Raw genomic sequence first — 54656 nt, 5'->3', positions numbered from 1 at the left:
CGGCGGTCCGGATGCAGGCCACAGTTCGCTCGCCCGTCATCACCGGCCTCTGCGCCACCGTCGCTGTTCACATTCTCGCCAACGACAGCGTGGAAGCAGCACGCGAACGGCTCGGCGCGTTTCCCGTCCGTGGACAAGCCTCGACCGGGGAGTTCGTCAGCAAGTACGGCACCTCGTGGGAACTGGCCACCGCGCTTCGCCGAGAAGCCACGAGCGCGCGCCCAGGAGCCACCTTGGCGGTACGACTCGTTGCCACGCGCTTCACCATCACTGGCCACCGCCGCCGCCCACTGAACCCCAGCAAGGTCCCCGCCAGCCTGTGGCCAGGCCTCCTCCTGTCCGATGCCTCCACCGCGCAGGCGGGGTACTACGCGTGCGCAGCAAGTACTGCGATCGTGGCCATCGCCAGTGGCGCAGGCCTCCATACGGCGTTCGCATCCCTGGGTCACTCGCCCAGACTCGTCAAACAACTCAAGGGAGAACTCGCCGGGATCCTTGATCTCCAGACCGCCCGGCCCAGCGGCACGTTCGCCCAGTTGCTCGCACTCCACGACTTCCTCTCAACTGTGGACGTACCCATCGACTACGCCCGCCGCCGATACACGTTCCAAGAACCCCGCCGCCCGAGCAGGCGCCTGGCGCAACGGGTGTCCGAAGAGTCCGGGCTCAGGCAAACCGAGCGGCTCACCGCCTTCATGGGCTGGCACGTCCACGAGCTCCTCACCGGCCACGACCTGCTCTTCACTGACCCCTACCTTGACCTCCTCGCCGGACACCGCCGCGCCTACGCCACCGTGCGCGAACACTGGCGCGCCGAGCCACCTCCCACCCTGCTACGAGTTGCCGAACGAGCCCTCCAGGTCAACCACCTCGACGAACCGATCACCTGGTCGCCTCGCCGCACCGGACAAGGCTCCTTCTTCGGCCCGGCCCCCGACATGACCCGTCAACTGGGAGGATGGGACGAGAGGCCAGCCAGGGGCGCGAGCCGACACCTAAGCGCATATGACGGTCGGCCACTGGACGAGGTCATCACGATTGCTGAGCGACCCGACAACCACAGCGAGCGGCGCCTACGCATCGACCTTGCCCGCTTTCAAGTCGTGGCCGAGAGCTCCACCATGACCATCGCCTCGCACCGGCTCGGCCTCACCCCGAGCACCCTCTCGGAATCCACGCGCCGCTTAGAGCGGCGCCTGGGCCATCAACTGTTCGACCGCACTCCACGCGGTCTGCAACTGACCCAGCCAGGGCGTCACCTTCGACGTCTCCTCGCCCAATCCAGTATCACCCCCCTCATCGACGGCCGCGCCTCATGAACCGATCCGGACGAAACGACCACGCCAGCAAGAAGCCAGCGAAGGGAAAGCCATGCCTACAGCGCGACCAGACGACGTCCCCGGCGATCCCGACTCCCTCCAGGTTCACCTCAGCCCTGACCAACCAGCAGGCCCACATGCGGCATACCTACGCGACTACTACTGCAACAACCCGACCGCCGTGTCCGAGTCCCGCGTCTGCCTGGACATGTGCAACGAGTACATCGAACTCACGGTCGGCGAGTGTTGGGTCTGCGGCGTCGGGGGCCAGGTGGCAGGCGAGCATGCGTGCCCGAATCATGATGCAAGCGGGATGCGCTAACAGCTATGCGACCGATCTGCAGCAAGGGATCTCGTCGGACGGCAAGAGCGACGCTCCCGTCGTCAAGTCAGATGCGTCCTGTCATGACACATAGCGTTGACGAGCCACCCGCGGCTGACGAGTGGATCGAGTGCGGGCTGGACCCGTGGCTCGTCACCCAGTGCGTTGTTCACGGATGGTCCTTCGAGGACCTGACCTCCGTGCTGTGTGCTCACACGCCCACCCAGATCTCTGCCGATGCCCTCAACTTCGGAATCGATCCACTCGAGATCATCGTCATGCTTGCCGAAGGGCGCCAAACACCAGAACGGTCCTCGGCCCGAGCTATTACCGGCTCCGCAGGTAGGTCAGGTGGTAACAATGGATGAAGCCGACGACCGACTGACGCCCCTGCGAGAACGCGTCGAGCCTGCCTGGGAGCGGTACTGGTGGAACTGCGGTGACGGCTGGGTTGACCTCCTGGTCCGGCTCGCTGAGGACCTGAGCACCATCAGCGCGAACTGGACCCTGAGCCAGGTGAAGTCCAAGTTCGGCTCGCTCGACTTCTACGCATCACCCCACGCGGACGACCCGGACGTTCAGCAAAGGTTCGATGCCCGCGTCCGTGAAGCGCAGACCGAGGCCTCGTCGACATGTGAGACCTGCGGGACCCCGGGCGTCCTGCGCATCGAGCCCGAGTCGGGTTGGTACCTGACGCTGTGCCAGACCCATGCCGACCAGATCGGCACCGAGACCTGGAAACGCTCGTGACGACGGTGGCGCTGATGGGTGACGTGCACGGCAACCGGTCCTGGGTGAGGTCCCGTCTACAGTCGATCGGCGAGCGCGGCGACGTCCGCACAGTTATCCAACTCGGCGACTGGGGCCTGCTGTGGCCAGGGGCGTCCTCACGGCGGATGACCGACGAGGCATCCACGCTGTGCCAGCGCTACGACCTCGACCTCCTCATCATCGAGGGCAACCACGACAACGCCGACGCCTTATCCCAGCGATGGCAGGACCCACGAAACCGGAGCGCGGACGATCGAGCGCTTCCGCTGCACCTGGCGGACCGGGTCGCCGTGATGCCACGCGGCTACCGGTTCGCGATCGCCGGGCGGACGTTCGTCTGCCTGGGTGGTGCCACGTCGCTCGACCGCGGTCACCGAACGGAAGGGAAGGACTGGTGGCCTGCTGAGGCGATCACCGATGAGCAGGTGGCTCTCGCGACCGAGGGCGGTTACGCAGACGTCCTCCTCTCCCACGAGACCGTCGACGTCCCCTACGCAGTACCGGCGGTCGAAGAGATCCTCGCGAACGACCCGTGGGGCTGGCCCGCCGACGCACTTGCAGCGTCGGCGGGGTCACGGCGACAAGTGACCGCCGCGGTAGAGGCTGTGGGGCCGCGGGCCGTGTTCCACGGGCACATGCATTGCTCCGGGACGCGGACGGTCCGGCTCCCAGGCCGAGACTTCGACACGACCATCCATTCGCTGCACCGTGACGGGCACGCCTCGAACCTCCTCCTCCTGGACGTCGAGCCATTGACGCCGGTGACGAGAGGACGGGCTCGATGAGTGACGCATGGGCCGGGCACAGAGACTCCGCTGGGCGCAACGACATACGCGACGTCGCTGCTCCGCTTTGGTCAGCCGCCCGCACCGCTGAGGTCCTCCAGGTCACCCAGGAGGACTTGGCCGTGCGGCATCAAACCGGAGTCGTCCTCGGCGTTGAGACATCCGATGGCAACCACTCCTATCCGCTAGCCCAGTTCGAGCAGACGTCCGACGGAACCGTCCACGCGAAGTCCGGGCGTTCTACGCCCCTGGTCACGCTGCGTGCGTTCGATCCGTGGACCGTCGCGGTCCTGCTCAACACCAGTGTTGGCGAACTCGATGGACTCGCACCGGCCGCATGGGCTCGAGCGACATGGCACCAGGAGACTCTCGACGACCTTGCCGCCATCATTTGCGCCGAGTGGTCACGATGAGCGGACACGACGACATCGCGATGGTCCGCTGTGACCACGGCGGCGGGCTCGGATGGAGCCACCCAGCCCCCGGCGTCCCGCCCTGGCCACACGCCTGCTGCGGTCGCCCCGACCACTGCGAATCGGCTGCCACGAACCTGTCCCCGGCCAGCGACCTCGCCTACGTGGACCACTCAACTCCACCGGCGGCTGAGTTGCCTGGCTTGGGCCCCGACGACTGGAGTGCGCTTCGTGACCGAGTGCGCGAACGCCAGGCACGCACCCGATTGAGCCACATCGAGGCCCTTGAGGACGTCGCACTGCTCGCCATTCACGGAACCCCGCGTCGATCTATCGCCGAGATCGCCGATCTTGCCGAGTCCGAGGTCCGACAACTACTCCGCGAAGCCGAGCGAAACGGGATGCTCGGCGGTGCCGCATTCGAAGAGACGCCCGAGATGATCGTGCTGAGGACAGTCGTGCGACACGGTGATCGGCGCCAGATGGTCGATCGTCTTGTCGAGCACCGCTACAAGTTTGGCGCCAGCGATCTTCCGCCAGCCGAAGGCGGTGCCCCCGGGACCTGGAGTCAGGTTTGCGACGCCCTCCTCAGAAGATGGCTCAGCGATGCCGAGGCTCGTCAGATCAGCCTCGCCGTCCAGCAAGTATCGAAGTCGGCCTCCAACGTGGATCGTGCGCGTGATCACCCCCAGTAAGGAATAGATGCCGGCTCTCGGAATCCGGGGCCAAGACGAAGGATCCAGGACGAAGGATGGAGATGGCCAGATGAGCGACCACGACGGGGACGCAGCCGTGACGCGCTGCGACCACCGCCGCGGCCTCGGCTGGATCCCACCCCGCGAATGCGAACAACTGGTGGGCGCACTCCTGCTGCGGAAGACCCAATCACTGCCCCGGAGTAGCGATCCGCGTCCCCTCGGCGCCAAACGACTTAGCCCACACCGACTACGAGCCGATCCAGATGACACCACCAACGACGGGGCACCTCCTCGGAGTGGACGAGGCCGACGAGTTCCACCCGATCACACTGAGCGAGCGCCGACGCGAATGTCGCGAGGAAGGCAGGTCCGGCCTGAGCGCAGAGCAGCCGTAAATGGCCTCTGCATCGAGGACCCAAGATTGGGGTGTATCCCGGACACGGGAACCGTTGGTGGCTCTCACGATCTCCACCGCGAGTGATCGATAGCGTGGCCGCCTTGAAGTAGGCGCCGAAGATGACGGAGCGACTGGAGAAGGCGCGGGCGAGGCGGAGGCTGGCTCGTTGGCCAGTTGACTCACCCCACGGCGCTGGGTTGCCGTTTGTTGTGGACGGATCAGCGAGTGCCCGGAGATGTAGCCGAGTGAAGGCACTGCGCCGGGGGCTCTGACACTTTTGGACGGGGTTTGCTCGCGCATGCCGGGGCAAGCCCTATGCTTGCTGGCGCGGATGGGCTGGACAGGCGACCGCGTCGCACTCCTTGGAGGGCGTCGAGGAAAGTCCGGGCTCCACAGGGCAGGGTGGTGGCTAACAGCCACCCGGGGTAACCCGCGGGACAGTGCCACAGAAAACAGACCGCCTCCCTCGCTCCGGCGAGGATAGGTAAGGGTGAAACGGTGGTGTAAGAGACCACCAGCGGACTGGGTGACCAGACCGGCTAGGTAAACCCCACCCGGAGCAAGGTCAGACAGCGTGCGTTCGAGGGCGGCCCGCCTGAGTACGCGGGTAGACCGCTAGAGGCCGTCGGTAACGGTGGCCGGAGATGGATGGTCGCCAGGCTCTTCGGAGTCACAGAACCCGGCTTATGCGCCAGCCCATCCGCACCTTCAGAACCGCAACTCGGCATCGACAGCGAAGCGCGTCCGGTCGTTCGAGTCGTGCCACAGGTGGGCGTAGGTTTCCAGCGTCTCGCTCGGCGACGCGTGACCAAGGCGTGCCTGCACCGTCTTCGCCGACTCGCCATACCGAATGAGTAACGACGCGTAGTAATGGCGCAAGGCGTGCATACCCGTCCCCGTCATCGCGTTCAGTCCCGCCGCCTTGGCGGCCGGGCGCCACACGTGGCCGAACGCGGATCGGATGATCGCCTGGCCGCTGAGAGTGAAGACCAGACCGTCGTCGTCGATGTTGTTGACACTCAGATGTTGGTCCAGCGCCTCGACGACCACCTGGGGCAGTGGGATGACCCGGCGGCTCGCCGTCGTCTTCGGGGGACCGAACGCGGTCGTCGGACCGGGAAGGGTAAGAAGTTGTCGGTCCACGATCACGACTGGGTCGTCACCGGTCAGACGCAACCGATCACGGGTCACTCCAAAGACCTCGCCTTGGCGCATACCGGTTCCGGCCGTGAGAGTGACGAGCGCGCGTAGGTCTTTCGGGACCTCTGTCCGGAGGCGCGCAACCTGTTCAGTTCGCAACGGAATTACCAGTCGTCGTTCCCGCTGAGGAAGACGTGTGCCCTCGCACGGATTCACTACGAGGCGCTGGTCGCGGATCGCTGCGCGGAAAACGGACGAGACAATGCCGTGGACCACACGGACGGTGGATGGAGCCAGCTTGCTGGTCAGGCTGAGCGTTTGCACCCATCCCTGAATGTCGGAGTGAACGATGGTTCCGATTCGACGGCCCCCGAGCGCGGGGTAGGCGTGGCGTCGCAGCATGGTCTCTACGTGGGCGGCGCTGCTTGCGCGGTGAAGTCGGATGGAGCGCCACTGCTCCGCGTAGTCAAAGAAGGTGATCCGCCCTGCCCTCGGGTGCCCCGTCCAACCTTGCCCCGCCGTGGATGTCACTGCCGCGAGCCAGATGTGTGCTTCTTCCTTCTCGACGAAGTGTTGAGCGCGTTCGCGCCCGTCGAGGTCTCGGTACCTCGCGCGCCATCGCCCGTTCGGTCGCCTGCTAACGCTTCCCACAGTGTCCTCGCATGTCGTGCGTGCCGTTCCGGACTGGCAAGCAACAGGACTCGCCAACGTCTTGCGAATGTGCGCTCACGGAAACAGAACTTATGTGTTCTCGTCCGGAGGAGGTCTTACATGGCCGTGATGTAGTCCTTCGAAGCCATTGGTCGAGAGGCCGTCCAGGGTCCTGGCGTACGCGACAGACGAGCAGTAGAAGGCGATCCGAAGCCCGAGAAGACGGGAAGCTACGCGTCCAGCGACCGGCACTCCGCGAAGCGCACGTCGCGCAGCCCTTCTCGAAGCCCTAGCCGCACCATGCGTCTCTAGCGCGCCGAGAGGCAGTTGCAGATTCACGAGACCAGCCGTTGCAGGCTCATCGCCGCCGAGCGTGGCCCAGTTGCAGACTCACGGATCGTCGGCAGGACGACTGGGCGGTCGTAGCCGGACGGGTCGAGGTCGGACTCTCGGCACCGTGCTGAGCGTGCGGACTACCGACGGACGGGACTTATGTACGTCCGACTACGGAGCTGCGGTCCCTGGCCTCAGCCGGGACCAGGAGAGGCCCGCGCAGGAGGGATGCCGCGCGGGCCTCTCCGAGGGGAGGGACGCTCAGAACAGGTCGGGGACCGTCCAGCCGTCGAGGTCGTACTCGGAGAGGAACTCGTCGGCGAAGCCCTTCATCGAGTCCACGTCTCCGCGGGCCTGGGCCGCGAAGAGCAGCTCGGCCTTCACGTTCTCGTGGTTGCCGGAGTAGTTGCGCTCGTAGAGCTCGTGGCGGCCGCCGAACTCCGAGCCGATGGAGTCCCACAGCGCCTTCATGACCTTGACCCGCTCGACGGCGGTGATGCCGTCGGAGCCGCGGACGTACTTGTCGAGGTACGGGCGGACCTCGGGGCTCTTGAAGTCGGCCGCGCCGGAGGGCAGGTAGATCAGGCCCGAGGCGACGTCCTGCTCGATGATCTCCTTCACCCGCGGGTAGCCGTGGATCATGAACATCCGGTACGTCAGCCCGTACTCCAGCTTCGGGATCACGGCGTCGCCGACCCACGGCTCGGGGTCGCGGGCCATCGACTCGGAGAGCGACCAGAAGAGGTTGCGCCAGCCGATGACCTCGCCGACGCGCGTCTGCACGCCGCGGAAGCCGCCCGAGCCGGTGGAGTCGAGGGCCTTGAGCAGCAGGCCGGCGAGGAAGTCGAGCTTCACCGCGAGCCGGGTGCAGCCCTGGAAGGTGAAGCGGGGCAGGAAGCCGGACTGCGGGAAGAACGCGTTGATGCGCTCGACGTCGCCGTACATGAAGACGTTCTCCCAGGGCACGAGCACCTTGTCGAAGACGAAGATGGTGTCGTTCTCGTCCATCCGGCTCGACAGTGGGTAGTCGAACGGCGAGCCGTTCCTCGCCGCCTGCTCCGTGTACGACGAACGGCAGATCAGCTTGATGCCGGGGGAGTCCATCGGGACCGTGCAGATCAGCGCGAACTGCTTCTTGCGGATCGGGAGGCCGTAGTGGGCGATGAAGTTGTAGTTGGTGATCGCGGACCCGGTGGCGACGACCTTCGCGCCCGACACGATCAGGCCGGCGTCGGTCTCCTTCTCGACCTTCATGTAGACGTCGCCGACCTCGTCGGGCGGCAGCTGCCGGTCGACCGGCGGGTTGATGATCGCGTGGTTCCAGTAGAGGACCTTCTCCTGCGACTCCCGGTACCACCGCTCGGCGTTGTCCTGGAACGGCGCGTAGAGCTCCTTGTTGGCGTGCAGGGTCCCGAGGAAGCTGGCCTTGTAGTCCGGGGAGCGGCCCATCCAGCCCCACGTCATCCGGGCCCAGCGGGCGATCGCGTCGCGCTCCTTGAGCAGGTCGGCCGACGAGGTCGGCGTCTTGAAGAACGGCATGGTCACGCCGCCGTTGCCGGTGTCGGTCGGCACCGTGAGCTCGTCGACGTGGGGGCCGGTGTGCAGGGCGTCGTACAGGCGGGCGGTCATCCGGACCGGGTTGCGGAAGGCCGGGTGCGTGGTCACGTCCTTGACCCGCTCGCCGTGCAGGTAGATCTCGCGGCCGTCGCGCAGACTCTCGATGTACTCGTCGCCGGTCATCGGGCGCGAGGCGAAGTTGGTACGCCGGTTGGCGGGTGAGTCAGCGGCCGGGTTGACCGTCGGCGGGGCGTCGTCGGTGGTGCTCGGGCGCTCGGCGAGGGTGTCGGTCATGGCGGTTCTCCTCAGTAGTGCGTGGCGGACGGGATGGGGGTGAAGCGGGTGGCGGCGTCGAACCACCCGCTGTGCGGGTCGTCGGCGCAGTGCAGCCAGGTGGCGTCGGCGCTGCGCCCGCCGAGGTGGTGGAAGGCGCTGGCGTGGAAGAGCAGCGGCCGGCGCTCGTGGACCTCGACGTCCACGACCTCGCCGAGGAACAGCAGGTGGTCGCCGCCGTCGTCGGTGCGCCAGGCCCGGCACGAGATCGTCGCGCTGGTGCCGCACAGCAGCGGGGCCGTTGGGCCGTCCCGCCACCGGATCGGGTCGTCGCCGGGGCGGCCCGCGAAGTGCATCGCCACCTCGACCTGGTCGGACGCCAGCACGTTGACGGCGTACGACGCGCCGTCGAGCAGGCCGCAGGCCTTCGACGTACGGGTCAGCGCGACCTGCACGAGCGGCGGGTCGAGCGAGATCGGGGTGAACGCCGTGACGGTCGCCCCGTGCGGGGTGCCGTCGGCGGTCCGGCAGGTGATCACCGTGACGCCCGTGGCGAACCGGCCGAAGGTGTCCCGGAGCGTTCTGGTGTCGGTCGAGGTGCTCATGGCCCAGGGACGCTAGGTCGGTCCGGCGCGACGGTCGATCCGCTTTGCGCAGGACCTGTCCGGATGCCGCAACGCGCTGTGACGGCGGTCATGATGCGCTCCCGCCGGTCTTGACGCCGGAGCTACCGTGAGGGGCGTCACAAGGAGGTCGGGTGATGAGCACCGCCGTGGACCCGAACTGGGAGTCCTTCTCCGACGCCGTCACCGATGCCTACTTCCCGCACCGGCTGACGGTCCGCCGTACGCCGCGGCAGCCGGCGACGACGCTGCGCGCGGTGGATCTCGGGCCGGTCCGGCTGGCCCGCATCGGCTGGGGCTCCGACGTGTCCGTGGAGTCCGACCACCCGGGCGCGTGGGCGGTGAACGTCCCGCGCAGCGGCGTGCTCGAGGCCCGGGTCGGCGAGCGGCACGTGCTGTCGGTGGACGGCCAGGCGACGGTCTGCCCGCCCGACGTGCGCACCCGGATGACCCACTGGTCGGCCGACTGCTCGATCGTGGGCATGCGCATCGACCGCGACTACCTGAGCCAGGAGGTGGCCACCCTGGTCGGCGGCTCGAGCGCCGCGATGCCGGCCCAGATCGACCTGCACGGCGGCGCCGGCCTGACCTGGCTCACGCTGCTCTCGACGATCGGGAGCGAGGTGCTGCACCGCCCCGAGCTGCGCGAGGACCGGACCGTGGCCATGCGGCTCGGCGCGACGCTCACCGCGGCGCTGGTCCTCGCCTGCTACCCGGAGTCCGACGAGCACGGCGGCCTGCAGCCGCGCATCGTGTCGCGGGTGCTCGACGCGCTCGAGGACGACCCGGCGCGGGCCTGGACGGCCTCCGACCTGGCGGCCGTGGCCGGGGTCGGCATCCGCCGGCTCCAGCAGGGCTTCCGCGAGTACCACGGCCGTACGCCGATGGCCGTGCTCCAGGACATCCGCCTCGAACGGGCGCACGCCGACCTGCTCGGCGGCGACGCCGCGACGGTCGCCGACGTGGCCTACCGGTGGGGGTTCGGACACCTCGGCAGGTTCGCCGCCGCCTACCGCGAGCGCTACGGCGTCGCGCCGTCCCACACGCTCCGCGGCTGAGGGTCGTAGCCTCCGGGCATGGAGCTGCGCCACCTGCGCTACTACGTCGCCGTCGCGGAGGAGTGCCACTTCGGGCGCGCCGCCCAGCGCCTGCTCATCGCCCAGCCGCCGTTGTCGCAGCAGATCAAGCAGCTCGAGGCGGAGCTCGGGGTCCAGCTGCTGGTCCGCTCGACGCGGCGGGTGGAGCTCACCCCGGCCGGCGAGCGCTACCTGGTGCGGGCGCGGGAGATCCTGGCCGGCGTCGACGCCGCCGGTGCCGAGGCGGTGCGGGTGGCCGCCGGCGAGGTCGGGCACGTCGCCATCGGGTTCACCGGCTCGGCGACGTACGAGCTGCTGCCGACTCTCAGCCGCGCTCTGCGCGCCGCCCTGCCGGGCGTCGAGCTCGACCTGCGCGGCGAGCAGCTGACGCCGAGCCAGGTCGACGGCCTGCTCGACGGCACCCTGGACGTCGGCCTGCTCCGGCCCCCGGTCGGCGACGCCGCCGTCGAGGTCCGGCAGCTGCGCGACGAGCCGCTCGTCGCGGTCCTTCCGGAGACGCACCCGCTGGCGGCGGCCGACACCGTCGCGATCCGCGACCTCCGGGACGAGCCGTTCGTGGGCTACCCCTCCCAGCACCGCAGCGTCGTCCACGACGCGGTGCTCGCGGCGTGCCGGGACGCCGGGTTCACCCCGCGGCCGACGGAGGTCGCCGAGACCTCGACGCTCGTCTCGTTCGTCGCGGCCGGGATGGGGGTCGCCCTGGTCCCGGCCTCGGTGCGGCACCTGCGGATCACCGGCGCGACGTACCGTCCGCTGGCCGGGGACCCGCCACGCGTGGCGCTGGCGGTCGCCACGCGGCTCGGCGAGACCTCCCCCGTCGTACGCCGGGTGCTCGACGTCGTGAGCGCCGCGATGGTCGATCTCGATCAAGACGTCTGAGGTCTTGATCAAGACGAACTGTGTCCTTCACATGTCCTGATCGGCGTGTGACGCTCGTCGCATGAAGATCAGCCGGGTCGAGGCGATCCCCTACGCGATCCCGTACCGCAAGCCGCTGCGCTTCGCCAGCGGCGAGGTCGCCACCGCCGAGCACGTGCTGGTCCGGGTGCACACCGACGACGGGATCGTCGGGACCGCGGACGCCCCGCCGCGCCCGTTCACCTACGGCGAGACCCAGACGTCGGTCCGCTCGATCGTCGCCGACTCCTTCGGTCCCGCGATCGTCGGCACCAGCATCCTCGACCGCGAGGTCGTGCTCGCCCGCCTCAACCGCACGGTCGGCAACCCGGTCGCCAAGGCGGCCGTGGACATGGCGATCTGGGACGCGATCGGCCAGACCCTCGGCACCTCGGTCACCGAGCTGCTCGGCGGCTGGACCGACCGGATGCGCGTCTCCCACATGGTCGGCTTCGCCCCCGCCGCGGAGATGGTCGCCGAGGCCGAGCGGATGCGCGACGAGTACGGCGTCACGACGTTCAAGGTCAAGGTGGGCCGACGGCCGTACCGCCTCGACGTCGACGCCTGCCGCGCGCTGCGCGAGGCGCTCGGCCCGGACGTCGAGCTGTACGTCGACGGCAACCGCGGCTGGACGGCGAGCGAGTCGGCCCGCGCGCTGGGCGAGATGGCCGACCTCGGGCTGACCTTCGCCGAGGAGCTGTGCCCCGCCGACGACGTGCTCGGCCGCCGCTGGCTGGTGCAGCAGGCCACCATCCCGATGTTCGCCGACGAGAGCGTCGCCCGTCCCGGCGAGGTGACGCGCGAGCTGCTGTCGGGAGCCGCGACCGGCATCAGCATCAAGACCTCCCGCACCGGCTTCACCACCAGCCAGCGCCTCGTGGGCCTGTGCGAGGGCCTCGGCGTCGAGGTCGTCATCGGGAACCAGATCGACAGCCAGCTCGGCTCGCTCTGCGCCGCGGCGTTCGGGGCGGCGTACCCGCTCACCGCGCGACGCGCGGCCGAGCTCTCCAACTTCCTGGACATGACCGACGACCTGCTCGCCGAGCCCCTCGTGATCGAGGACGGCGAGCTGCGCGTGCGGCAGGGACCGGGACTCGGGATCGAGATCGACGAGCACAAGCTCGCGCACTACCGCCAGGACGGCGACCACCAGACCACCCGCAGCACGGAACGGAGCACCACCATGACCCAGCAGCTCGACCACCCGGAGCTCGCCGAGCAGGACGCCACCGCGGCCGCCTCCGGCGCCAACGCCACGGCCGTCTTCCGCTCGAAGACCGCGAACGCCGGCTCCACGATCAGCAAGGAGCGGGTCGACGAGGTCGCGACGGCCGCCATCCGCGCGCTGCACGAGGTGATCCGGGAGAAGCAGGTCACCTACGAGGAGTACGACCACCTCAAGAGCTGGCTGATCCAGGTCGGCATGGACGGCGAGTGGCCGCTCTTCCTCGACGTGTGGCTCGAGCACGTCGTCGAGGAGGTCGCGAACTCCGACCGCCAGGGCAGCAAGGGCACGATCGAGGGTCCCTACTACGTGCCGAGCTCGCCCGAGCTGCCGTCGGTGGCCACCCTCCCGATGCGCGACGACGAGCCCGGCACCGACCTGGTGTTCCAGGGCCAGGTCACCTCGGTCGACGGTACGGCGCTCGGCGGCGCCGTCGTCGACATCTGGCACGCCGACGACTACGGCTACTACTCGCAGTTCGCGCCGGGTCTGCCCGAGTGGCTCTTCCGCGGCCGGGTCGTCACCGACGCCGAGGGCCGGTTCGCGATCAGCACCAAGCAGCCGGCGCCGTACCAGATCCCGACCGACGGCTCGTGCGGCCGGCTCATCGACGCCGCCGGGTGGCACGCCTGGCGCCCCGCGCACATCCACCTCAAGGTCTCCGCGGCCGGCCACGAGACCGTGACCTCGCAGCTCTACTTCGAGGGCGGCGAGTACGTCGAGACCGACATCGCCGACGCTGTGAAGCCCGAGCTCATGCTGGCGCCCACCCCGCGCGCCGACGGACAGGGCAACGAGGTCACCTACGACTTCGTGCTCGACCCCCAGCGCGCCTGATGCCGCTCTACGCCGTCCGCATGGACGTCGACCTCCCGGCCGACCTGCCCGGCCGGGAGGACCTGCTCGCGCGGGAGAAGGCGTACAGCCAGGAGCTGCAGCGCTCGGGGGAGTGGCGGCACATCTGGCGGGTCGCCGGCCGCTACTCCAACCTGAGCATCTTCGACGTCGCGGACAACGACGCCCTCCACGAGCTGCTGTGGAACCTGCCTCTCTTCCCCTACATGAGCGTCGAGGTCACCCCGCTGTCCGTGCACCCGTCGGCCGTCTGAGCCTCACAGCGTCAGCTCCGGCTGGATGCGCGCGACCGTCCACCTCCGCTGCCGGCGGGCCGCGACGGCGGTGAGCGCCAGCGCCGCGAGACCCCAGCAGGCCAGGACGAGCGCGTCGCGGAGCACCAGGCTGTCGAGGCCGCCGTACATGAGCTGCCGCAGGCCATCGACCGAGTACGACATCGGCAGCACGTGGTGCAGGGGGTAGAGCGGAGCGGGGATGGTCTGCCAGGGGAAGGTGCCCCCGGCCGTCACCAGCTGGACGACGAGCAGGACCAGGCCGAGGAACTGCCCGGCGGTGCCGAGCCAGGCGTTGAGCATCTGCACGATCGCCACGAAGACGGCCGACACCAGCAGCATGAACGCCAGGGTGCCGGGGGCGTTGCGCGGCTCGATGCCGACGGCGAGGGCGACGACGGTGAGCAGCACCCCCATCTGGACGACCCCGATCAGCGCGGGTGCCAGCCAGCCGCCGAACGCCACGCGGACGGCGCCCTGGCGGGCAGCCACGGCCCGGCGCGAGAGCGGACGGACGATGAGGAAGAGGACGTAGCCGCCGATCCAGGTCGCCAGGGAGAGGAAGAACGGCGCGAGACCGGCGCCGTACGACCCCGCGCTGGTGCGGCTGCTGTCCCGGATCGCGACCGGGTCGCCGATCGTGCTCGCCACGCTGTTCCGCGTCTCCTCGTCGACGGCGGGCAGGCGCTGGACGCCGGCCTCCAGGCCGGACGCCAGCCGTCGCGCTCCGGGGGCGAGCTCGCCGAGCCCGTCGAGCAGCTCGGCCGCGCCGGAGTCGAGGGCGGCCGCACCGGTGGCGAGGCGGTCGGCTCCGGCCGCCAGGTCCGAGGAGCCGTCGTGCGCCTCGGCGATCCCGTCCGCGAGCCGGGGCGACGCCGCGGCGAGCCGTTCCGCGCCGTCGGCCACCTCCCCGGCGCCGGCCGCGAGCCGGTCGAGCTGCGAGGCGGCGCCCTGGACGTCGTCGTCCGCCGCCCGGACCGTGGCGCCCAGGTCGTCGTACACCTGCAGGACCTCGCGCCGCTGCTGAGCGGTGAGGCCCAGCTCCTGCATCCGCTGGTTCAGGTCGCTCCGCCCGCCCGAGTACGCCGTCCGCACGTCGCGGGACGCCGCGGCGATGTCGTCCCCGACGCCCGCGAGCTGCTGGTTGCCGTCGGCGACCTGCCGGGCGCCGTCGGCCAGCTGCCGGGTCTGGTCCGGCAGGTTCGCCGTACTCGACTCGAGGGTGCCGAGTCCGGAGTCGAGCCGGCTCGCACCGTCGGCGAGGGTCTGTGCGCCGTCGTTCAGCTCGGTGGCGCCCTGGGCGAGCTGTCGGGCGCCCCTCCTCGCCTGCCGCGCGCCGTCGGCGAGCTCCTGTGCTCCCGACGCGGCGTCGACCAGGCTCGACCGGGTGTCGGCGATGCCCAGGAGGAACGTGGACGCCGCCTGCTCGCTCACCTGGGTGGCGACGGCGTTGCGCACCTTGCCGGTGACCTGGTCCGCGATCGTCGTGGAGAGGTAGGAGTTGGCGTCGTTGGTCAGCATGACCAGCCGCGCCTGCTCGGGGTCGAAGCGCGCGGAGCTGGCCAGGGCCGCCGAGAAGTCGCGGGGGACGGTGAGCGCGAAGTCGTAGGTGCCGTTCTCGACCCCCTGCTCCGCCTCGCTCGCGCTGACCTCGTGCCAGTCGAAGTCGCCGCTGTCGAGGAGCTGGTCGGCCACGTCGCGGCCGGCGTGGACCTCGGTCGTCCGGCCGTCCTGGTCGACGGTGACCGGCCGGTCCTCGACGACCAGCGCCGCCGGCACCTGGGCGAGCCGGCCGTACGGATCGTGGTTGGCGTAGAGGTAGAGGCCGCCATACAGCGTCGGGACCAGGACGAGCGCGAGGATCGCCAGGCGGGGCAGGCGCCCCGCGGAGATGCGCCGCAGCTCGGTGATCGCCAGCCGGACCGAGATCATCACGCCTCCTCGGCGGCATGGCCGCCGGTCTCGGGCGGGCCGTCGGCTCCGCCGATCGCACTGACGGCGACGTGCGCGTGGGTCGCCGCCGCGAGCCCCATGGTGACCAGCACGCCGAAGCCCTGCGCCGCCAGCTCGGCGGCGGCCGGCTCCCAGTCGGCCGGCAGCGCGCCGTACCGCTCGGGCATCGTGAGGACGAGGAAGCGCGTGCCGGGACGCTGCGCCGTGAGCCTGAGGAGCAGGGCCACGCGCTCCGCGGCCGGGACGTCCTCGATCCGGGTGGCCAGGAGGCTCGGGGGTGCCCACGCGCCGACCGCGGCGCGGTCGGCGGGCCGCCCGGCCATCGCCAGCTCCTCGCCGATGACGGTGCCGAGCGGGAGGACGCCGTCGGGCTCGCTGACGCCGGGTACGTCGACCAGCGCCACCGCCCGCGCCAGCCGGTCCAGGTCCGGGTCGTCGTCGAGGGTCACCGTCCCCTCCGTCGGCACCAGTCGGCCGCCCAGCGCGAGCGCGAGCGCGGTGTGCCCGTGGCCCGGATCGCCGACGACGCCGTGCACCACTCCGGTGCCGACCGAGACCGTGGTCGGACGGAGAATCGGACTGTGGGCGCCCGTGACGGCGAGGCCGACGGCCTCCAGGACGCGATCTGCCGGATGGTCAGCCATGGATCCTCCGACCCTCCGAGAGTGTGGCGTCAGGCCTCGACGCTACAAGCAGTCGGCCCGCCCCGGCGAGGACGACGCGGGCCCACCCGCGACACCGCCGCCTGTCCGCCGGTTGGCGTCGAGAAGCTCCTCGGCATCGGCCAGGATCCGACGGGCATCGCCCAGGTGAGTGCCGGTGACCGGACGTGCGCCGTCGGTCGGTACGGCGCGTCGCTCCGGCACCGGGGCCGGGCGCGCCGCGGCGACGGTCCACGTGGGGCCCGGCGCGGTCGGGCTGAGCACGACGTCGGCGTGGAGCCGCAGGAGCCGGAGTCCGAGGACGCGGGCCAGGATCTCGGCGTGGACGAGAGCTCCCGTGGCGAGCGTCGTTCCGTGGTCGGCGACCGGGGCGCCGAGCTCCGGGGGACCGACGACCTGGGGGAGCCCGACGCTGCGCGGGCTCGTCAGCGAGCGTCGTCGCATCGTCCGCGATCTGCGCATCTCGTCTCCGTCCCTGCGGCGTCAGACCCTCCTGGTCCGATCCCGGATGCTGGAGACGACCGCGCTGGCCGCGGTCACCACACCGAGCACCGCCAGGGCGGTGGCGCCCGAGGCGATCACCGTCTTGGGATCGATGTGCTCGACCTTGCTCACCGCCTGCTCGGGGGCGCTCTTGCCCAGCAGCTTCATCGCTCGCACTCTCCTGATCTCAACTCGTCGTCTTCGTGGTCGCGGCGGACTTCTTCGCCGCCGTCCTGCGCGATCCGCCGGCCTTCGCCGTCTGCTTCCTCGCCGTCTGCTTCTTCGGTGCGGAGGCCTTCTTCGGTGTGGAGGTCGTCTTCTTCCGCGGTGCCGACCGCGCGGCAGCCGAGGAACCGGACCCGCTCGCCGGGCGGCGCTGGCGGGCACGCGCGCGGGTGATCGCGGCGACGAGCTCGTCGTGCTTCATCCGAGACCGTCCCTCGATGCCCAGGCCGGCCGCGACCTGGCGCAGCTCGGCGACGGTCCGCTCGCTCAGGGGGCCGACGGCGTCCTTCACCTCGCTGCGCCTCTCGAGGGTCGCGGTGACGCCGGCCGCCTCGTGGCGCAGCTGCTGAGCGGTCTGTGCCCGGTCGTCCACCCGGCCCACCTCCGCCTCGGCCTCGGCGCGCTGCCGCTCGCTCGCGAGCTCGTCCTCGAGCGAGTGGATCCGGTCCGACCAGTCGGCCTCGACCGACGCCCGTTCCGCCTCCACCGCCTCATCGGCACGGCGGCGCGCATCCGCGACCCGGTCGGCGATCGCACGGTCGCGCTCCTCGGAGGCCGCGGCGAGCCGCTCGCGATGGCGTCGGTCGACCTCGCGGACCTCCTCGGCGAGCTCGTGCGCGCGCTCAGCCCGGGCCACCGCCTGCTGCTCGGCCTTCTGCGCCCGCTCGACCGCGGCCCGCGCCTCGGCGAGCCGGGCGTCGACGCGGTCACCTCCGGGCAGGACCTTCCGGGCAGCCCGCTGCACGGCGCGTCCGCCGTCGGCGAGTCCGTTGCTCGCACCTCCGGCGACCGCCTCGGCTCCGTCCGACACGGCGCTGACGGGGCCGCCGAGCGTGCGGGACGCCACCCACGCCGCATTGCTGGGCAGATCGACCACCCCGGTCTTCGTCTTCGCGGCCAACCACACGACAGGATTTCGCGTCACGGTGAGCTCCCTCCGAAAATTCGTACATCGGCGGTACCCCTGGATGTGACCTGGCTAACACTCCGTTCGAGCGGGGCCGGTGCGCGTGGGCGGCGCCGGAATGGCCCGTTCGGGCCACGCGCCGTACGTCGTCGGGGTGCGATGCTCCGAGGAGCCGGATCCTGGGAGGGACGATGGCGACGAGCGTGCTGGGCGTCGACCGCGACTACTCGAGCCTGTCGGTCCGTGACCTGCTCGAGGCCCGCGACCACTACCACTGGCACCTGACCCACCTGGCGAACGTCGTCGGGACGGCGGTCGGCCTCTACTACATCCGCACCGACGATCCGTGGCCGTCGGCCGCGGCGTCGTACCGCCAGATCAAGGAGCGGCGGGCGGCGTCGGTCGAGCCGAGGCCGCCGCGGACGTTCGCGAACAGCGAGGTGCGCGACTACTCGTGGCCGTGCGTGCTCGTCCTCGTCGACGCGTGGATCGACAGCAACGACTTCGGCGACAAGGCGCCGCCGACCGAGATGGTCCCGAAGACGCTGTTCCTCCCGGACGGGCGCACCGTCCCCGTCTGCGTCGTCCTCGTGAGCCGGGAGCAGCCGAGCACCGAGCTGCTGCCGCGGTGGTCCTGGCCGCGGACGCGCGTGGGTGGTGGCTGCCCGCTCATCAGCGCCGTCCAGGGCCGCGACAACGTCGCGAGCGTGGGGGCGCTCGTGACCGACGGGCACACGACGTACGCGCTGACGAGCCGCCACGTCGCCGGACCCGCGGGCCATCCGGCGAGCACGATCCTGGGCGGGCGCCGCGTCGAGATCGGTGCGTCCGCGGAGCGCCAGATCACCCGGCTGCCGTTCTCCGAGGTCTACCCCGAGTACGCCGGCCGCCGGTCCTACCTGACGTTGGACGTGGGCCTGGTCGCCGTCGAGGACGTCGACGACTGGACGTCGCAGGTGCTCGGGCTGCCGCACGTCGGCGAGCTCGCGGACCTCAGCGAGCGCAACATCGGGACGCGGCTCATCGACGCGCCGGTCACGGCGTACGGCGCCGCGTCCGGCCTGCTGCAGGGGCGGGTCGCCGCGCTGTTCTTCCGGCACCGCAGCCGGGGCGGGTACGACGACGTCACCGACTTCCTCATCGCGCCGGTCCCCGGCGCGGCCGGGTCCCAGCCCGGCGACTCCGGCACGGTGTGGCACCTGGCGGAGACCGACGACGCCGGCCGCGGGACGCTCCGCCCGCTCGCGGTGCAGTGGGGAGGCCAGCGGTTCGGCTCGCCCGCGGCCGGCGCCGAGGGCTTCGACTTCGCCCTCGCCGCCAGCATGACGACGGTCCTGCGGCTGCTCGACGTCGAGCTGGTTGTCGAGCACAACACCAGCGCCCAGCCGTTCTGGGGAAAGACCGGGCACTACTCGATCGCCACGCTGGCGTGCACCGACCTCGCGCCCGGCGCGCTCGCGACGCTGATGGCCGCGAACACCGACCGGGTCAGCTTCGACGTCGACCAGCTGGACCCGGGCGACGTCAACGACGCGACGGTGGCCGCGAAGAAGGCGGGCGACTTCATCCCGCTCGCCGACGTACCCGACCTGGTCTGGAAGACCACGCCCGACCAGGTCCCTGGCGGGCGCGACATCCGCGCGCGCGTCGGGCCGGAGCACCCGGCGCACCACGCGGACAGCGACGTACCCGACTCCGACGGCGCGACCCTGCGCAGCCTCGCGATCGCGGACCCCGACACCCTCTCCGTCGAGACGTGGCGGGACTTCTACACGCGCACCGGACACGCGCAGTCCCGCGAGCGCGGACTGCTCCCGTTCCGGGTCTGGCAGTTCTTCGACGAGCTGACCGCGGCAGCGGCGGCGCGCGATACGACACGGTTCGTCTGTGCCGCGGGACTCCTCGCCCACTACGTCGGCGACGCGTGCCAGTCCCTGCACGGCTCGCAGCACGCGGACGGCGTCCGCGGCGACCCGCCGATCGGCCAGGGCGTCCACTCCGCCTACGAGAGCGCGATGGTCGACCACCGCGCGGTCGAGCTGCTGGCGGGGATGCGCGCGGCGATCGACGACGACACCGTCCAGGCTCCCGACCCGGTCGCGACGGGTCACCACGCCGCCCTCGCCGTCGTCGAGCTCATGGACCGGAGCGCCCGGCGGGTGGACCCGTTCGCGCTCGCCACGGCGTACGCCGCCACCCAGCGCGGCCGGACCGCGAAGCACCCCACCAAGAACCGCACCGTCACGACCGCGCTGTGGGAGGAGTTCGGGGAAGGGACCACGCTCAACATGGCCGACGGCGTCCGCACCCTGGCCATGCTCTGGCAGTCGGCCTGGACCGTCGGCCTCTCCGGCGACACCCCGGCCGCCGCGCTGCTCGGTCCGGCCGACCGGGACGCGCTCCGGGCGCTCTACGAGGACCCGACGTTCGTCGAGTCGCTGGACCTCGACCACGTCGGGCCGGTGCTGTCGCCGCCGTAGCAGCGAAGCGCAGGCCGACGTCCTGATCTCACCGGTTCTGAACTCGACGCCACATCGGCCCGAGATTCACCAGTGGCTCTGGGTCCTTGCGCGGGAACAGCTCTCCGAACTCAAGGACGGCGACGAACGCTTCGGGAACGGGCTGCGTCTGAGGGCGCGCTGCCACCTCGAGCGCGCAGCCCGCCGTGTCGGCCAACTGCTCCAGCTCGGCGACGCTGGGCTCGGAGCGGCCCTCGAGCCAGTCCTCGATGAGGGAGCGGCTGACGCCCGAGACCCCGCTGAGCGCGGCCGTCGACATGCCGGAGATCCTGACGATCTCCGCGACCGCGTTCGTGCTCCTCATGTCGCGAGAGTACGGCCGGGGAGTGCCACGGAGCACGCGAGAACAGTCCCCTCAACTCCGCGCTTGACCTTGACGCAGCGTCAACCTTGCACGCTTCTCCTACCGGCCATCCGGCCGGGCTCACGGAGGAGGTCCCGATGCCCAACCTGTTCACCAAGCTCGTCGGCGACAAGGCGGAGTGGAAGCGGATGGAAGCGCGTGCCGACGCGCTGCCGCGCGACTACCGGGTCGTGTACGGCGAGCTGAAGCCCTACCTGTGGCGCACCGCCGGCGGTGTCGACACGGTGGCGGTCCTCGCCGACATCCTCGACCTCTTCGAGGCCAGCGCCGCGGAGGGCAAGGACGTCCTGGACGTCACCGGGATCGACCTGGCGGCGTTCTGCGACGCGCGCAGCGGCGGGGCGACGTCGTACCTGGACACCTGGCGCGCCGAGCTCAACGGCGACGTCGCGACGAAGCTGGACAAGTAGGGCGCCGTGCGATCCGACGCCATCGAGGTCACCGGCCTCACGAAGTCGTACGGCGACCTCGCGGTCCTGCACGGTCTCGACCTCACGGTGCCGACCGGGACGGTGTACGCCCTGCTCGGCCCCAACGGCTCCGGCAAGACCACCACGGTCCGCATCCTGTCCACGCTGCTCGCGCCCGACGCGGGGCAGGCCGTCGTGGCGGGGTACGACGTGGCACGCGACCCTGACGGCGTACGCCGCAGCATCGGCGTGACGGGCCAGTTCTCGGCGATCGACGAGCTGCTGACCGGCCGGGAGAACCTCCGGCTGATGGCCGACCTCGCGCACCTGCCGAAGCAGGACGCCGCGGCCCGCGTCGATGAGCTGCTGGTCCGGTTCGACCTGACCGAGGCAGCAGACCGGCGGGCGGCGACGTACTCCGGCGGGATGAAACGGCGCCTCGATCTCGCGATGACCCTGGTCAGCCGGCCGCGGCTGATCTTCCTCGACGAGCCGACCACCGGGCTCGACCCGCGCAGCCGCCGCGACCTGTGGGAGATCGTGCGTGAGCTGCTCGCCGACGGGGTGACGATCTTCCTCACCACGCAGTACCTGGAGGAGGCCGACCAGCTCGCGCACACGGTCGGGCTGCTCGACGGCGGCCGCCTGGTCGCGGAGGGCACGCCCGCCGAGCTGAAGGCGCAGGCCGGTGGAGCGACCCTCGACGAGGTGTTCCTGGCCCTGACCGGCCACCCCGTCACGACCGAGGAGAAGGAGACGGTCCGATGAGCACGATGACGTACGCCGCCCGCGACTCGGCCACGATGCTGCGGCGCAACCTGCGGCACATGGTCCGCTACCCGTCGCTGACCCTGATGCTGATCGCGCAGCCCGTGCTCTTCCTGATGCTGTTCGTCTACGTCTTCGGGGGCACCCTGGGCGCCGGCCTGCCCGGGGGCGGGGGGCGGGAGGACTACCTGGCCTACATCGCCCCGGCGATCCTGCTCATCACCGTCGCCTCGGTCGCGCTCAGCACCGCGATCCACATCGCCAAGGACGCCACCGAGGGGATCATCGACCGGTTCCGGACGATGCCGATCGCGAAGTCCTCGGTGCTCACCGGGCACGTCCTCGCCGCGCTCGTGCAGACCGCGGTGGCCGTCGCCGTCGTCCTGGCGGTCGCGGTGCTGCTGGGCTACCGCCCCGACACCGGCGTCGCCGGCTGGCTCGGCGCGGTCGGGATCCTGGCGCTGCTCGCCCTCGCGCTCACCTGGCTGTGCGTCGCGCTCGGCCTGGCCGCCGGCAGCGTCGAGACCGCGAGCAACACCCCGATGTTCCTGATGCTGCTGCCGTTCATCTCCAGCGCGTTCGTGCCCACCGACTCCATGCCGGCGGGGCTGGCCTGGATCGCCGAGAACCAGCCCTTCACCCCGATCATCGACACCCTCCGCGCGTGCCTCGAGGGTCGGGACCCGGGCGCCGACCTGTGGTGGGCCATCGGCTGGTGCGCGGTGATCACCGTGCTGTGCTTCGGGTGGGCGCGTCGCCTGTTCGCGCGGGTTCGGGCAGTCTGATCCGGTGTTGACCATCGGCCAGCTGGCGGCGTACGCCGGGGTGACCCCGCGCGCGGTCCGGCACTACCACCAGATCGGGCTGCTGCCCGAGCCCGAGCGGAACGCGTCGGGCTACCGCAGCTACGACGCGCGGGCGGTCATCGAGCTGATCCGGATCCGGACGCTGGCCGAGGCCGGCGTACCGCTGGTCCGCGTGCAGGAGCTGCTCGGCGCGAGCGAGGAGGAGTTCGCGGCGGCGGTGGCCGAGATCGACCGCCGGCTACGCGAGGAGGTCCGCGAGCTGCAGGAGCACCGGCGCCGGATCGCCCGGCTGGCCGCCGGCGACTCGCTCGCGCTGCCGCCGGAGGCGGTGGCGTACCTCGACCGGCTCCGGTCCAGCGGCGTCTCGCCTGCGCTGGTCGAGGGCGAACGGGACGGCTGGATCCTGCTCGCGGCCCGGTGGCCGGACCGGATGCCGGAGTTCATGGCCGACAAGATGACGCAGCTCGACGACCCGCGGACGCTGCGGATGTACCTGATGATGGCGGAGATCCACGAGCGCGGGATGGACGAGGACCGGCTGGCCACGCTGGCCGATCTGATGGCCGAGATGATGGACGAGGCCGCCGCCCGGGGAGACCTGGAGCGCCAGGAGAGCGGCGACGAGGCCTTCATCGAGCTGGTCGACTCCTTCGCCGTCGAGGCGCACCCGATGATCCGGCGCCTCCAGGAGCTGCTGGCCGAGCGCGGTTGGACCGGGTGGAGCCTTCTCGAACGGGCCGACGAGCCGAGTCGGCCGTAAGTTCTGCCGACTCGGCGCGCAAGTTCTGCCGACTCGGCATCGTGTTGTTGGGCGATGCGGAAGGTGGGCGGGTCGTCCTACGGTGGCGGAGGGCCCGGCCGGGGCCCGTGGAGGCCTCGACCGGTCCGTCACCTACGACCGAGGAGGCAGTCGATGTTCATCCAGATGATCCAAGGTTCCTGCACCCGGCAGGACGAGGCCCACGAGCTGCTCGACGAGTGGCGCCGCGACCTGGCGCCCGGCGCCGCCGGCTGGCTCGGGGGCACGTACGGCTTCACCGACGACGGCCAGCTGATGGGGGTCGTGCGGTTCGAGTCCCGCGAGGCGGCGATGGCGAACTCGGCGCGTCCCGAGCAGGGCGCCTGGGCCGAGCGGCTGACCGCCCTGATGGACGGGCCGCTCGAGTTCCACGACTGCGACGACGTGACGCTGCTGTTCGACGGCGGATCCGACGAGGCCGGGTTCGTGCAGATCATCCGCGGCCGGGTCGACGACCCGTCGCGGCTGAAGGCGATGCTGGCCGACACCACCACCCTGCACGAGATGCGGCCGGAGATCCTCGGCGGGACCCTCGCGATCGAGGCGGACGGGAGGTTCATCGAGACCGTCGCGTTCACCAGCGAGGACGCCGCGCGGCAGGGCGAGCGCATGGAGCCGCCCGCGGAGGTACGACGCGAGCTGGAGTACGCGATGAAGGGCGCGAGCTTCTACGACCTGCACCACCCGTGGTTCGACAGCGCCTGATCGGAGGTTCGGCTCAGTCGATCACCCCGCAGAGCACCCGGTTGCCGGCGTCGCCCGTCGCGAGCGTCGCCGCATCGGGTCCGGCGATGCCGCCGGCCGAGTAGCGGGTCGGGATGTTCGCGTAGTTGTCGCGACCGCCGTGGATCATCACGGCGGAGCCGTCGTCCGCCTTCAGCTCGGCGAGCGTGAACCGGTCCGTGGTGAACCAGATCCGCGCCGCGCCGTACTCGTCGGCGAGGAGCGAGGGCAGGTCGCCGTCGTGGTCGCCGTGGCTGCCGCCGCTCCCGACGTAGTGACCGCCGGCGCTCGTGAAGGGACCGTTCGGGGCGGCCGGGTCGCAGATCCCGGTCGTGTGCACGTGGAAGCCGTGGAAGCCCGGGGTCAGCGAGCCCACCGTCCCCGTCACCTCGATCACGCCGCCCCGCTGACGCATCTTGACCTTCCCCACCCGGGTCCCGGCCACGTCGTACATGCCCACCGTGAGGGACTTGCCGTGTCCGTGATGACCGTGATGGCCGTGGTGCTGCCCGGGACCGTTCCCGCTCGCCTGGACCGCCCCGGTCGTCGCCACCGCTCCGGCAGCGACCAGCAGGGCGGCGGCCAGCGTGGCCGACGTCGTCCTCCGCATGTGTCTCACCTCGTCCGCGTGCCTTGGCCGGGTGCCCGACGGGGGTCGGGCGACGGCCCGGCGTGGTCCGGCCGTGAGCGCCGACACCCGCCCGGCACGCACGCGAGCGGTCGCGGCGCGGGGAGTTCACAGTCCTTCGACCATGTGCTCGACCCGCGGGGGTGTCAACCACCAGATTGACCAATCGCCCGTCCGTGGGGCGGGAACGTTGCGGGTGCTCGTGCGGGTCCGGCGGCGTACGCCGTCCTACCTCCTCACCGCGAACTTCGCAGTCCCGGCGCTGGCCCTGACCTGCTTGTTGCCCAGATACCTCACCGACACCGTGTACGTGCCGCGGTAGGCGGTCTTCGCCTTCTTGCCGGTGGCCTTGGTCTTCTTGGCCACCAGGCGCGCGAACCTCGCGACCGTCAGTCTCACCGCACCCGCGGCCGGAACACCGACCGTCCTGGACACGATGGTCTTCGTGCCCTTCGTGATGGTGACCACCGCCGTACCGGCCAGCGGGCGGGTCGCCGTCACCGTCGCGGTGACCGTGACCTTGGCGGCCTTCTTCGCCACCTTCACCTTCAGCGCCCTCGTCGACGAGGACACCGGCGGCACCACCACCGGGGGCGCCACCACGGGCGGGACCGTCACCCCCACCGAGGACGAGGACACCGTCGCCTCCCCGGTCTTGGCGGCGGTGGAGCGGTAGGAGATCGTCCTGCCCACCATGCCCGCGGTCACCACCAGCTGAGCGCCTGCGGGCCCGCTACCGGCGACGGGGGCGTCGTCGACCAGCCACTGGCTCTGCACCGACTCCGGTTCGGCCGAGAACGTGCCATCGACCCCGCTGAGCACCGATCCGACCTTCACCGCACCGTGAACCTGCGGCAGCTCCGCGGGCAACAGCTTCGCGATCACCACCGCACCGGTGGTCAGCGTCGGCGCCTCCCACTGGCCGAGCACGAACTGCGTCATCGGCCGCCCGTTCAGCCCCGGCGGCACCTGATCCGGGGCTCCGGGAAGCCCGTTCCAGTGGTGAATAGCGCGATCGCGATCCACGATCCCGAACTCGGAGCCGTAGCCTCCGTTCGCGAGGAGCACCGGCTCCACACCTGCGAACTCCTCCTCCGCTCCTGGGTTGCCCGGAGCCACCAGCGTGTTGTCGGCCAGCAACGCCAACACCCCCGAGGCGCTGGCGGCGATGGCCTTCACGTTGCCCTGCTGCTGCATCGAGGCGGGCAGTTCCGGGGATCCGCCCCAGCTCACCACGGTCCCCTCCTCGGTCAAGGCGTAGGCCGTCGATCCGTCGGCCACGACCGCGGTCGCCCGCAGCCCGTCCGGGACGTCGGTGATCCCCTGCACGTTGCGGCCCCACGCCACGACCGACCCGTCGCGCTTCAGCGCGATCCCCGCGGTGTAGCTGAGCGCGAGCTGCACGACGTCGCTCAACCCCGCCGGAACCGCCCGCGGGGAGAAGGAGAGCGCACAGGTCGCACCCCACATCAGCACCCGCCCGTCCCGGGTCACCGCCCCCGCGCACGGACCGAACGCGGCGATCTGGGCGACCTTGGCCTCGGTCACCACCGGGGGGACCGCACGCAGGGTCCACTCGTCCTTGCCCCACCCGACGACCCGACCATCGGCGGTCAACGCGAGGCCGGCATCGATCGGCATCACCACCTGGGTGACCGCGACCCCGGACAGCCACGCCGGCACCGTTGTCGCCTGGCCGGGTTCGCCGCTCCACACCACCAGCTCGCCGGCCTGTGCCAGCGACACCGCCTTCCCCGGAACCGACAACGGCGTCGTCTCGACGGGATCCGGCTCCGCCCCCACCGGCGCCACGCCCGTCGTACCGAGCAGCAACACCACCGAGGCGGCCAGCCCACCCCGCGCCCACCGTCCGCGCATGATCACTCCTCAGCGGCCGAGCCGTTCGAACCGTCACCACGTGACGTCCGCCACACGGTAGGCGCCGGATCTCCCTCCCGATGCGGTGCGCGCCGAGCCCTCAACGCCCCTGGGCCCGGAACTTGTCACCGGCATCACAAGAACCGTTACCTGTCGCTCGTCCGGACCGGCCCGGTGGACCTCAGCCCTCGGTCGGCGGCGCGCAAGTTCTGCCGACTCGGCGCGCAAGTTCTGCCGACTCGGCGGGCAGCGAGCTCGATCGGCGTCCGCGGGGACGGTTCGGGTGTCCGGTTATCGGGCATGGGGTCGGGGTTGCGCCCACCCCCGGACCCCGAGTCACCGACCCCAGGAGCAGTAGATGTCGCAGGCAGCACCGACGCAGACCCAGGAGCGCGGGCTGGCCCGGTTCGCCCAACGCAGTGCCGCGTGGACCGAGAAGTGGTTCCCCGACGCCTACGTGTTCGCCCTGGCCGGCGTCTTCGTGGTGACCGTCGCGGCCCTGCTCAACGGCTCCAGCCCGAAGACCGTGGCCAACGCGTTCGGCGGCGGCTTCTGGGACCTGACCGCGTTCACCCTGCAGATGGCGATGGTGGTGCTGACCGGCTACATCGTCGCCACCTCGCCGCCCGTCGCGCGGCTGATCCTGCGGATCGCCACGGTCCCGTCCACCCCGCGCGGCGCCGTCGCGTTCGTCGCGCTGCTCTCGTGCCTGGTCTCGATGGTGAACTGGGGCCTCAGCCTGGTCTTCTCCGGGCTGCTCGCCCGCGCGATCGCACGCCGCCCGGACCTGCGCGCGGACTACCGGGCGCTCGGCGCGGCGGCGTACCTCGGCCTCGGGGCGGTGTGGGCGCTCGGCCTCTCCTCCTCGGCGGCCCAGCTGCAGGCGACCCCGGAGTCGCTGCCGCCCGAGCTGCTGGAGATCACCGGGGTGCTCGACTTCGGCGCCACCATCCTGACCTGGCAGTCGCTGCTGATGGCGGCGATCCTGATCGCGCTCAGTGTCGCCGTGGCGTGGGCGTCCGCTCCGCGCGGCGAGGCGGTCAAGACCGCCGAGGACCTGGGCGTCGACCTCGACGACACCGTGCCGCCGACCCCGGTGCGCACCCGGCCCGGCGAGTGGCTGGAGCACTCGCGGATCCTGCCGGGCTTCCTCGGTCTGATCACCCTCGTGTGGCTGGTCTGGCAGTTCGTCGACCTGCCGGTGCTCACCGTGCTGAGCAGCCTCAACGCCTACCTGCTGGTGTTCCTGGTCCTCGGCCTGGTGCTGCACGGCACCCCGCGGGCGTTCCTCGACGCCACCGCCAAGGCCGTCCCCGCGACAGCCGGGGTCCTCGTCCAGTTCCCCCTGTACGCCGCCATGGCCGCGATCCTCACCCGGGCCGAGGGTCGCGGCGGGATGACGGTCTCCGAGCACCTCGCCGACCTGTTCACCGGCATCGGCAGCAGCGGCGGCTTCGCCGTGGTCATCGCGCTCTACACCGCGCTGCTCGGGATCCTGGTGCCCTCGGGTGGCGGCAAGTGGCTGGTCGAGGCGCCGTACGTCATGCAGTCGGCCACCGACGTGCAGATGAACCTGGGCTGGACGGTGCAGATCTACAACGCCGCCGAGGCGCTGCCGAACCTGGTCAACCCGTTCTTCATGCTGCCGCTGCTGGCCGTGCTCGGCCTGCGGGCGCGCGACCTGGTCGGCTTCACGTTCCTGCAGTTCCTCTTCCACCTGCCGGTGGTCCTGCTGCTGCTCTGGCTGCTCGGCATGACCTTCGACTACGAGCCACCGGTCATGCCCTAGGGGCAGCCCGGTGCTGCCACCGGGCCTGCGCGGCCGAGAGGGCCAGGGTGACGGCGCCGGTGCCGAGGCCGACGACGGTCCAGGGCCGCCGGACACCGCGCGCCTCGAGTCGGCGCGCCGCCGCCCGGGTCGCCCGGCGGCCGCCGACCGATCCGATGGTCCCGGCGGCGATCGCCGCGGCGGCGACGACCGGGCGCACCTCGGTCTCGGCGCCCGGCTCGCCCGGCTCGTCCGACTCCTGCTCCGCCGGCGCGCGCCACTCGAGCAGGACGGCGGCACCCGTCGCCGCGGCGAGGACGACCGCCCGCGCCGTACGACGGGTCAGCGGGCGCGAGGTGTAGTCGGGGACGGCCAGCCACGCGGCGGTGGCCACGGCCTGGAGGACCTGCTCGGCGGGACGGAAGGTACGGGAGGAGCTCACGACTCCCAGGTCTACCAGGTGGGCCGGAGCCTTCCCCCGCGTCCGCCCGCCGTCGTACCGTCGCGCCACCCGGCCGAGCGCGCCGGCCGTGAGGGGGTCAGATGAGCGAGCGCACCATCGGCGTCGTGGGCGGCGGGATCGTCGGCCTCGCCGTCGCCCGCGAGCTGACCCTGCGTCACCCCGGCACCCGGGTCGTCGTGCTGGAGAAGGAGGACCGGCTCGGCGCGCACCAGACCGGGCACAACTCCGGCGTGGTCCATGCCGGGATCTACTACCGCCCCGGCAGCCTGAAGGCGCAGCTGTGCACGCGGGGCCGCGCGCTGCTGAAGGAGTACGCCGCCGAGCGCGGGCTGCCGTACGACGAGTGCGGCAAGCTCGTCGTCGCGGTCGATCCGGCCGAGCTGGGCCGGTTCGAGGCGCTGGAGCGGACCGCCACCGAGAACGGCGTGCCCGGCCTGCGCCGGATCGAGGGCCGCGACATCACCGACGTGGAGCCGCACGCCGCCGGGCTGGTGGCCCTGCACTCGCCGGTCACCGCCATCACCGACTACGTCGCGGTCGCGGCGGCGTACGGGCGCGACGTGGAGGCGGCCGGCGGCGAGGTGCGCCTGGCGACGACGGTCACCGGCGTACGCCGCGGGGTCGGCGGGGTGGAGGTCACGACCGACCGCGGACCGCACCGCTTCGACCGCCTCGTGGTGTGCGGCGGCCTGGAGTCCGACCGGCTCGGCCGGCTGGTCGGCGGCCCGTCGACGCCGCGGATCGTGCCGTTCCGGGGCGAGTACATGAGCGTCGTCGCGGCCAAGCGCGAGCACGTCCGCGGCATGATCTACCCGGTCCCCGACCCGCGCTACCCGTTCCTCGGGGTGCACTTCACCCGCCGCGTCGACGGTGGTCTCGAGGTCGGGCCGAACGCGTTCCTGGCGCTGAGCCGGCAGGCGTACGGACGGCTGAGCTTCTCCGCGCGCGACCTCGGCGACACCCTGGGCTTCCCCGGCTTCTGGCGGTTCGCGGGCGAGCACTGGCGCACGGGCGTCACCGAGGCGCGCGGGGTGCTCTCGAAGCGGGCGTACATGCGGTCCGCCCAGCGCTACGTCCCCGGCATCGAGGCGTCCGACGTGGTCCGCAGCGGCCTCGGCCTGCGCGCCCAGGCGCTCGAGCGCGACGGCTCGCTGGTCGACGACTTCGTCATCCAGCAGTCCGACGGGGTCACCAGCGTGCGCAACGCACCCTCGCCCGCGGCGACCTCCAGCCTCGCCATCGCGGAGCACGTCGTCGCGCAGATGGGGCTCTAGCCGTCCGGGGCCGGAGGCCGCGGGACGAGATCGGCGAGGTGCTCGGGTGCCCGGCGGCAGTAGCCGTCGGTGAGCAGCTCGGCGAGCTCCTCCCAGTCGGTGCCGTCGTCGAGCAGCAGGCCCACGACGTCGCGGCCGTAGCCGGCCCGGAAGTACGGCGGACCCAGGTGCTGGAACGCCATCACCTCGTCGGGGTCGGCGTGGAAGACGATCCGGAACAGCTGGTCCTCGCCGCCGAACACGTGCGCGACGCTGGTGGACCCCACCTTCCACTGGACGCCGACCCACGCGTCGACGCGCCGGCACTCGGGCAGCACCTCGAGCACGGCGCCGATCCGGCGTACCCACTCCTCGGGAACCTCGGGACGCACAGCCACAACACGACATGATGACGCCCAGGACCGACAGTCCGCTCGGGGGCCGCCCCGGGCGGTACGACGACGAGGAGCAGCACCGATGACCATCAGCCTCGAGGAACGTCAGCAGGCCGCCCGCGGGTCGGTCGGCTCGCTCCTCGCCACCACGGTCGCGATCCTGTGGGCGCGGCTGTGGCGGGCGAAGCTGCGCTACGACCCCGCGACGCAGCTGGTCGTCGCCACCGGGATGGTCTCCGGATTCGCGCGCGCCGGCACCACGGTCGGCGGGGTGTTCCTCACCCGCCGCGAGCCGAGCGCCGCGCTGCTGCGGCACGAGGCCGTGCACGCCGACCAGTGGGCGCGCCACGGCCTGACCTTCCCGGTCCGCTACCTGGTCGAGGAGGTCGGCCGTCCCGGCCGGATGAACCGCTTCGAGGTCGAGGCCGGCTTGAAGGACGGCGGCTACCCGCAGTAGGTCGGCGTACGCCGGGCCCGGCTGTAACGCGGTGTCCACCGACCTGGTGCGGTGTCGCAGCACCGCACCAGTCCGGCGAACACCGCGTTACAGCGCGGCCGGCGGCGGACGGCTCAGCCGGCGTACGCCGTCAGGCGCGCTTGCGGTCGCGCAGGACCCCGCCGCCGAAGAGCGCCCAGGCGATCAGCACCGGCTGGAAGAACAGCCGGACGAACCGCTTGGTGTCCGTGTCGAGGCCGAAGGCGTCGGTGTGCTCGGCGTACTGGGCGATGTTGCCCGGGAAGATCACCACGAAGAACGCCGCCAGCATCGCGCCGACGGTGCGCTTGTGCTTCGGCAGCGCGACGAACGCGGCGCCGAGGCCGATCTCGACGGCGCCGGAGGCGAGCACGACGGTGTCGGCGTCGACCGGGAACCAGTCGGGGACCTGGGCCTGGAACTCCTCCCGGGCGGTCGTCAGGTGGGTGACGCCGGCGAAGGTCATGATCGAGCCGAGGGCGACACGGGCGGTCGTGCGGGCGAGGGACATGTCAGCAGCGTAGGCAGGTCAGGAAGGATGGGGCCATGGCCGGCGCGCATTCCCACCGACGAGACAGGCGCGCGACCGTCCCTCACGGGCACGGCCACGGCCACGGCGACGCGCCCGACGTGCCGGTCACCCGCGGTGCCCGCGCCGTCCTGCTGGGCTTCCTCGGCCTGGTCGGGCTCGCGACGCTGGTCGGGGTCTGGGTGCTGTGGCCCGCGGGCGACGAGGTCGACAAGCTGGCCGACTCGGTGCCGTTCGCGGCGGAGGGGGTGACCTTCCCGGCCGCCGAGGTCGTCGAGGTCGAGCCCGCGTGCGCGGAGGGCGACGACGGGTCGGCGTGCGGGCAGATCGTGGTGGACGTCGACGGCGAGCCGACCCGGCTGACCGTGCCGCCGCAGGTGCTCGCGTCGGACCTGACGACGGGCGACGACGTACGCCTGGTCCGCACGCCGGGCGCCGAGGGCGAGCCGGCCCGCGTGAGCTGGTTCGGCGTCGAGCGGACCAGCCCGATCTGGCTGCTGGGCGGCCTCTTCGTGCTGGTGGTGGTCGCGGTCGCGCGCCTGCGCGGCGTGCTCGCCCTCGTCGGACTGGTGTTCGCGGGGCTGGTGCTGTGGCAGTTCGTGCTGCCCGCGCTGCTGGTCGGGGAGTCCGCGGTGGCGGTCGGCCTGGTCGGCTCCGCCGCGATCCTGTACGTCGTCCTGTACACCACCCACGGCTTCTCGATCCGCACCAGCGCGGCCCTCGCCGGCACCCACGTCGGCGTCCTGCTGACGGTCCTCCTGGGCTGGCTGGCCGTCGGGGCCACCCGGCTGACCGGCGTCGCCGACGAGGGCGCCAACACGCTCACCACCTTCGCGCCGGGCCTGGACTTCACCGGCCTGCTGACCTGCGCGGTGATCATCGCGGGACTGGGCGTGCTCAACGACGTCACCATCACCCAGTCCTCCGCGGTGTGGGAGCTGCGGGCCGCCGCGCCGGGGATGTCGCGCGCGACCGTCTTCGCCAGCGCGATGCGGATCGGGCGCGACCACATCGCGTCCACGATCTACACGATCGTCTTCGCGTACGCCGGCACCGCGCTCACCGTCCTGCTCGTGCTGCAGCTCTACGGCCTCCCGGTCGCCGACCTGCTCGCCACCGAGGAGATCGCCCAGGAGGTCGTCCGCACGCTGGCGACCAGCATCGGCCTCGTCCTCGCCGTCCCGGTCACGACGGCCATCGCGGCCGTGACCGTGCCGGCGGGCCTTGCTAACAAAGATTAAGGCCCTTTAGAGTTCTAAGGGTGAGTCTGACCGAGCGCGAGCGCGAGATCGTGGCCCTGCTGCGCCGCGACCCGCTGCTGAACTCCGAGGGGATCGCCGACGCGCTCGGCACCACCCGGGCCGCCGTCAACGTGCACCTGTCGAACCTCGGCAAGAAGGGTGCGATCCTCGGCCGCGGCTACGTCCTCGGCGACGGGCCGTCCGTCGTCGTGGTCGGTGGCGCCAACATGGACGTCAAGGCACGCAGCGCCCGGAAGGCCCGGCCCGGCACCAGCAACCCCGGCAGCTCCTCGTTCGCGCCGGGCGGCGTCGGCCGCAACGTCGCCGAGAACCTCGCCCGCCTCGGCACCCGGACCCACCTGGTCGCCGCCGTCGGTGCCGACCCGCTCGGCGACCAGGTCCTCGCGGCGACCTCGGACGCCGGCGTCCGCGTCGAGCACGTACGCCGCAGCCCGCACGGCACCGGCACCTACACCGCGGTCCTCGACGCCGACGGCGAGCTCGTCGTGGCCGTCTCCGACATGCGCGCGACCGACGAGCTGGCCCCCGCGGACGTCGGCGCGGCCCGCGACCTCGTGGCCGCCGCTTCGCTCGTGGTGCTCGACGGCAACCTCGCCGCGCCCACCCTCGCCTATGCGCTCGACCTGGCCGCGGCGGCCGGTGTCCGGGTCGTCCTGGAGCCGGTGAGCGTGCCGAAGGCCGAGCCGCTGCGCGCGCTGCTCGACCCGGGTCGTCCGGTGTACGCCGTCACCCCCAACCGCGACGAGCTCGGCGCCCTCACCGGCCGGCCCGTCAGGACCGAGAGCCAGCTGGCCGGCGCCGTCGACGACCTGCACGCGCGCGGGGCGTCGTACGTCTGGGTGCGGCTGGGGGAGCGCGGCTCGCTGCTCAGCGGCCCCGACGGCCGGACCGAGCTCGCCGCGGTGCCGGCCCCCGAGGTCGTCGACGTGACCGGCGCCGGCGACGCCATGCTCGCCGCCTTCTGCCACGCCGTGCTGGCCGGCGAGGGCGAGGCCGAGGCGGCGGCGTACGGCCACGCCGCGGCGGCGCTCACCATCGCCGGCACCCACACCGTCCGTCCGGATCTCACCGACCGCCTCGTCAGGAGACACGCATGACCCACCCGCTGCTGAACGTCACCGACGAGGTCGCCGCCGCGCTGCGCGACGGCCGCCCGGTGGTCGCACTGGAGAGCACGATCATCAGCCACGGGATGCCGTACCCGCAGAACGTCGCGATGGCCACCGAGGTCGAGGGCATCGTGCGCGAGCACGGCGCCGTCCCGGCGACCATCGCGGTCCTCGACGGCGTCCCCCGGATCGGTCTCTCGGCCGACGACCTCGAGCTGCTGGCCAGCCACGGCGACGTCACGAAGGTGAGCGTGCGCGACCTGCCGTACGTCGTCGCCCGTCGCCTGCACGGCGCCACCACCGTCGCCGCGACCATGCGGCTCGCGGCGCTGGCCGGCATCAAGGTGTTCGTCACCGGGGGTCTCGGCGGCGTGCACCGCGGCGCCCAGCAGACCTTCGACGTCAGCGCCGACCTCACCGAGCTCGGCAGCACCGACGTCGCCGTGGTGAGCGCCGGCGTGAAGAGCATCCTCGACATCGGCCTCACCCTGGAGACCCTCGAGACGCTGGGCGTGCCGGTGCTGGTCGACGGGAGCGACGAGTTCCCGTCCTTCTACTCCCGCTCCAGCGGGCACGCCGCCCCGATGCGGGTCGACGGTCCCGAGCAGATCGCCGCCGTGATGCGGGCCAAGTGGGACCTCGGCCTCGGGGGCGGCCTCGTCGTCGCCCACCCGATCCCCGCCGAGGATGAGATCCCGGCCGAGGAGATCGGCGGGATCATCGACCGGGCACTCGCCGACATGGACGCGCTGGGCATCCACGGCAAGGACGCGACGCCGTACCTGCTGGGCCGGATCGTGGAGATCACCGGCGGCACCAGCCTCACCGCCAACATCGCGCTCGTGCGCGCCAACGCGCGGCTCGGCGCCGCCGTGGCGGTGGCGTACGCCGGCTGATCCTCAGCCGACGTCGACCACCAGCAGCGCCACGTCGTCCTCGCTCTCGCCCCAGGTGGTGAGGAGCGACTCGGCGAGCTGTTCGCCGCTGTCCCCGGACGCGCCGGCGACCTGGCCGGCCAGGAGGTCGAGGTTGGCGTCGAGGTGCTGGCCGCGCCGCTCGACCAGGCCGTCGGTGAACATCACCAGGCGGTCGCCGGGCTCCAGCTCGTACGCCGTCACGGGATGGGTGCCCATCACGGCCCCCAGCAGCGGGCCGACGGCGGTGAGCGTGCGGGTGGCGCCGTCGCGGACCAGCAGCGGGGACGGGTGGCCGGCGACCACGACCTCGACGCGGCTGCGGTCGGGGGCGATCACGGCGACGCAGGCGGTGGCGATGAGGTCCGAGCCGGAGCGGTCCAGGAGCGAGTCGAGCCGGTCGAGGACGCCGGTCGGCCCGTGCCCGTCGTACGCGTAGGCCCGCAGGGAGTAGCGCAGCTCGGCCATCACGACCGCGGCCTCCAGGGAGTGGCCCTGCACGTCGCCGATGACCAGGAAGCAGTGCCCGTCGACCTCGAAGGCGTCGAAGAAGTCGCCCCCGACCTCGACCTGCTGCTGGGAGGCGCGGTAGCGGGCGGCGACCCGCAGGCCCGGGGGCTCCGGCAGCGCGCCGGGCAGCAGGCTGCGCTGGAGCATCAGCGCGGTGCGGTGCTCGAAGGCCAGGGCGCGCAGGTTCTCCAGGGCGACGGCGGTCGCCTGGGTGAGCCGGGCGAGCAGCACCTCCGCCTGGTCGCGGGCCTCGGGGTCGTCGGTGGCGGCCACGGCGACGACGCCCTCGACGGTGCCGGCGACGCGGACCGGCGACCCGGTCCAGGAGCCGGACGCGGCCGGGAGCTGGTCGGCCCAGCCCTCCACCTGCTCGGCCGGGACGGGTACGGCGGAGGCCGCCTGGTCGGCGGCGAGCAGGGTGACCCGCCACGTCCCGCCCTCGTCGTCCCGCAGCACGGCCGTCGCGGGTGCCCCGAGGACCTCGGCGGCGGCGCGGGCGGCCGCCTCCACCAGCCGCGGCACGCTCGCCGCCACGTTGAGCCGGACCGCCGCGCGGTTGAGGTGCCCGAGACGGGTCGCCAGCAGCTCGGCCTCGCGTCGCGCCCCGGAGGAGCGCAGCAGCGCACGGACCGTCGAGAGCAGCTCCTCGGGCTCGATCGGGTCGACGAGGTAGGCGTCGGCGCCCTGGTCGAGCGCGGTCACCTTGTCGGAGGTCTCCATCGCGACCGCGGACACGTGGACGACGGGGGTCCCGCGCAGCTCGGCGTCGGCGCGGATCGCGCGGGTGATGTCGAGCCCGTTGCCGTCGGGGAGGTGGACGTCGAGCACCGCCAGGTCGATCCGGTGCTCGTGCAAGGTGTGCGCGGCCCCGGAGGCGGTGTCGGCCTCGACGACGTCGTACCCGCCGCGGCGCAGCCAGCTCGCCAGCACGTAGCGCTTGGCGGGGGTGTCGTCGCAGACCAGGATCAGCGGCGTGCTCACGAGGTCGCCTCCGGCGGGTCGGGGGGCAGGTGCAGCGTGAACCGGCTGCCGGTGCCGGGGGTGCTGTCGACGGTGATGTCACCGCCGAGCGCCTGCGCCACCCCGAGCGCGAAGGACAGGCCGAGGCCGGTGCCATTGGTCGTCGCGTGCAGCGGCGTCCGGGCCTGGAAGAACTCCTCGAAGACCCGGTCCCGCTCCTCGGCGCCCATGCCGACGCCGGTGTCGGCGACGCTCACCGTGGTCCCCTCCGGACCCGTCGCGACCGCGAGGGTGACGGTCCCCGCGGCGGTGAACTTGGCGGCGTTGCTGAGCAGGTTGCGCAGCACGTGGCGCAGCAGGTCGGGATCGGTGCGGATCACCGGGCGGGGCGAGGGCACCTCCACCTCGAGGAGTACGCCGGGACGCAGCAGCGGCCCGGTCATCACCGCCAGCTCGTCGAGCACGGCGGCGAGGTCGACGTCCCGGACCTCGGGCACCAGCCGTCCGGACTCGGCCTTGGCCAGGTCGAGCAGCTCCTCGACGAGCGCGAGCAGGTCGGTGGCACTGGTCCGGATGAAGCCGATCTGCTCGGCCTGCTCGTCGGTGAGCGGACCCGCGCCGGGATCGGTCAGCAGCCGGGTGAGGCCGAGGACGGAGTTCGCAGGGGTGCGCAGCTCGTGGCTGATGCTGCGCAGGAAGCGGCTCTTCGCCTCGCTGGCGGCGCTCAGCCGGTCGTTCTTCTCGTCGATCTCGGCGTAGAGCGCGACGACGCCCTGGTTGGTGCGCTCCAGCTCTCCGGACAGCTCCGTGTAGAGCGCCATCACCCCGCGGTTGGTCTCCTCGAGCTCGAGGTTGAGCCGCTCCAGCTCGGCGTTCTTGGCCCGCACCGTGTCGAGGACGGTGAGCAGCTCCTCGTGCTGGTGGCGCAGCTCCTCCAGCGGGCTGGTCGGCGCCTGTCGCGCCGCCAGGTCGCGCAGTCGCACCACGTCGTCGGAGGTGACGACCGACGAGGTCCCCATGGTCAGCACCAGGGTCGTCGTCGCGCCGTCGACGTGGTGCGTGACGCCGTCGAGCAGCCGCTCCGCCGAGCGCACGGACGGGTGGTCGACCGGCAGTCCCCGGGCGATGACCGTGGCGACCAGGTCGCCGCCGCCACGGACGGCGAAGGCGACCGAGCCGCCCCCGGCGCCGGCCGCCTCGCGCGCCAGCTCGCTGATCGCGGTGGCGACGCGGGTGGCGTCGAGCCGGTCCAGGCCGAGCGCGTCGGCGAGGTCGCGGCCGAGCTGGCGGGCGGTGAACACGTCGCCGTCCTCGGCGATCGCGAGCGTCGCCAGCTCGTGCAGCCCGGCCGCGATCACGGGGTCACCCGCAGGGCCAGCACGCTCGCGTCGTCGCGGCGGGTCCCCGCGTCGCGGACCAGCTGCGCCGCGCACACCGAGGGTCCGTGCCGGTCGACGTCCGGCAGGTCGGCGCCGTTCCACTTCTCGGTGAGGCCGTCGCTGTGCAGGACGACGAGCCGCGCGTCGTCGAGAGGTACGACGGCCTCCCGCACCCGCGGCAGCCGGTGCCCGACGATCCCCGGCTGCGAGATCAGCGCGCGCGAGCGTCCGGATCCGTCGACGACCCGCCCGCTGATGTTGCCCACCCCGGCGTGGGTCGCGGTCCGTGCGGCGAGGTCGACCCGGGTGACCGCGACGGCGGCACCCCGGGTGCCGGTGAGCGCGGCGTGCATCCGGGCGACGACCTCGCCGGGCGCGACGGCGCGGCCGTCGCTCAGCACCTCGGCGGCACGCCGCGAGGCCTCCGCGGCCAGCGGGCCGTGGCCCAGGCCGTCGGCCACGAGGAGCAGCCAGCCGCCGGGCACCGCGCGGACCGCGATCGTGTCGCCGCAGACGCTCTCCCCGTGCAGGGTGCGCGTCAGGTGGCCCACGCGGGACGGCTCGGAGGTCGCGGCGACGTCCGCCGCGACGACGGCCCCGTGCGCCGGCTGCGACCACAGCGCCAACCGCGTCGAGAGCCGCCGTACGGCGCCGAGCCCGACGCCGAGCGTGCCCGCGGTGGAGACGCCGTCGCCGACGAGGGCCTCCAGGTTGCGCGTCCCGGGGCCGGAGTCGACCGCGAGCAGCTGGAGCCCGCCGTCCGAGAGGCGCCGGAGCACCAGGTCCCCACCGCCGCCGTGCTTGACCAGGTTGGTGGCGAGCTCGCTCGCCACGATCTCGACCTCGCCGATCCGCTCGGTGCCGAGACCCGCCGTCGCCGCCAGCGCCGCGGCGCGCCGGCGCGCGGTCGCCACCGCAGACACGTCGTCGACGGCGATCCAGACGTCGTCGGCGAGGATCTCGCCGGCGGTGCTCACCGCTTCCACTTCAGGATCCGGACGCGGGTGCCCGCGCCGGGAGCCGTGTCGATCTCGAACTCGTCGACCAGCCGCTTGGTGCCGGACAGTCCGAGGCCCATGCCGCTGCCGCTCGTCCAGCCGTCGGTGAGCGCCAGGTCGACGTCGGGGATGCCCGGGCCGTCGTCGCTGAACACGATCTCGATGCCGATCCGGCCGGCCCGCTCCACGAGCGCGGCCCGGACCTCGCCGCCCCCGCCGTACACCAGGGTGTTGCGCGCGAGCTCGCTGGTGGCGGTGACCAGCTTGGTCTGGTCGACCAGCGACAGCTTCGCACTGACCGCGAGGTCGCGTACGGCCTGCCGGACCCGGACCACGTCCGCGTCGCTCTGGACCGCGTGCGGGACGGTCTCAGTCGCCGGGCTGGTCATCGTCCTGCGCCAGGAGTGTCGCCGCGCCACCGGTGCGCTGGGCGAGCAGCGCGAGGCCGCGGTCGACGTCGAGCGCGGTGCGCACGCCCTGGAGGGTGAGGCCGAGCTCGACCAGCGTGATGGCCACCGCCGGCTGCATGCCGACGACCACGGTCTCGGCGTCGAGCACCCGCGAGACGGCCGCCGTCGTCGAGATCATCCGGCCCACGAAGCTGTCGACGATCTCGAGGGCGGAGATGTCGATCAGCACGCCCTTCGCGCCGGTGTCGACGATGCGCTGGCTCAGGTCGTCCTGGAGCTGCAGGGCGATGTGGTCCTGGAGGTCGATCTGGATCGAGACCAGGAGCACGTCCCCGATGCGGAGGATCGGCACCCGCTCCATCAGCCGCGACCCCGCCCGCTCACGACGTCGAGACCCGAGCGCCGCATCGCCAGCAGCATCGCGTCGGACAGGTTGGCCTTGGTCTGGATGTCGCCGAACTCGATGCCGAGGGCGACGACCGTCTGGGCGATCTGCGGGCGGATGCCGGAGATGATGCACTCCGCGCCGAGCAGCCGGGCGGCCTGCACGGTCTTCAGCAGGTGCTGCGCGACCTGGGTGTCGACCGCGGCGACGCCGGTGATGTCGATGATCGCGTGCTCGGAGCCGGTGTCGACCAGGGCCTGGAGCAGCGCCTCCATGACGACCTGGGTGCGCGCCGAGTCGAGGGTGCCGACCAGCGGCAGCGCGACGATGCCGTCCCAGAGCTTCACGACCGGGGTCGACAGCTCGAGCAGCGTCTCGGCCTGCTCGGCGATCACGGTGTCGCGCGCGGCGGCGTACGTCTCGAGCATGTAGAGGCCGAGGTCGTCGACGACCCGCGAGAGGTCGGCGAAGGCGCGGTAGTCGGCCGCGTCGCCGCCCGCCTCCAGCACGCCGAGCACGGCGTCCTTGAGCGCGAAGACGCTGACCGCGGTCTCGGTCGGGCTGAAGCCCTGCCGCGCCCGCGCCCGGGCCAGGTCCGCCAGCAGGGCGCGCAGGCCGTCGAAGGAGGTGGCGCGCACGTCGCGCTGGTCGCCGCCGGAGGCGCCGGCCAGGAGGGCGTCGTACACCTCCTGGATGTCGTGGGACGACTCGGACGCCGTCATCCGGCCGGCGAGGGTGCTCTGCACCGCCTCGGTCCAGCGGGCCAGGACCGCGTCCCGGTGGTCGCGGAGCAGCTCCGGCCACCCGTTCGTCGTGCCTTCAGCCACTGCGCGCTCCTTTACCTTCGCCACCGTCGGGGCGATCGTGCCATGAGGGTCGGGATCGCTTGTACCCAGTGCCGCGCGGCTGCTCGCAGGTGTCCAGACCGGTGCGGCAGGGTGGGTCCGTGCACTACGTCGGACTGGACCTCGCCTGGGGCGCCAAGGGAGCGACCGGCGTGGCCGTCGTCGATCCCGACGCGCGGCTGTTGCACGTCTCGACGTGCCGCACCGACGAGGAGATCGACGAGGCGCTGGCGCCGTACGTCGGCGAGGAGTGCCTGGTCGCCATCGACGCGCCGCTCATCGTCCGCAACCCGGCCGGGTCGCGGCCCGCGGAGAAGGCGCTGAGCCGGGACTTCCGGCGCTTCGAGGCGGCGACCCACCCGTCCAACACGGGCAAGCCGGAGTTCGCCGACGGCGGCCGGGCCTGGCACCTCGCGAAGCGGCACGGCCTCGACGTCAACCCGCGCTCGGGCCGTGCCCGGCGGGCGATCGAGGTCTACCCGCATCCCGCGACGATCGTGCTCTTCGGGCTCGGGCGGACCCTGAAGTACAAGCACAAGCAGGGTCGCGACCTGGAGCTGCTCCGCTCGGAGCTGCTGGAGCTGATGCGCCACGTCGAGTCCGTGGTCACGGTCGAGGAGACCTGGCAGGCGCTGCGGCGCCAGGTCGAGCAGGCCACCCGCAAGAGCGAGCTGCGCGTCGTCGAGGACCAGGTCGACGCGGTGGTCTGCGCGTACGTCGGCCTGTTCGCCGACCGCTGGCCCGCACGCACCACGACGTACGGCGACCCGGATCCGGGCTGGGAGCAGGGCTACATCGTCACCCCGGCACTGCCCGACGAGAGCGCGGTGATCGGCCGGGCCATCCAGGCGTACGCCGACGGGCACGCCGACCTGGAGGCGGCCGGCGCCCAGGCGCTCGCCCTGGTCACCTCGGTGCTCGACGAGGCCGGCATCAACTACCTCAGCGTCACCGGCCGCGTGAAGACCGTGGCGTCGTTCGCCGAGAAGTCCGGCCGGGTCGCCGACGGCAAGCCGCTGTACACCGACCCGCTGCGCGAGATCACCGACCAGATCGGCATCCGCGTCATCACCTACGTGCAGAGCGACGTCGACGCCGTGGCCGATCTGCTGGCCGACCAGGTCGTGGTCAAGGACGACCGCGACATGGGCCGCGAGACCGCGAGCGAGGGCCGGTTCGGCTACGCCAGCCGGCACCTGCTGGTCGAGCTCGACCCGGCGCGGGAGGGCATGGCGGCGTACGCCCTGCTCCGCGGCCGGATCGTCCAGGTCCAGGTCCGCACCGTGCTGCAGCACGCCTGGGCGGAGTTCGAGCACGACATCCGCTACAAGGGGCAGATGCCGGCCGAGCACGCCCGCGACTTCGACCGGCGCTTCACCCTCGCCGCCGGGTTGCTGGAGCTCGCCGACCGGGAGTTCTCGACGATCCGCGACCGGCTGCGGGAGGCCGCCGCGCCGTCGGTCGCGCCCACCGACGACGACCCGCGCCTGGACCCGCGCGAGCTGGCCGCCTTCCTCGCCGGGCAGTACGCCGACGCCGGCTGGTCGCGCACCGACCACTACGCCTGGATATCCGGGCTGCTCCTCGAGCTCGGCATCACCTCCCTCGACGAGCTCGGCGACGCGCTCCGCCCGACCGCGACGATGGGCCTCAACGAGCGGATGGACTACCGCTACCCGCCCGGCGCCGTACGCCGGCTGGACGACGCGCTGCTCGCGGTCTTCGAGGAGCGGTACGTCGGCCTGCACGGCAACGCGCACCGCGAGCCGCTATTGCGCCAGCGGTTGGAGCGGCTGCGGGCTTGAGTGGGCTGTCGGGGTAGTCCGCCACAGGAGCGGGGTCTCGCCGCGCCCGGACCCCGCTGGTGTGACGGACTACCCCGCCGCTGCTCTCACCCACTCACCGGGACGACTTAGACAGATCGACTGATCTGTCTCACTCTCGACACATGACAGGTCAGGTGTCCTATCGACCCGGTGGCGGCGAGGCGTGGCGCGATCCGTGGCCGGCGTACGCCGCCCTGCGTGACCGCGAGCCCGTGAACCACGTGGCGGACGGTGACTTCTACGTCCTGAGCCGGCACGCCGACGTGATGGCGGCGGCGATCGACCACGCGACCTGGTCGTCGGCACGCGGGCTGTCGGTGGCCGACGACGAGCTGGAGCGGATCGGGATGGCGGACAGCCCGCCGCTGGTGATGCAGGACCCGCCGGTGCACACGGCGTTCCGCAAGTTGGTCGCGCGCGGCTTCACGCCGCGACAGGTCGTCGCGCTGGAGCCGCAGGTGCGGACGTTCGTGACCGAGCGGCTGGACCGGCTCGCCGACGCGGGCGGGGGCGACGTGGTGGCCGAGCTGTTCAAGCCGCTGCCGAGCATGGTCGTCGCCCACTACCTCGGCGTCCCGGCCGAGGGCAGGGAGCAGTTCGACGGGTGGACCGAGGCGATCGTCGCGGCGGGGGCCGCGGGCGACACCCTCGACGCCGGGGATGCCGTCGCCGCGATGCTCGGCTACTTCACCGAGCTCGTCGAGCTCCGGCGCCGCGAGCCCGGCGACGACACGGTCTCCCACCTGGTCGCCGCCGGCGCCGACGGTCCCGACCTGCTCGCCGTCCTCGGCTACGTGTTCACCATGGTCACCGGCGGCAACGACACCACGACCGGACTCCTCGGCGGCGCGGTGCAGCTGCTCGCCGAGCACCCCGACCAACGCTCCCTGCTGGTGTCCGACCCCGGGCTGGTGCCGGACGCCGTCGAGGAGCTGCTCCGGCTGACCTCCCCCGTGCAGGGCCTGGCCCGGACCGCCACCCGCGACGTCACCCTGCACGGCGTCACGGTCCCCGCGGGCCGCAAGGCGCTGCTGCTGTACGGCGCCGCCAACCGCGATCCGCGCCGCTACGGCCCGGACGCCGACGGGCTCGACGTGACCCGCCGGCCGGGTCAGCTGCTGACCTTCAGCCAGGGCAACCACCACTGCCTGGGCGCCGCGGCCGCCCGGCTGCAGGCCAGGGTCGCGCTCGAGGAGCTGCTGCGGCGCTTCCCGTCGTACGGCGTCGACGCGGAGGCGATCACGTGGGCGCCGGGGCCGTACGTCCGCCGGCCGCTGACCGTCCCGTTCCGGACCGTCGCATGACGCCCGACGGACCCTGGCTGGCCGACGAGCGCTCGCGCGTGGCCGCCGAGCGGATCCTCGACGCGGCGGCGGAGCTGTTCGTCGAACGTGGCGTGGGCCGGGTCGGGATGCGCGAGGTGGCCGCGGCGGCCGGCTGCTCGCGGGCCACGCTGTACCGCTACTTCGCCGACCGCGACGAGCTGCACGTCGCCTTCGTGCACCGCGAGGCCCGCCGGGTCGGCGCCGCGGTGCGCGACGACGTCGCCGCGATCGAGGACCCTGCCGAGCGCCTGGCGGCGGCTGTGCTCGGCGCCGTACGCCGGGTCCGCGCGACGCCGACGCTCGCCACCTGGTTCCGCGCGGCCGACGTCGCGGCGACCGCCGAGCTGGCGCAGTCGTCCGCGGTCGTCGAGGCGCTCGGCGCGGGCTTCGTCGACGACCCCGCCGCCGCGCGGTGGCTGGTGCGCGTCGTGCTGTCGCTGCTCGCCGTACCCGGCCGGGACGACGCGGAGGAGGCCGAGCTGGTGGCCCGCTTCGTCGTCCCCGCCCTGCTGGCGGACGGTGACTTCAGCCGGCCGCCGACCGCAGCCGCTCCAGCAGCGGACCGGCCGCCTCGTCGAGGAACCGCTGCTGGAGCCGGTCCCCGACCTGGACCAGCGCGACGTCGGTGAACCCGGCCTCCCAGTAGGGCCGCACCGCCTCGACGATCGCGTCCAGGTCGGGTCCGCAGGGGATCTGCTCGGCGACGTCCTCGGGGCGGACGAACTGCGAGGCGCCGGCGAATCCGGCCGGGGTGGGCAGGTCGGCGTTGACCTTCCAGCCGCCCGCGAACCAGCGGAACTGCTCGTGGGCCAGCTCGACGCCCTCCTCCTCGGACGGTGCCCAGCAGACGGGGATCTGCCCGATCGCGCGGGCACCCGATCCGATGCGCGACGTGCCGTCGGCGGCGTTCCAGCCCTCCACCAGGTCGGCCCGCGGCTCCACCGCGACCAGGTGGTCGGCGAGGGGCGCGAGGTCGGAGACGGACCGGTCACCCGAGACGGCGACGCCGATCTCGACGCGCTGCTCCGGCAGGTCCCAGATCCGGGCCGACTCGACGTCGAAGTGCGTCCCGCGATAGTCGACGAGCTCGCCCCCGTGCAGCGCCCGGATGATCTCGATCGCCTCCTCGAGCATCTCCTGCCGGACGCCGACCGCGGGCCAGCCGGCGCCGACGACGTGCTCGTTGAGGTTCTCGCCGCTGCCGAGCCCGAGGGTGAAGCGGCCCTCGGCGAGGATCTGCAGGGTCGCGGCCTTCTGCGCGACGACGGCCGGGTGGTAGCGCAGCGTCGGGCAGGTCACGTACGTCATCAGCCCGACCCGCTCGGTCGCCTGGGCGACGGCGCCCAGCACCGTCCAGGCGTACGGCGCGTGCCCCTGCTCGGTCAGCCAGGGCGAGTAGTGGTCGCTGGAGACCTCGAAGTCGAAGCCGATCCGCTCGGCGGCGACGGCGTACCGCACCAGCTCGCGCGGCCCGCTCTGCTCGGTCATCAGGGTGTAGCCGAAGGACGTCATGCGGGCCGGTAGCCCGTTGGCCGGGGCTCGTAACGTCGGACCCATGACTCCAGCCGAGCTCCTCGTCGAGTCCTTCGAGCGCGTCCTCGAGAGCGGTACGGCGGTGGTCGACGGCCTCTCCGCCGACCAGCTCGCCCGCCGGCCCGGCCCCGACGCGAACCCGATCGGCTGGCTGGTGTGGCACCTGGCCCGCGTCCAGGACGACCACGTCGCCGACGTCGCCGGGATCGAGCAGGTCTGGACGTCGCAGGGGTACGTCGCTCGCTTCGCACTGCCGTTCGAGGACGCGGACATCGGCTACGGGCACAGCAGCGAGCAGGTCGGTCAGGTGCGCGCGGAGGGGGAGCCGCTGGCGGCGTACCTCGCGGCGGTGCACGAGCAGTCGGTCGGATTCCTGCGCGGTCTGGGCGAGGGGGACCTGGACCGGATCGTCGACGAGCGGTGGGACCCGCCCGTGACGCTAGGCGTCCGGCTGGTCAGCGTCGTCGACGACGACACCCAGCACGTCGGCCAGGCCGCGTACGTGCGCGGGCTGCTCGGGCTCTGAGGCGCCGAGCTCGTCGGCCACGGAGACCACGAGCCCGCCGACCATGAAGGCGACGATCGCGGCGACCAGGGTGGGCGTCGCGAGGCTCGGCAGGTAGCGCCGGAAGCCGGTCGCCGGGGTGTCCGCGCCGTGGTACCCGTGCGTGAGGGCGTGGCCCCGGCCGCGGGCCAGCAGGTAGCGGTTGACCGGATAGGCCGCGAGGAACGCGGCGCTCAGCGCGATCATCATGCCGACCCAGAAGACGCTGTTGACCAGTCCGGCGTCCATCGCGCCCGGGATGAGCGCCATCACCAGGTTGTCGACGACCTCCATGGTGGCGATGGAGAGCGTGTCGGCGGCGAGGACGACGCCGAGCGCGGCCCCCAGGCCCAGCCCCGCCTTGACCAGCGGCAGTGTCGAGAGCGCATAGCCGAAGAGGAACGCCAGCCCGACGGCCAGCACGATCGTCCAGCCGCTGCTCAGCCCGATCGCGGTGCCGATCATCAGACCGACGACCTCGCCGATCGCACAGCCGGTGAGGCAGTGCAGCGTCGCGCTGAGTGCCATCGAGCGGGTGCTCGCCGCGGCGTGGTCGTGGTGGTGCTCGTGGGTCGGGTCCATATCGGCGGAACAGATACCCTAGGGGGGTATATTCCCGATCTTGTCAGGAATCGGTGGCGGCCTCGAGCGCCTGCTCCTCGTCGACCCTGCGCTTGATCCGGCCCATGCCGGGGAGCTTCGCGAGCATCTCGTTGAGCTCCCGGCTCACGTCGAGCAGGTCGTGCAGGTCCGGCGCGACCGTGGAGAGCGTGCGCAGCATCGGGATCACCTCGCCGTCGACCCGGTCCGCGATCACCGGCAGCCGGTCCACCAGCGCGACCAGGGCGTCCACCTCCCGCGGATCCGTCGAGTCGGCGAGCCGCTCGAGCGTCGGGAGCAGGCGGGCGAGCGGCCCCTCCAGGGCGCCGAGGAGCAGGTCGGCCCGCTCACGGGTCTCGTCGACCGCGGCGATCACGTAGCCCGCATCGGCCCGCGTCGCCTCGATCCGCTCCAGCAGGCGGCGTACGTCGACGAGCAACGCCTCCGCCCCGCTCAGCAGGGCCGTCGCGCGGGGCAGCAGCCCGAGTGCCTGGTCGAGGGTCCGGTCGACGTAGGTCACGACCTCGCGGGGGCCGGGGAGGGGGAGGAGGCGCACGTGTTGCCGGTACCCACGCCACGGGTTCCGCCGTTCGTCTGACAGCCCGGCGCGCCGGACCTACCGTCTGCGTCGTGCATCGACTCGTCTCGGGCTTCGCCCTCCTGCTCTCGCTGACCCTGCTCCCGGGGACTCCCGCGAACGCTGCACCCGACGTCGCGCCCGCTGTCGAACGGACCGGCGGACTGGCGGTCCGGCACCTGGCCTGGGGACCGCTCCGGGTCGGGATGACGGCCCAGCAGTCGTGGGACACCGGGATGGTCTCGCGGGAGCGCAAGGCCTGTGCCGAGGGCTACCAGATGACGGAGCAGTTCGCCGACCGCGGCTCTGTCTGGTGGCGCGAGGTCGACGGCAAGCAGCGGGTCTCGCTCATCCTCATCCGGAGCGAGATCGACCGCACGCCGAAGGGCTTCGGTGTCGGCACCACGCTGGGCGAGCTGCGCCAGGCGTTCCCGAAGCTCACGAAGGTCACGTCCAACGCGAAGCTCGACGGCCAGCGCCCGTCCGGGAAGAGGGACTACTGGGTGGCGAGCGTGCGCAAGCGCGGCAGCCACATCAACTTCCAGTTCCCCTACGGCCGCAAGCCGACGTCGGGGACCAAGGTCGAGATGGTCGTCCTGTCCCGCAAGCAGACGATCTTCCCCGGCTGCTGAGGGGCCGACCGGCTCACCAGGGACTGGGGACGTAGTCCTTCAGGAAGTGCCCGTACAGGTCGACGCCGGCCTCGCCCTGCACGATCGGGTCGTAGACGCGGGCCGCGCCGTCGACCAGGTCGAGCGGGGCGTGCCAGCCCTCGGCGGCGATCCGCAGCTTCTCCTGGTGCGGCCGCTCGTCGGTGATCCAGCCGGTGTCGACGGCGGTCATCAGGATCCGGTCGGTCTCGAACATCTCGCCCGCCGAGGTCCGGGTCAGCATGTTCAGCGCGGCCTTGCTCATGTTGGTGTGCGGGTGGCCCGGGCCCTTGTAGCGGCGCGAGAACTGCCCCTCCATGGCGGACACGTTGACGACGTACGCCCGCCGGGCACCCGCGCGTACGGCGGCCCGCATCGAGGCGCGCAGCCGCGAGATCAGCAGGAACGGCGCGGTCTGGTTGCACAGCTGCACCTCGAGGAGCTCCAGCGGGTCGACCTGGTCGACGTGCTGGGTCCAGGAGTTGGTGCGCTGCAGGTCGGGCAGCAGTCCGCCCGCGTCGACGGCGGTGCCGTCGAGGTGCCGCTCCAGTGAGGCGTGGCCGGCGGTGAGAGCGAGCGCGGTCAGGTCGGCGGCGGTGCGCGCCGCGACGGCCGCACCCGACTCGGGGTGGGAGTGGACGTGCTCGCGCAGCGCGCCCGCGATCATCGCCGGGTGCGCCTCGCTGACGCCGTCGAAGGTCACCATCGACGGGAGCGCGACCTCGGTCGGCAGCGGGGCCGACTCCATCTCGACCAGCCGCGAGTAGGCGCCCGGGCTGCGTCGTACGGTCTGGCAGGCGTTGTTGATCAGGATGTCGAGCGGTCCGGCCGCGGCGACCTCGTCCGCCAGCGCGACGACCTGGGTCGGGTCGCGCAGGTCGATGCCGACCACGTGCAGCCGGTCCAGCCAGTCGGCGGAGTCCTCCATCGCGGAGAAGCGGCGTACGGCGTCGCGCGGGAAGCGGGTGGTGATCGTCGTGTGCGCGCCGTCGCGCAGCAGCCGCAGGGCGATGTACATGCCGATCTTCGACCGGCCGCCGGTCAGCAGCGCGCGCTTGCCGGCGAGGTCGGTGCGCGCGTCGCGCTTGGCGTGCGACAGCGCGGCGCAGGTCGGGCAGAGCCAGTGGTAGAACGCGTCGACCAGCGTGTAGTCGTTCTTGCAGATGTAGCAGCCGCGCGGGTTGATCAGCTCGCCGGCGAAGGCGCCGATCGTGTTCGAGACCAGCGGGATGCCGGCGGTCTCGTCGTCGATGCGCATCGCCGAGCCGGTGGCGGTCGCCTCGGTGATGGCCCGGTCGTGGGCGAGCTCCGCCTCGCGCTTGCGGGTACGGCGCTCGCGCTTGAGCGCCTTGTACATGTGCGACGCGGCGTGCTTGACCGTCCGGATGTCGGGGTGGTCGTCGGGCAGCTCGTGGAGCTGGGTGAGGACCCGCACGGTGGTGGCGAGATCGTCGGGGTCGATCCCGTCGACCTGTTCGCGGCTGTGCACCGGGGGAGTCTAGGTGGCGGTGCGGGTGATCCGATAACGGACGAAGGACGGGACGGCGAGCGCCGCGATCACGGTCCCGACCACCACGAGGACGCCGCCGCCCGCGGCGGCCGCCGCCGTACCCACCGCCGCCGCGGCCGCGCCGTGCAGCACGTCGGCGACCCGCGGACCGCCCGCGACCACGACGATGAAGACGCCCTGGAGGCGCCCGCGCATCTCGTCGGTCGCCGCCGAGAGCAGCATCGAGGTGCGGAACGCCGCCGACGCCATGTCGGCCGCGCCGCCGATGACGAGCATCGCCAGCGACACCAGCAGCATCGGTCCCTGCCATCGGTCGGCGAGCCCGACCGCGAGACCGAAGCCGATCATGGCGAAGCCCCAGACCAGGATGCACACGATCACGGCGAGGCCCTGCCGGTGCACCCGCGAGACCCAGCCGCTGAACACGCCGCCGAGGACGGCACCGGCGGGGATCGCGGCGAAGAGCAGCGCGAAGACCAGCCCGCCCTCGTCCGAGCCGCCGAAGTCGATGTGGGCGATCTCGGGGAAGAGCGCCCGCGGCATGCCGAAGAGCATCGCGATGATGTCGACGACGAACGACATCAGCAGCACCGGCTGGTGGCGCAGGTACGCGAAGCCCTCGATCACCGATCGGACCCCCGGGGCCGCGCCGCTCGCGATCGCGCCGAACCGGGGCAGCCGGACCACCGCCGACAGCGTCGCGAACAGGGTGACGGTGTCGATGAGGTAGAGCCAGGAGAAGCCGACGAACGGGATGAGCACGCCGGCGACCAGCGGCCCCGCGATCGCGCCCGCCTGGAAGACCGTCATGTTCAGCGAGTTCGCGGCCGGCAGCAGCTCGGCGCTGACGATGCGCGGCAACAGCGCGCTCCGGGTCGGCTGGTTGACCGCGAAGAACGCCTGCTGCACCGCGAACAGGCTCAGCAGCAGCCAGACGTTCGTCGACCCGAGGGCCGCCTGGACGTAGAAGAGCCCGCTGGTCACGATCAGCCCGACGGTGGTGACGATCATGATCGAACGGCGGTCGAAGTGGTCGGCGAGCGCGCCGCCGTACAGGCCGAAGACGACCAGGGGCACGAGGCCGAACAGGCCGGTGAGGCCGACGTACGCCGACGAGCCGGTGTCGGCGTAGATCTGCGCCGGGACCGCGACCACCGTCAGCTGGGCGCCGATGACGGTGATGATGTTGGCGATCCACAGCCGCCGGAAGTGGTCGTTGCGGAGGGGGCGGGTGTCGGCGACCAGACCCCGGAGACGCGACACGACGCAGAACGCTACGCCCGCCTCGATGAGTCCTCGCCGCGGCCCCGGTCTGCACCGCATGAGCAGTGTGGCGATGCAGGCGGGTCCCCTGGACGTGGAGTTCGAGGCGACCCTGGAGCGGAGTCCGGCCCCGGGCGGCTGGACCTACGTGGTGTGGGAGGGGTCAGCCGCGTTCTTCGGCACGCGCGGGCTCGTGAAGGTGCGCGGGACCGTCGACGGCGAGCCGTTCCGCAGCTCGTTCATGGCGCTCGGCGACGGCCGGCACAAGCTGCCGGTCACGGCCGCCGTGCGCGCCCGGATCGGCAAGCAGGCCGGCGACCGGGTGACGGTCCGGCTGTCCGAGCGACTGGGATGATGCGGCGATGAGCGAGACGCAGAAGGTACAGGGGCCGGCGTCGTACTTCCCCTCGATGGAGAAGAAGTACGGCCGCCCGATCGCCGAGTGGAAGGACCTGCTGCGCGCGAAGGAGGGGTACGCCGACGCACGGCACTCCGACCTGGTGACCTGGCTGAAGACCGAGCACGCGATGGGTCACGGCCACGCCAACGCGCTGGTCGCCCACACGCTGGCCGAGGACCGCGGCGCCAGCCGCTGACCTCTCGGGGAGAGCCGGACGTTCTGGGTGGAAATTTCGGCCGAGAAGGTCCGGATTCCCCGGTTCACCGGGGAATCCGCAGCCCCTCAGCAGCCGGGCGACTCCGGCCGGCCGAGCAACCGGTCGGCGAGCTGGTCGCACCACTGGCCCGAGGTGGCCGAGGAGTTGACCGGGCCGTCGGACTCGCCCGGGTGCTTGACCCACAGCGTGCCGTCGAAGGCCCCCTTGAACCGCAGGCGTGGGGCTGCACCCAGGCGGGCCCAGGTCGGGTTGATGACGTCGCCGCTGACCGGGCGGGCGGCGCCGTTGCGGGAGGTGTCGACGACGTACCGCTTGCCCTTCACGCCCACCTTGCGCAGCTCGCGCAGCAGGGTGCGTGCGTAGGCATGCTCGGAGGCCGTGGTGCGGAAGTTCGAGACGTTCGTGCTGAAGCCGCGGGCGTAGCGGATGCCCGACTTCTTCAGCAGGGCGGCGCGGCCCGGGACACCGCCGTTGGCGTTGCTCCAGTCGGAGTGCGCGGAGTCGATGTAGACCCAGGCGCCGGACCTGGTCAGCGTGCGGGCGGCGTACTTCAGCAGCGCGGGCCAGGGCCGGGTGCCCGCGCAGGCGGAGTTGTCGGCGTAGAAGCCGATCGCGTCGGGCTCGAGCACCAGCAGCGGCTTGGCCTTGCTCGCCCGGATCCCCTTCGCGAGCTGGCGGACCCAGGCCCGGTACGCCGCCGGGCTGCCCAGCCCGCCGGCGGAGTGCTGGCCGCAGTCGCGGCCGGGGATGGCGTAGACGACCATCGTGGGGGTCTTGCGGGCCGCCTTCGCCCGGCGCAGGTAGTCGATCGCCGCGGACCGCACCGACGAGGTCGGGTAGTAGTCGGTGAACCAGAGCGCCTGGGGCTGCCGCGCGATCCTGCGGTACGCCGAGCCCTGCTGCGCCGCGGGCATCCGCGGGTCGACGAACAGCCCGAGCCGCCGGCGGGGGTCCTTCGCCCGCCGCGGCTTCCGCTCCGTGACCGAGGAGCCGTCGCCGGACCCGGCGACGGCGACGGTCGGGGCCGACGCGGTGGCGGAGGACGGCGCGAGGATCGCCAGCGGCGCGGCCAGCAGCGCGCCGACGGTCACGAGGGCGGCGAGCAGCAGCGACGAGCGTGGAGGGAGCACCCGTTCAGGGTAGGTGCCGACTCCGACAGGCGGCGAGGGAACGACGACTCAAGGCATCGGCTGGTCGTCGTCGCGCGGACCGAACACGCAGATCCCGTCGAGCTGCTCGGAGGTGAGCGGCAGGCCCCAGGCGAGCATCTGCGTGCGGGAGCGCCGCGAGAACAGCCCGCGGAACAGCTCGTACGGCGCCACCTCCGCGACCGCCCTGTCGATCGGCCCCAGCATCATCGGCGCGACCGCGTCGAGCACCGGACGCCACAGCGGCTCGGGCGGCGCGCCCAGGCCGAACGCCTCGCGCAGGTCGGCGTGGTGCACCGCGATGTCCCACACGATCGCCGGTCGCGGGTTGCCGACCGCCGAGACGATGACCGCCCCCTGGTGCGAGAGCAGCTCCTCGACGAGGTCGTCCACGGGCAGGTGCCGGCGCTCGCCGACGTGCCGCGCGGTCCACTCGGGCGCGGGCGCGCCGTCCATCCGTCCGGTGACGGAGTCGGCGGCCCCGCCGGCGAGGTGGGCCACGACCTCGTGCGTGGTCCAGGCGGGGCTGGCCGGCACGGGTGCGTCGAGCTGGTCCGGCGTCAGCCCGCGGACGAGCTCCGCGAGCGCCGTCGCGTTGCCGCGGTAGAGCTCGCCCCAGTCGGTCGGCTCGGCCATCTCAGACTCCCGGGGCGAACAGGCAGAACGGATGGCCGGCGGGGTCCAGCATCACCCGCACCAGGTCCTGGGGCTGGTACGCCGCCTGCTGCGCCCCGAGCTCCTCGGCACGCGCGACCGCCGCGGGCAGGTCCGCCACGCCGATGTCGAGGTGCAGCTGCATCTGCTGGTCGCCGGGTGCGGCCGGCCACGCGGGCGGGGAGTGCTCGGTCTCGAGCTGGAAGGAGAGGCCCGGCGCGTCGGTGTCGGTGCCCGGTGGTCTGATGACCACCCAGACGTCGTCGGGGCCGGGCTCGCCGTCGCGGTAGTCGTAGCCGAGGAGCTCGACCCAGAAGCGGGCGAGGGCGGGCGGGTCCGGTGTGCCGAGGACCGTGCTGTGCAGTCGGAAGGCGGGTGTCGACATGGCATCCCCGATGAAGAATCGAAAGAGTTCGCTCATCCGTGTCGTACCCGGCACGCATCGTTCGTAGACGAAGTGAGAGGCGGCCAGCGGAGCCGCGACCAGAAGGAGCCAGACATGTCCCAGTACTTCCTGTCCGTCCACCACGACAGCGCCGGCGACGCGGCGATGGCCGCGATGACCGAGGCCGACATGCAGCGCCTGTTCACCCAGGTCGACGGGTTCAACAACCGGCTCCAGGCCGAGGGCGCGTGGGTCTTCGCCGGTGGCCTGATGCCGATCGAGCAGTCCACCTGCGTCGACGCGACCGGCGAGCGGCCGATCGTCACCGACGGGCCGTTCTCGGAGTCCAAGGAGTACCTCGGCGGCTTCTGGATCATCGAGGCCGCTGACCTCGACGCCGCGCTCGCGTGGGCCGCCGAGGGCTCGCGGGCCTGCGAGGGCAAGGTCGAGGTCCGGCCGTTCCAGAGCGAGTGAGCGCCACCGCCGCGATCGAGCGGACCTTCCGGGAGGAGTACGGCCGGGTGGTCGCCTCGTTGACCCGGCGCTTCGGCGACCTCGACGTCGCCGAGGACGCCGCGGCCGAGGCGCTCCTGGTCGCGCTCGAGCGGTGGCCGGTCGACGGGACGCCACCCAACCCCGGCGGCTGGCTCACCACCACGGCCGGCAACAAGGCCCTCGACCGGCTCCGCCGCGAGCGCAAGCGCGACGCCAAGCACCAGGCGGCCCTGATGATCAGTGACGACACCCCGCACGAGCCGACCGGCATCGTCGAGGACGACCGGCTGAGGCTGATCTTCACCTGCTGCCACCCGGCGCTCGCGCCGGAGGCCCGGGTGGCGCTCACCCTGCGGCTGCTGGGCGGGCTCACGGTGGCCGAGATCGCGGCGGCGTTCCTGGTGCCCGAGACCACCATGGCCCAACGGATCACCCGGGCGAAGGCCAAGATCAAGGGCGCGCACATCCCGTTCCGGGTGCCGTCCGCAGCGGATCTGTCGGACCGACTCGGCGCCGTGCTCGCGGTGGTCTACCTCGTCTTCAACGAGGGCTACCTGTCGTCGTCCCAGGACGCCGAGCCGCTGCGCGAGGAGCTCACCGACGAGGCGATCCGGCTGGGTCGGATGCTGCGGACGCTGCTGCCCGACGAGCCGGAGGTCGCCGGACTGCTCGCACTGATGCTGCTCACCGACTCCCGCCGGCCGTCCCGGGTCGCGGGAGGCGAGCTGGTGCCGCTGCACGAGCAGGACCGCGCGGGCTGGGACCGCGACCTGATCGCTGAGGGACACGCCCTGGTCCGCGAGTGCCTGGCGCGCAACCGGCCGGGGCAGTACCAGCTGCTCGCCGCCGTCAACGCCGTACACACCGACGCCCGCACCGCGGCCGACACGGACTGGCGCCAGATCGCCACCCTCTACACCCATCTCCAGGCGATCGCCCCGAGTCCGTTCGTCACGCTCAACCGCGCGATCGCGCTCGCCGAGCTCGACGGCCCCGAGGTGGCGCTCGCCGAGGTCGACCGGCTGCCGCTGGCGTCGTACCACGCCTGGCACGCCACCCGCGCCGACCTGCTGCGGCGCCTCGGGCGCAGCGCCGAGGCGCGCGAGGCGTACGACGCCGCC

At 72.2% G+C, this 54656-nt stretch carries 58 protein-coding genes and 1 other RNA gene (2 of these 59 cut by a window edge); 31 read left to right on the top strand and 28 right to left on the bottom strand.

Annotated features, from left to right (window positions below; translation table 11 throughout):
* The 6 genes from VMF51_RS13605 to rnpB form a co-directional block, all read left to right on the top strand.
* On the top strand, positions 1–1319 hold the 3' portion of the coding sequence (locus VMF51_RS13605; RefSeq protein WP_325474981.1) for a TniQ family protein. Its footprint begins 874 nt before the window's first position; only the last 1319 of its 2193 coding nucleotides appear in the window; its start codon lies beyond the left edge, outside the window; it ends in the stop codon at positions 1317–1319.
* A 682-nt stretch (positions 1320–2001) separates the two neighbouring features.
* Complete coding sequence (locus VMF51_RS13600) at positions 2002–2391, top strand: hypothetical protein (protein WP_325474980.1); 390 nt, start codon at positions 2002–2004, stop codon at positions 2389–2391.
* Positions 2392–2405: 14 nt separating this feature from the next.
* On the top strand, positions 2406–3197 hold the full coding sequence (locus VMF51_RS13595; RefSeq protein ID WP_325474979.1) for a metallophosphoesterase: 792 nt from the start codon (positions 2406–2408) through the stop codon (positions 3195–3197).
* Positions 3194–3610: a hypothetical protein gene (locus VMF51_RS13590; RefSeq protein WP_325474978.1), complete on the top strand. Its 417-nt coding sequence runs from the start codon at positions 3194–3196 to the stop codon at positions 3608–3610. Before VMF51_RS13595 ends, VMF51_RS13590 begins: the two co-directional genes overlap by 4 nt.
* A 239-nt stretch (positions 3611–3849) precedes the next feature.
* A complete protein-coding gene (locus VMF51_RS13585) occupies positions 3850–4305 on the top strand; it encodes a hypothetical protein (RefSeq protein WP_325474977.1) in 456 nt (151 codons plus the stop codon).
* Positions 4306–5037: 732 nt separating this feature from the next.
* An RNA gene (rnpB, locus tag VMF51_RS13580) (RNase P RNA component class A) lies at positions 5038–5408 on the top strand.
* A gap of 5 nt (positions 5409–5413) precedes the next feature.
* On the opposite strand, the gene VMF51_RS13575 is transcribed toward rnpB, so the two are convergent.
* The 3 genes from VMF51_RS13575 to VMF51_RS13565 all read right to left on the bottom strand — a co-directional run bounded on the left by VMF51_RS13575 (position 5414) and on the right by VMF51_RS13565 (position 9264).
* Positions 5414–6376, bottom strand: a complete 963-nt coding sequence (locus VMF51_RS13575; protein ID WP_414689468.1) for a tyrosine-type recombinase/integrase — start codon at positions 6374–6376, stop codon at positions 5414–5416.
* A gap of 714 nt (positions 6377–7090) precedes the next feature.
* The gene (locus VMF51_RS13570) at positions 7091–8680 is read right to left on the bottom strand and encodes a 4-hydroxyphenylacetate 3-hydroxylase family protein (RefSeq protein ID WP_325474975.1); all 1590 of its coding nucleotides are present in this window, start codon (positions 8678–8680) and stop codon (positions 7091–7093) included.
* An 11-nt stretch (positions 8681–8691) separates the two neighbouring features.
* Entirely contained in the window at positions 8692–9264 is a 573-nt protein-coding gene (locus tag VMF51_RS13565) for a flavin reductase family protein (protein ID WP_325474974.1), read from the bottom strand.
* 155 nt (positions 9265–9419) lie between these two features.
* On the opposite strand from VMF51_RS13565, the gene VMF51_RS13560 reads away from it, so the two are divergent.
* The 4 genes from VMF51_RS13560 to catC all read left to right on the top strand — a co-directional run bounded on the left by VMF51_RS13560 (position 9420) and on the right by catC (position 13610).
* Positions 9420–10340 carry an AraC family transcriptional regulator gene (locus VMF51_RS13560; protein ID WP_325474973.1) on the top strand — a complete coding sequence of 307 codons (921 nt, stop codon included), beginning with the start codon at positions 9420–9422 and terminating at the stop codon, positions 10338–10340.
* Positions 10341–10358: 18 nt separating this feature from the next.
* A complete protein-coding gene (locus VMF51_RS13555; RefSeq protein WP_325474972.1) occupies positions 10359–11258 on the top strand; it encodes a LysR family transcriptional regulator in 900 nt (299 codons plus the stop codon).
* 61 nt (positions 11259–11319) lie between these two features.
* A complete protein-coding gene (gene catA / locus VMF51_RS13550) occupies positions 11320–13338 on the top strand; it encodes a catechol 1,2-dioxygenase (protein WP_325474971.1) in 2019 nt (672 codons plus the stop codon).
* On the top strand, positions 13338–13610 hold the full coding sequence (gene catC / locus VMF51_RS13545) for a muconolactone Delta-isomerase (protein WP_325474970.1): 273 nt from the start codon (positions 13338–13340) through the stop codon (positions 13608–13610). The genes catA and catC overlap by 1 nt, the downstream gene beginning before the upstream one ends.
* Before the next feature lie 3 nt (positions 13611–13613).
* On the opposite strand, the gene VMF51_RS13540 is transcribed toward catC, so the two are convergent.
* From VMF51_RS13540 to VMF51_RS13520, 5 genes are read right to left on the bottom strand one after another with little or no spacing between them, the layout of a single operon-like run.
* Positions 13614–15560: a YhgE/Pip domain-containing protein gene (locus tag VMF51_RS13540; protein WP_325475047.1), complete on the bottom strand. Its 1947-nt coding sequence runs from the start codon at positions 15558–15560 to the stop codon at positions 13614–13616.
* Positions 15560–16225, bottom strand: a complete 666-nt coding sequence (locus VMF51_RS13535; protein WP_325474969.1) for a hypothetical protein — start codon at positions 16223–16225, stop codon at positions 15560–15562. The genes VMF51_RS13540 and VMF51_RS13535 overlap by 1 nt, the downstream gene beginning before the upstream one ends.
* A 42-nt stretch (positions 16226–16267) precedes the next feature.
* Positions 16268–16705, bottom strand: a complete 438-nt coding sequence (locus tag VMF51_RS13530) for a hypothetical protein (protein ID WP_325474968.1) — start codon at positions 16703–16705, stop codon at positions 16268–16270.
* Between the two features lie 21 nt (positions 16706–16726).
* Positions 16727–16894, bottom strand: coding sequence for a hypothetical protein (locus VMF51_RS13525; protein WP_325474967.1), 168 nt, complete (start codon positions 16892–16894; stop codon positions 16727–16729).
* A gap of 19 nt (positions 16895–16913) precedes the next feature.
* On the bottom strand, positions 16914–17876 hold the full coding sequence (locus VMF51_RS13520; protein ID WP_325474966.1) for a Rho termination factor N-terminal domain-containing protein: 963 nt from the start codon (positions 17874–17876) through the stop codon (positions 16914–16916).
* 173 nt (positions 17877–18049) lie between these two features.
* On the opposite strand from VMF51_RS13520, the gene VMF51_RS13515 reads away from it, so the two are divergent.
* Positions 18050–20338 carry a hypothetical protein gene (locus VMF51_RS13515; protein WP_325474965.1) on the top strand — a complete coding sequence of 763 codons (2289 nt, stop codon included), beginning with the start codon at positions 18050–18052 and terminating at the stop codon, positions 20336–20338.
* A gap of 28 nt (positions 20339–20366) precedes the next feature.
* Here VMF51_RS13515 and VMF51_RS13510 read toward each other — a convergent pair whose 3' ends face one another.
* Positions 20367–20681, bottom strand: coding sequence for a helix-turn-helix transcriptional regulator (locus VMF51_RS13510; RefSeq protein WP_325474964.1), 315 nt, complete (start codon positions 20679–20681; stop codon positions 20367–20369).
* Positions 20682–20818: 137 nt separating this feature from the next.
* On the opposite strand from VMF51_RS13510, the gene VMF51_RS13505 reads away from it, so the two are divergent.
* The 5 genes from VMF51_RS13505 (at position 20819) to VMF51_RS13485 (ending at position 24229) form a co-directional block, all read left to right on the top strand.
* The gene (locus tag VMF51_RS13505; RefSeq protein ID WP_325474963.1) at positions 20819–21151 is read left to right on the top strand and encodes a DUF1048 domain-containing protein; all 333 of its coding nucleotides are present in this window, start codon (positions 20819–20821) and stop codon (positions 21149–21151) included.
* A gap of 6 nt (positions 21152–21157) precedes the next feature.
* A complete protein-coding gene (locus tag VMF51_RS13500) occupies positions 21158–21919 on the top strand; it encodes an ABC transporter ATP-binding protein (protein ID WP_325474962.1) in 762 nt (253 codons plus the stop codon).
* Positions 21916–22704, top strand: coding sequence for an ABC transporter permease (locus tag VMF51_RS13495; protein WP_325474961.1), 789 nt, complete (start codon positions 21916–21918; stop codon positions 22702–22704). The genes VMF51_RS13500 and VMF51_RS13495 overlap by 4 nt, the downstream gene beginning before the upstream one ends.
* 4 nt (positions 22705–22708) lie before the next feature.
* Positions 22709–23485: a MerR family transcriptional regulator gene (locus VMF51_RS13490; RefSeq protein ID WP_325474960.1), complete on the top strand. Its 777-nt coding sequence runs from the start codon at positions 22709–22711 to the stop codon at positions 23483–23485.
* A gap of 165 nt (positions 23486–23650) precedes the next feature.
* Entirely contained in the window at positions 23651–24229 is a 579-nt protein-coding gene (locus VMF51_RS13485) for a hypothetical protein (protein ID WP_325474959.1), read from the top strand.
* Positions 24230–24242: 13 nt separating this feature from the next.
* Here the strand turns inward: VMF51_RS13485 and VMF51_RS13480 are convergent, their stop codons facing one another.
* Together VMF51_RS13480 and VMF51_RS13475 are read right to left on the bottom strand one after the other, a co-directional pair.
* A complete protein-coding gene (locus VMF51_RS13480) occupies positions 24243–24857 on the bottom strand; it encodes a superoxide dismutase family protein (RefSeq protein ID WP_325474958.1) in 615 nt (204 codons plus the stop codon).
* Positions 24858–25103: 246 nt separating this feature from the next.
* The gene (locus VMF51_RS13475; protein WP_325474957.1) at positions 25104–26753 is read right to left on the bottom strand and encodes a hypothetical protein; all 1650 of its coding nucleotides are present in this window, start codon (positions 26751–26753) and stop codon (positions 25104–25106) included.
* Positions 26754–27111: 358 nt separating this feature from the next.
* Here VMF51_RS13475 and VMF51_RS13470 point away from each other — a divergent pair, with 358 nt between their 5' ends.
* Positions 27112–28542 carry a short-chain fatty acid transporter gene (locus VMF51_RS13470; RefSeq protein WP_325474956.1) on the top strand — a complete coding sequence of 477 codons (1431 nt, stop codon included), beginning with the start codon at positions 27112–27114 and terminating at the stop codon, positions 28540–28542.
* Here the strand turns inward: VMF51_RS13470 and VMF51_RS13465 are convergent.
* Complete coding sequence (locus tag VMF51_RS13465) at positions 28532–28963, bottom strand: hypothetical protein (protein WP_325474955.1); 432 nt, start codon at positions 28961–28963, stop codon at positions 28532–28534. The genes VMF51_RS13470 and VMF51_RS13465 overlap by 11 nt on opposite strands.
* Positions 28964–29064: 101 nt before the next feature.
* On the opposite strand from VMF51_RS13465, the gene lhgO reads away from it, so the two are divergent.
* The gene (gene lhgO, locus VMF51_RS13460; RefSeq protein WP_325474954.1) at positions 29065–30258 is read left to right on the top strand and encodes an L-2-hydroxyglutarate oxidase; all 1194 of its coding nucleotides are present in this window, start codon (positions 29065–29067) and stop codon (positions 30256–30258) included.
* Here the strand turns inward: lhgO and VMF51_RS13455 are convergent.
* Positions 30255–30635 carry an MmcQ/YjbR family DNA-binding protein gene (locus VMF51_RS13455; RefSeq protein ID WP_325474953.1) on the bottom strand — a complete coding sequence of 127 codons (381 nt, stop codon included), beginning with the start codon at positions 30633–30635 and terminating at the stop codon, positions 30255–30257. The two genes, lhgO and VMF51_RS13455, sit on opposite strands and share 4 nt — an antisense overlap.
* Before the next feature lie 79 nt (positions 30636–30714).
* Between VMF51_RS13455 and VMF51_RS13450 the strand changes: the two genes are divergently transcribed.
* Positions 30715–31089 (top strand): hypothetical protein, encoded by a 375-nt coding sequence (locus VMF51_RS13450; RefSeq protein WP_325474952.1) that lies wholly within the window; start codon positions 30715–30717, stop codon positions 31087–31089.
* 130 nt (positions 31090–31219) lie between these two features.
* Here VMF51_RS13450 and VMF51_RS13445 read toward each other — a convergent pair whose 3' ends face one another.
* Positions 31220–31618: a hypothetical protein gene (locus tag VMF51_RS13445; RefSeq protein ID WP_325474951.1), complete on the bottom strand. Its 399-nt coding sequence runs from the start codon at positions 31616–31618 to the stop codon at positions 31220–31222.
* Between the two features lie 35 nt (positions 31619–31653).
* On the opposite strand from VMF51_RS13445, the gene VMF51_RS13440 reads away from it, so the two are divergent.
* The 3 genes from VMF51_RS13440 to VMF51_RS13430 are packed head-to-tail and all read left to right on the top strand — an operon-like array spanning position 31654 to position 34903.
* Positions 31654–32877 (top strand): YibE/F family protein, encoded by a 1224-nt coding sequence (locus tag VMF51_RS13440; protein ID WP_325474950.1) that lies wholly within the window; start codon positions 31654–31656, stop codon positions 32875–32877.
* A 20-nt stretch (positions 32878–32897) separates the two neighbouring features.
* The gene (locus VMF51_RS13435) at positions 32898–33995 is read left to right on the top strand and encodes a PfkB family carbohydrate kinase (protein ID WP_325474949.1); all 1098 of its coding nucleotides are present in this window, start codon (positions 32898–32900) and stop codon (positions 33993–33995) included.
* Positions 33992–34903, top strand: coding sequence for a pseudouridine-5'-phosphate glycosidase (locus VMF51_RS13430; protein WP_325474948.1), 912 nt, complete (start codon positions 33992–33994; stop codon positions 34901–34903). The genes VMF51_RS13435 and VMF51_RS13430 overlap by 4 nt, the downstream gene beginning before the upstream one ends.
* 3 nt (positions 34904–34906) lie before the next feature.
* Here VMF51_RS13430 and VMF51_RS13425 read toward each other — a convergent pair whose 3' ends face one another.
* From VMF51_RS13425 to VMF51_RS13400, 6 genes are read right to left on the bottom strand one after another with little or no spacing between them, the layout of a single operon-like run.
* Positions 34907–36412: a SpoIIE family protein phosphatase gene (locus VMF51_RS13425; protein ID WP_325474947.1), complete on the bottom strand. Its 1506-nt coding sequence runs from the start codon at positions 36410–36412 to the stop codon at positions 34907–34909.
* Complete coding sequence (locus tag VMF51_RS13420; protein WP_325474946.1) at positions 36409–37749, bottom strand: HAMP domain-containing sensor histidine kinase; 1341 nt, start codon at positions 37747–37749, stop codon at positions 36409–36411. The genes VMF51_RS13425 and VMF51_RS13420 overlap by 4 nt, the downstream gene beginning before the upstream one ends.
* On the bottom strand, positions 37746–38747 hold the full coding sequence (locus tag VMF51_RS13415) for an ATP-binding protein (protein ID WP_325474945.1): 1002 nt from the start codon (positions 38745–38747) through the stop codon (positions 37746–37748). Before VMF51_RS13415 ends, VMF51_RS13420 begins: the two co-directional genes overlap by 4 nt.
* The gene (locus VMF51_RS13410; RefSeq protein ID WP_325474944.1) at positions 38744–39157 is read right to left on the bottom strand and encodes an anti-sigma regulatory factor; all 414 of its coding nucleotides are present in this window, start codon (positions 39155–39157) and stop codon (positions 38744–38746) included. Before VMF51_RS13410 ends, VMF51_RS13415 begins: the two co-directional genes overlap by 4 nt.
* Positions 39138–39539: an STAS domain-containing protein gene (locus VMF51_RS13405; RefSeq protein ID WP_325474943.1), complete on the bottom strand. Its 402-nt coding sequence runs from the start codon at positions 39537–39539 to the stop codon at positions 39138–39140. Before VMF51_RS13405 ends, VMF51_RS13410 begins: the two co-directional genes overlap by 20 nt.
* Positions 39539–40390 (bottom strand): STAS domain-containing protein, encoded by an 852-nt coding sequence (locus tag VMF51_RS13400; protein ID WP_325474942.1) that lies wholly within the window; start codon positions 40388–40390, stop codon positions 39539–39541. The genes VMF51_RS13405 and VMF51_RS13400 overlap by 1 nt, the downstream gene beginning before the upstream one ends.
* A 119-nt stretch (positions 40391–40509) precedes the next feature.
* Here VMF51_RS13400 and VMF51_RS13395 point away from each other — a divergent pair, with 119 nt between their 5' ends.
* The 3 genes from VMF51_RS13395 (at position 40510) to VMF51_RS13385 (ending at position 44188) form a co-directional block, all read left to right on the top strand.
* Positions 40510–42213 (top strand): DUF429 domain-containing protein, encoded by a 1704-nt coding sequence (locus tag VMF51_RS13395; RefSeq protein WP_325474941.1) that lies wholly within the window; start codon positions 40510–40512, stop codon positions 42211–42213.
* 143 nt (positions 42214–42356) lie between these two features.
* Complete coding sequence (locus tag VMF51_RS13390; RefSeq protein WP_325474940.1) at positions 42357–43538, top strand: cytochrome P450; 1182 nt, start codon at positions 42357–42359, stop codon at positions 43536–43538.
* Positions 43535–44188: a helix-turn-helix domain-containing protein gene (locus VMF51_RS13385; protein ID WP_325474939.1), complete on the top strand. Its 654-nt coding sequence runs from the start codon at positions 43535–43537 to the stop codon at positions 44186–44188. Before VMF51_RS13390 ends, VMF51_RS13385 begins: the two co-directional genes overlap by 4 nt.
* On the opposite strand, the gene VMF51_RS13380 is transcribed toward VMF51_RS13385, so the two are convergent.
* Complete coding sequence (locus VMF51_RS13380) at positions 44085–45071, bottom strand: LLM class F420-dependent oxidoreductase (protein WP_325474938.1); 987 nt, start codon at positions 45069–45071, stop codon at positions 44085–44087. The two genes, VMF51_RS13385 and VMF51_RS13380, sit on opposite strands and share 104 nt — an antisense overlap.
* Positions 45072–45114: 43 nt before the next feature.
* Between VMF51_RS13380 and VMF51_RS13375 the strand changes: the two genes are divergently transcribed.
* Entirely contained in the window at positions 45115–45618 is a 504-nt protein-coding gene (locus VMF51_RS13375) for a mycothiol transferase (protein ID WP_325474937.1), read from the top strand.
* Here the strand turns inward: VMF51_RS13375 and VMF51_RS13370 are convergent.
* Together VMF51_RS13370 and VMF51_RS13365 are read right to left on the bottom strand one after the other, a co-directional pair.
* Positions 45532–46218 carry a DUF4396 domain-containing protein gene (locus VMF51_RS13370; RefSeq protein WP_325474936.1) on the bottom strand — a complete coding sequence of 229 codons (687 nt, stop codon included), beginning with the start codon at positions 46216–46218 and terminating at the stop codon, positions 45532–45534. The two genes, VMF51_RS13375 and VMF51_RS13370, sit on opposite strands and share 87 nt — an antisense overlap.
* Before the next feature lie 43 nt (positions 46219–46261).
* A complete protein-coding gene (locus VMF51_RS13365) occupies positions 46262–46792 on the bottom strand; it encodes a hypothetical protein (protein ID WP_325474935.1) in 531 nt (176 codons plus the stop codon).
* A 74-nt stretch (positions 46793–46866) separates the two neighbouring features.
* Here VMF51_RS13365 and VMF51_RS13360 point away from each other — a divergent pair, with 74 nt between their 5' ends.
* On the top strand, positions 46867–47445 hold the full coding sequence (locus tag VMF51_RS13360) for a hypothetical protein (protein WP_325474934.1): 579 nt from the start codon (positions 46867–46869) through the stop codon (positions 47443–47445).
* A 13-nt stretch (positions 47446–47458) separates the two neighbouring features.
* Here VMF51_RS13360 and VMF51_RS13355 read toward each other — a convergent pair whose 3' ends face one another.
* Together VMF51_RS13355 and VMF51_RS13350 are read right to left on the bottom strand one after the other, a co-directional pair.
* Complete coding sequence (locus VMF51_RS13355; RefSeq protein WP_325474933.1) at positions 47459–48952, bottom strand: SDR family NAD(P)-dependent oxidoreductase; 1494 nt, start codon at positions 48950–48952, stop codon at positions 47459–47461.
* Positions 48953–48961: 9 nt separating this feature from the next.
* Complete coding sequence (locus tag VMF51_RS13350; protein ID WP_325474932.1) at positions 48962–50236, bottom strand: MFS transporter; 1275 nt, start codon at positions 50234–50236, stop codon at positions 48962–48964.
* Between the two features lie 58 nt (positions 50237–50294).
* Between VMF51_RS13350 and VMF51_RS13345 the strand changes: the two genes are divergently transcribed.
* Entirely contained in the window at positions 50295–50591 is a 297-nt protein-coding gene (locus tag VMF51_RS13345; protein ID WP_325474931.1) for a DUF1905 domain-containing protein, read from the top strand.
* A gap of 7 nt (positions 50592–50598) precedes the next feature.
* Complete coding sequence (locus VMF51_RS13340) at positions 50599–50832, top strand: DUF4287 domain-containing protein (RefSeq protein ID WP_325474930.1); 234 nt, start codon at positions 50599–50601, stop codon at positions 50830–50832.
* Between the two features lie 86 nt (positions 50833–50918).
* Here VMF51_RS13340 and VMF51_RS13335 read toward each other — a convergent pair whose 3' ends face one another.
* Genes VMF51_RS13335 through VMF51_RS13325 form a run of 3 tightly spaced genes read right to left on the bottom strand, consistent with a single transcriptional unit; the run spans position 50919 to position 53040 of the window.
* Complete coding sequence (locus VMF51_RS13335; protein ID WP_325474929.1) at positions 50919–51983, bottom strand: glycoside hydrolase family 6 protein; 1065 nt, start codon at positions 51981–51983, stop codon at positions 50919–50921.
* A 48-nt stretch (positions 51984–52031) separates the two neighbouring features.
* Positions 52032–52637, bottom strand: coding sequence for a maleylpyruvate isomerase family mycothiol-dependent enzyme (locus tag VMF51_RS13330; protein ID WP_325474928.1), 606 nt, complete (start codon positions 52635–52637; stop codon positions 52032–52034).
* A gap of 1 nt (position 52638) precedes the next feature.
* A complete protein-coding gene (locus tag VMF51_RS13325) occupies positions 52639–53040 on the bottom strand; it encodes a VOC family protein (protein ID WP_325474927.1) in 402 nt (133 codons plus the stop codon).
* Between the two features lie 114 nt (positions 53041–53154).
* Between VMF51_RS13325 and VMF51_RS13320 the strand changes: the two genes are divergently transcribed.
* On the top strand, positions 53155–53514 hold the full coding sequence (locus VMF51_RS13320) for a YciI family protein (protein ID WP_325474926.1): 360 nt from the start codon (positions 53155–53157) through the stop codon (positions 53512–53514).
* Positions 53511–54656, top strand: the 5' portion of a protein-coding gene (locus VMF51_RS13315; RefSeq protein WP_325474925.1) for an RNA polymerase sigma factor. The gene runs 72 nt beyond the window's last position; 1146 of the gene's 1218 nt are visible here — the first part of the coding sequence; it begins with the start codon at positions 53511–53513; its stop codon lies off the right edge, out of view. The genes VMF51_RS13320 and VMF51_RS13315 overlap by 4 nt, the downstream gene beginning before the upstream one ends.

It is taken from the genome of Nocardioides sp. (assembly GCF_035503875.1).
GTDB lineage: Bacteria > Actinomycetota > Actinomycetes > Propionibacteriales > Nocardioidaceae > Nocardioides.
The sequence above is the reverse complement of the archived record's forward strand: the minus strand, read 5'-3'. Positions and strand labels throughout refer to the sequence as shown.

Excerpts from the sequence above, each read along its gene's own strand:
- VMF51_RS13600 (WP_325474980.1), top strand. The coding sequence starts at position 2,002 with ATGGATGAAGCCGACGACCGACTGACGCCCCTGCGAGAACGCGTCGAG.
- VMF51_RS13595 (WP_325474979.1), top strand. The coding sequence starts at position 2,406 with ATGGGTGACGTGCACGGCAACCGGTCCTGGGTGAGGTCCCGTCTACAG.
- VMF51_RS13590 (WP_325474978.1), top strand. The coding sequence starts at position 3,194 with ATGAGTGACGCATGGGCCGGGCACAGAGACTCCGCTGGGCGCAACGAC.
- VMF51_RS13570 (WP_325474975.1), bottom strand. The coding sequence starts at position 8,680 with ATGACCGACACCCTCGCCGAGCGCCCGAGCACCACCGACGACGCCCCG.
- VMF51_RS13565 (WP_325474974.1), bottom strand. The coding sequence starts at position 9,264 with ATGAGCACCTCGACCGACACCAGAACGCTCCGGGACACCTTCGGCCGG.
- VMF51_RS13560 (WP_325474973.1), top strand. The coding sequence starts at position 9,420 with ATGAGCACCGCCGTGGACCCGAACTGGGAGTCCTTCTCCGACGCCGTC.
- VMF51_RS13555 (WP_325474972.1), top strand. The coding sequence starts at position 10,359 with ATGGAGCTGCGCCACCTGCGCTACTACGTCGCCGTCGCGGAGGAGTGC.
- catA (WP_325474971.1), top strand. The coding sequence starts at position 11,320 with ATGAAGATCAGCCGGGTCGAGGCGATCCCCTACGCGATCCCGTACCGC.
- catC (WP_325474970.1), top strand. The coding sequence starts at position 13,338 with ATGCCGCTCTACGCCGTCCGCATGGACGTCGACCTCCCGGCCGACCTG.
- VMF51_RS13540 (WP_325475047.1), bottom strand. The coding sequence starts at position 15,560 with ATGATCTCGGTCCGGCTGGCGATCACCGAGCTGCGGCGCATCTCCGCG.
- VMF51_RS13535 (WP_325474969.1), bottom strand. The coding sequence starts at position 16,225 with ATGGCTGACCATCCGGCAGATCGCGTCCTGGAGGCCGTCGGCCTCGCC.
- VMF51_RS13530 (WP_325474968.1), bottom strand. The coding sequence starts at position 16,705 with ATGCGCAGATCGCGGACGATGCGACGACGCTCGCTGACGAGCCCGCGC.
- VMF51_RS13525 (WP_325474967.1), bottom strand. The coding sequence starts at position 16,894 with ATGAAGCTGCTGGGCAAGAGCGCCCCCGAGCAGGCGGTGAGCAAGGTC.
- VMF51_RS13515 (WP_325474965.1), top strand. The coding sequence starts at position 18,050 with ATGGCGACGAGCGTGCTGGGCGTCGACCGCGACTACTCGAGCCTGTCG.
- VMF51_RS13510 (WP_325474964.1), bottom strand. The coding sequence starts at position 20,681 with ATGAGGAGCACGAACGCGGTCGCGGAGATCGTCAGGATCTCCGGCATG.
- VMF51_RS13505 (WP_325474963.1), top strand. The coding sequence starts at position 20,819 with ATGCCCAACCTGTTCACCAAGCTCGTCGGCGACAAGGCGGAGTGGAAG.
- VMF51_RS13495 (WP_325474961.1), top strand. The coding sequence starts at position 21,916 with ATGAGCACGATGACGTACGCCGCCCGCGACTCGGCCACGATGCTGCGG.
- VMF51_RS13485 (WP_325474959.1), top strand. The coding sequence starts at position 23,651 with ATGATCCAAGGTTCCTGCACCCGGCAGGACGAGGCCCACGAGCTGCTC.
- VMF51_RS13480 (WP_325474958.1), bottom strand. The coding sequence starts at position 24,857 with ATGCGGAGGACGACGTCGGCCACGCTGGCCGCCGCCCTGCTGGTCGCT.
- VMF51_RS13475 (WP_325474957.1), bottom strand. The coding sequence starts at position 26,753 with ATGCGCGGACGGTGGGCGCGGGGTGGGCTGGCCGCCTCGGTGGTGTTG.
- VMF51_RS13470 (WP_325474956.1), top strand. The coding sequence starts at position 27,112 with ATGTCGCAGGCAGCACCGACGCAGACCCAGGAGCGCGGGCTGGCCCGG.
- lhgO (WP_325474954.1), top strand. The coding sequence starts at position 29,065 with ATGAGCGAGCGCACCATCGGCGTCGTGGGCGGCGGGATCGTCGGCCTC.
- VMF51_RS13450 (WP_325474952.1), top strand. The coding sequence starts at position 30,715 with ATGACCATCAGCCTCGAGGAACGTCAGCAGGCCGCCCGCGGGTCGGTC.
- VMF51_RS13445 (WP_325474951.1), bottom strand. The coding sequence starts at position 31,618 with ATGTCCCTCGCCCGCACGACCGCCCGTGTCGCCCTCGGCTCGATCATG.
- VMF51_RS13440 (WP_325474950.1), top strand. The coding sequence starts at position 31,654 with ATGGCCGGCGCGCATTCCCACCGACGAGACAGGCGCGCGACCGTCCCT.
- VMF51_RS13430 (WP_325474948.1), top strand. The coding sequence starts at position 33,992 with ATGACCCACCCGCTGCTGAACGTCACCGACGAGGTCGCCGCCGCGCTG.
- VMF51_RS13410 (WP_325474944.1), bottom strand. The coding sequence starts at position 39,157 with ATGACCAGCCCGGCGACTGAGACCGTCCCGCACGCGGTCCAGAGCGAC.
- VMF51_RS13405 (WP_325474943.1), bottom strand. The coding sequence starts at position 39,539 with ATGGAGCGGGTGCCGATCCTCCGCATCGGGGACGTGCTCCTGGTCTCG.
- VMF51_RS13390 (WP_325474940.1), top strand. The coding sequence starts at position 42,357 with ATGACAGGTCAGGTGTCCTATCGACCCGGTGGCGGCGAGGCGTGGCGC.
- VMF51_RS13385 (WP_325474939.1), top strand. The coding sequence starts at position 43,535 with ATGACGCCCGACGGACCCTGGCTGGCCGACGAGCGCTCGCGCGTGGCC.
- VMF51_RS13380 (WP_325474938.1), bottom strand. The coding sequence starts at position 45,071 with ATGACGTCCTTCGGCTACACCCTGATGACCGAGCAGAGCGGGCCGCGC.
- VMF51_RS13375 (WP_325474937.1), top strand. The coding sequence starts at position 45,115 with ATGACTCCAGCCGAGCTCCTCGTCGAGTCCTTCGAGCGCGTCCTCGAG.
- VMF51_RS13370 (WP_325474936.1), bottom strand. The coding sequence starts at position 46,218 with ATGGACCCGACCCACGAGCACCACCACGACCACGCCGCGGCGAGCACC.
- VMF51_RS13345 (WP_325474931.1), top strand. The coding sequence starts at position 50,295 with ATGAGCAGTGTGGCGATGCAGGCGGGTCCCCTGGACGTGGAGTTCGAG.
- VMF51_RS13340 (WP_325474930.1), top strand. The coding sequence starts at position 50,599 with ATGAGCGAGACGCAGAAGGTACAGGGGCCGGCGTCGTACTTCCCCTCG.
- VMF51_RS13330 (WP_325474928.1), bottom strand. The coding sequence starts at position 52,637 with ATGGCCGAGCCGACCGACTGGGGCGAGCTCTACCGCGGCAACGCGACG.
- VMF51_RS13325 (WP_325474927.1), bottom strand. The coding sequence starts at position 53,040 with ATGTCGACACCCGCCTTCCGACTGCACAGCACGGTCCTCGGCACACCG.
- VMF51_RS13320 (WP_325474926.1), top strand. The coding sequence starts at position 53,155 with ATGTCCCAGTACTTCCTGTCCGTCCACCACGACAGCGCCGGCGACGCG.